Annotated in this window: 54 protein-coding genes and 3 pseudogenes (2 of these 57 only partly in view); 22 read left to right on the top strand and 35 right to left on the bottom strand. The window is 72.4% G+C overall.

Features of this window, described 5'->3' with window-relative positions; genetic code table 11:
* Positions 1-521: the 5' end (the start) of an alpha/beta-hydrolase family protein gene (locus JF597_RS25975; RefSeq protein ID WP_293999565.1), read on the bottom strand. It extends 1072 nt beyond the left edge of the window; only the first 521 of its 1593 coding nucleotides appear in the window; it begins with the start codon at positions 519-521; its stop codon lies off the left edge, out of view.
* A 469-nt stretch (positions 522-990) separates the two neighbouring features.
* Here JF597_RS25975 and JF597_RS25970 point away from each other — a divergent pair, with 469 nt between their 5' ends.
* Positions 991-1695: a CPBP family intramembrane glutamic endopeptidase gene (locus JF597_RS25970; RefSeq protein ID WP_293999363.1), complete on the top strand. Its 705-nt coding sequence runs from the start codon at positions 991-993 to the stop codon at positions 1693-1695.
* A 192-nt stretch (positions 1696-1887) separates the two neighbouring features.
* Positions 1888-2622 (top strand): maleylpyruvate isomerase family mycothiol-dependent enzyme, encoded by a 735-nt coding sequence (locus JF597_RS25965; RefSeq protein WP_293999360.1) that lies wholly within the window; start codon positions 1888-1890, stop codon positions 2620-2622.
* 52 nt (positions 2623-2674) lie between these two features.
* Here JF597_RS25965 and JF597_RS25960 read toward each other — a convergent pair whose 3' ends face one another.
* A complete protein-coding gene (locus JF597_RS25960) occupies positions 2675-3076 on the bottom strand; it encodes a MarR family transcriptional regulator (protein WP_293999358.1) in 402 nt (133 codons plus the stop codon).
* A gap of 86 nt (positions 3077-3162) precedes the next feature.
* On the opposite strand from JF597_RS25960, the gene JF597_RS25955 reads away from it, so the two are divergent.
* The gene (locus JF597_RS25955) at positions 3163-4638 is read left to right on the top strand and encodes an MFS transporter (RefSeq protein WP_293999355.1); all 1476 of its coding nucleotides are present in this window, start codon (positions 3163-3165) and stop codon (positions 4636-4638) included.
* Between the two features lie 104 nt (positions 4639-4742).
* On the opposite strand, the gene JF597_RS25950 is transcribed toward JF597_RS25955, so the two are convergent.
* From JF597_RS25950 to JF597_RS25930, 5 genes and pseudogenes are all read right to left on the bottom strand, one after another.
* On the bottom strand, positions 4743-5408 hold the full coding sequence (locus JF597_RS25950; RefSeq protein WP_293999353.1) for a response regulator transcription factor: 666 nt from the start codon (positions 5406-5408) through the stop codon (positions 4743-4745).
* On the bottom strand, positions 5405-6682 hold the full coding sequence (locus JF597_RS25945) for a sensor histidine kinase (RefSeq protein ID WP_293999350.1): 1278 nt from the start codon (positions 6680-6682) through the stop codon (positions 5405-5407). The genes JF597_RS25950 and JF597_RS25945 overlap by 4 nt, the downstream gene beginning before the upstream one ends.
* 115 nt (positions 6683-6797) lie before the next feature.
* Positions 6798-7039, bottom strand: a pseudogene (locus JF597_RS25940) (TetR-like C-terminal domain-containing protein); the annotation flags it as partial.
* A gap of 89 nt (positions 7040-7128) precedes the next feature.
* Positions 7129-8334, bottom strand: coding sequence for a GDSL-type esterase/lipase family protein (locus JF597_RS25935; RefSeq protein WP_293999347.1), 1206 nt, complete (start codon positions 8332-8334; stop codon positions 7129-7131).
* 56 nt (positions 8335-8390) lie between these two features.
* A complete protein-coding gene (locus JF597_RS25930; RefSeq protein WP_293999345.1) occupies positions 8391-8963 on the bottom strand; it encodes a TetR/AcrR family transcriptional regulator in 573 nt (190 codons plus the stop codon).
* Between the two features lie 79 nt (positions 8964-9042).
* On the opposite strand from JF597_RS25930, the gene JF597_RS25925 reads away from it, so the two are divergent.
* Positions 9043-9537 (top strand): FBP domain-containing protein, encoded by a 495-nt coding sequence (locus JF597_RS25925; protein WP_293999342.1) that lies wholly within the window; start codon positions 9043-9045, stop codon positions 9535-9537.
* A 10-nt stretch (positions 9538-9547) separates the two neighbouring features.
* Here JF597_RS25925 and JF597_RS25920 read toward each other — a convergent pair whose 3' ends face one another.
* Positions 9548-10246 (bottom strand): TetR/AcrR family transcriptional regulator, encoded by a 699-nt coding sequence (locus tag JF597_RS25920; protein ID WP_293999340.1) that lies wholly within the window; start codon positions 10244-10246, stop codon positions 9548-9550.
* A gap of 204 nt (positions 10247-10450) precedes the next feature.
* On the opposite strand from JF597_RS25920, the gene JF597_RS25915 reads away from it, so the two are divergent.
* Positions 10451-10924: a nitroreductase family deazaflavin-dependent oxidoreductase gene (locus tag JF597_RS25915; protein WP_293999338.1), complete on the top strand. Its 474-nt coding sequence runs from the start codon at positions 10451-10453 to the stop codon at positions 10922-10924.
* Here the strand turns inward: JF597_RS25915 and JF597_RS25910 are convergent.
* Positions 10914-12197, bottom strand: coding sequence for a geranylgeranyl reductase family protein (locus JF597_RS25910; protein WP_293999335.1), 1284 nt, complete (start codon positions 12195-12197; stop codon positions 10914-10916). The genes JF597_RS25915 and JF597_RS25910 overlap by 11 nt on opposite strands.
* Positions 12198-12389: 192 nt before the next feature.
* On the opposite strand from JF597_RS25910, the gene JF597_RS25905 reads away from it, so the two are divergent.
* Positions 12390-13745 (top strand): dipeptidase, encoded by a 1356-nt coding sequence (locus tag JF597_RS25905; protein WP_293999331.1) that lies wholly within the window; start codon positions 12390-12392, stop codon positions 13743-13745.
* A 73-nt stretch (positions 13746-13818) separates the two neighbouring features.
* Positions 13819-14874, top strand: coding sequence for a protein kinase family protein (locus tag JF597_RS25900; RefSeq protein ID WP_293999328.1), 1056 nt, complete (start codon positions 13819-13821; stop codon positions 14872-14874).
* On the opposite strand, the gene JF597_RS25895 is transcribed toward JF597_RS25900, so the two are convergent.
* From JF597_RS25895 to JF597_RS25860, 8 genes and pseudogenes are all read right to left on the bottom strand, one after another.
* The gene (locus JF597_RS25895; RefSeq protein ID WP_293999325.1) at positions 14847-15899 is read right to left on the bottom strand and encodes an oligopeptide/dipeptide ABC transporter ATP-binding protein; all 1053 of its coding nucleotides are present in this window, start codon (positions 15897-15899) and stop codon (positions 14847-14849) included. The genes JF597_RS25900 and JF597_RS25895 overlap by 28 nt on opposite strands.
* A 124-nt stretch (positions 15900-16023) precedes the next feature.
* Positions 16024-16851 (bottom strand): annotated as a pseudogene (locus tag JF597_RS25890) (ABC transporter ATP-binding protein); the annotation flags it as partial.
* A 164-nt stretch (positions 16852-17015) separates the two neighbouring features.
* Positions 17016-17939 carry an ABC transporter permease gene (locus JF597_RS25885; protein WP_293999322.1) on the bottom strand — a complete coding sequence of 308 codons (924 nt, stop codon included), beginning with the start codon at positions 17937-17939 and terminating at the stop codon, positions 17016-17018.
* Positions 17932-18918: an ABC transporter permease gene (locus tag JF597_RS25880; RefSeq protein WP_293999319.1), complete on the bottom strand. Its 987-nt coding sequence runs from the start codon at positions 18916-18918 to the stop codon at positions 17932-17934. The genes JF597_RS25885 and JF597_RS25880 overlap by 8 nt, the downstream gene beginning before the upstream one ends.
* 72 nt (positions 18919-18990) lie before the next feature.
* Positions 18991-20808, bottom strand: coding sequence for an ABC transporter family substrate-binding protein (locus JF597_RS25875; protein ID WP_293999316.1), 1818 nt, complete (start codon positions 20806-20808; stop codon positions 18991-18993).
* Between the two features lie 257 nt (positions 20809-21065).
* The gene (locus JF597_RS25870; protein WP_293999314.1) at positions 21066-22106 is read right to left on the bottom strand and encodes an NUDIX hydrolase; all 1041 of its coding nucleotides are present in this window, start codon (positions 22104-22106) and stop codon (positions 21066-21068) included.
* 144 nt (positions 22107-22250) lie between these two features.
* Positions 22251-22442: a hypothetical protein gene (locus JF597_RS25865; RefSeq protein WP_293999311.1), complete on the bottom strand. Its 192-nt coding sequence runs from the start codon at positions 22440-22442 to the stop codon at positions 22251-22253.
* A 206-nt stretch (positions 22443-22648) separates the two neighbouring features.
* On the bottom strand, positions 22649-23602 hold the full coding sequence (locus tag JF597_RS25860; protein WP_293999308.1) for an ROK family protein: 954 nt from the start codon (positions 23600-23602) through the stop codon (positions 22649-22651).
* Between the two features lie 214 nt (positions 23603-23816).
* Here JF597_RS25860 and JF597_RS25855 point away from each other — a divergent pair, with 214 nt between their 5' ends.
* Together JF597_RS25855 and JF597_RS25850 are read left to right on the top strand one after the other, a co-directional pair.
* Positions 23817-24902 carry a LacI family DNA-binding transcriptional regulator gene (locus tag JF597_RS25855; RefSeq protein WP_293999305.1) on the top strand — a complete coding sequence of 362 codons (1086 nt, stop codon included), beginning with the start codon at positions 23817-23819 and terminating at the stop codon, positions 24900-24902.
* A 191-nt stretch (positions 24903-25093) separates the two neighbouring features.
* On the top strand, positions 25094-25891 hold the full coding sequence (locus tag JF597_RS25850) for a hypothetical protein (RefSeq protein ID WP_293999302.1): 798 nt from the start codon (positions 25094-25096) through the stop codon (positions 25889-25891).
* Here the strand turns inward: JF597_RS25850 and JF597_RS25845 are convergent.
* Positions 25837-27738 (bottom strand): serine/threonine-protein kinase, encoded by a 1902-nt coding sequence (locus tag JF597_RS25845; protein ID WP_293999299.1) that lies wholly within the window; start codon positions 27736-27738, stop codon positions 25837-25839. The genes JF597_RS25850 and JF597_RS25845 overlap by 55 nt on opposite strands.
* 102 nt (positions 27739-27840) lie before the next feature.
* Positions 27841-29145: an aldolase/citrate lyase family protein gene (locus JF597_RS25840; RefSeq protein ID WP_293999296.1), complete on the bottom strand. Its 1305-nt coding sequence runs from the start codon at positions 29143-29145 to the stop codon at positions 27841-27843.
* A gap of 194 nt (positions 29146-29339) precedes the next feature.
* Here JF597_RS25840 and JF597_RS25835 point away from each other — a divergent pair, with 194 nt between their 5' ends.
* Positions 29340-30293, top strand: a complete 954-nt coding sequence (locus JF597_RS25835) for an endonuclease/exonuclease/phosphatase family protein (protein WP_293999293.1) — start codon at positions 29340-29342, stop codon at positions 30291-30293.
* A gap of 73 nt (positions 30294-30366) precedes the next feature.
* Here the strand turns inward: JF597_RS25835 and JF597_RS25830 are convergent, their stop codons facing one another.
* The 4 genes from JF597_RS25830 to JF597_RS25815 all read right to left on the bottom strand — a co-directional run bounded on the left by JF597_RS25830 (position 30367) and on the right by JF597_RS25815 (position 33543).
* A complete protein-coding gene (locus JF597_RS25830) occupies positions 30367-31329 on the bottom strand; it encodes an electron transfer flavoprotein subunit alpha/FixB family protein (RefSeq protein ID WP_293999290.1) in 963 nt (320 codons plus the stop codon).
* A 52-nt stretch (positions 31330-31381) separates the two neighbouring features.
* Positions 31382-32170 carry an electron transfer flavoprotein subunit beta/FixA family protein gene (locus JF597_RS25825; RefSeq protein WP_293999287.1) on the bottom strand — a complete coding sequence of 263 codons (789 nt, stop codon included), beginning with the start codon at positions 32168-32170 and terminating at the stop codon, positions 31382-31384.
* A 241-nt stretch (positions 32171-32411) separates the two neighbouring features.
* Positions 32412-32921, bottom strand: a complete 510-nt coding sequence (locus JF597_RS25820; RefSeq protein WP_293999284.1) for a flavin reductase family protein — start codon at positions 32919-32921, stop codon at positions 32412-32414.
* Between the two features lie 208 nt (positions 32922-33129).
* A complete protein-coding gene (locus JF597_RS25815) occupies positions 33130-33543 on the bottom strand; it encodes a thioredoxin family protein (RefSeq protein ID WP_293999562.1) in 414 nt (137 codons plus the stop codon).
* Positions 33544-33648: 105 nt separating this feature from the next.
* Between JF597_RS25815 and JF597_RS25810 the strand changes: the two genes are divergently transcribed.
* On the top strand, positions 33649-34065 hold the full coding sequence (locus JF597_RS25810) for a DUF4395 domain-containing protein (RefSeq protein WP_293999282.1): 417 nt from the start codon (positions 33649-33651) through the stop codon (positions 34063-34065).
* Positions 34066-34251: 186 nt separating this feature from the next.
* Positions 34252-34980: a lysophospholipid acyltransferase family protein gene (locus JF597_RS25805; protein WP_293999279.1), complete on the top strand. Its 729-nt coding sequence runs from the start codon at positions 34252-34254 to the stop codon at positions 34978-34980.
* Positions 34981-34983: 3 nt separating this feature from the next.
* Here the strand turns inward: JF597_RS25805 and JF597_RS25800 are convergent.
* From JF597_RS25800 to JF597_RS25780, 5 genes and pseudogenes are all read right to left on the bottom strand, one after another.
* Positions 34984-35591: pseudogene (locus JF597_RS25800) on the bottom strand (cytoplasmic protein).
* Positions 35592-35601: 10 nt separating this feature from the next.
* A complete protein-coding gene (locus JF597_RS25795) occupies positions 35602-36201 on the bottom strand; it encodes a transglutaminase family protein (protein ID WP_293999276.1) in 600 nt (199 codons plus the stop codon).
* Positions 36202-36279: 78 nt separating this feature from the next.
* The gene (locus JF597_RS25790; RefSeq protein WP_293999273.1) at positions 36280-37350 is read right to left on the bottom strand and encodes a low specificity L-threonine aldolase; all 1071 of its coding nucleotides are present in this window, start codon (positions 37348-37350) and stop codon (positions 36280-36282) included.
* Positions 37347-38096 carry an SDR family NAD(P)-dependent oxidoreductase gene (locus JF597_RS25785; protein WP_293999270.1) on the bottom strand — a complete coding sequence of 250 codons (750 nt, stop codon included), beginning with the start codon at positions 38094-38096 and terminating at the stop codon, positions 37347-37349. The genes JF597_RS25790 and JF597_RS25785 overlap by 4 nt, the downstream gene beginning before the upstream one ends.
* A 38-nt stretch (positions 38097-38134) precedes the next feature.
* A complete protein-coding gene (locus JF597_RS25780; protein ID WP_293999267.1) occupies positions 38135-39532 on the bottom strand; it encodes a DUF6421 family protein in 1398 nt (465 codons plus the stop codon).
* Between the two features lie 412 nt (positions 39533-39944).
* On the opposite strand from JF597_RS25780, the gene JF597_RS25775 reads away from it, so the two are divergent.
* Positions 39945-40628: a glycerophosphodiester phosphodiesterase family protein gene (locus tag JF597_RS25775; RefSeq protein ID WP_293999265.1), complete on the top strand. Its 684-nt coding sequence runs from the start codon at positions 39945-39947 to the stop codon at positions 40626-40628.
* Positions 40629-40643: 15 nt separating this feature from the next.
* On the opposite strand, the gene JF597_RS25770 is transcribed toward JF597_RS25775, so the two are convergent.
* The gene (locus JF597_RS25770; RefSeq protein ID WP_293999262.1) at positions 40644-41183 is read right to left on the bottom strand and encodes a GNAT family N-acetyltransferase; all 540 of its coding nucleotides are present in this window, start codon (positions 41181-41183) and stop codon (positions 40644-40646) included.
* A gap of 124 nt (positions 41184-41307) precedes the next feature.
* Between JF597_RS25770 and JF597_RS25765 the strand changes: the two genes are divergently transcribed.
* On the top strand, positions 41308-41700 hold the full coding sequence (locus tag JF597_RS25765) for a VOC family protein (RefSeq protein ID WP_293999261.1): 393 nt from the start codon (positions 41308-41310) through the stop codon (positions 41698-41700).
* A 122-nt stretch (positions 41701-41822) separates the two neighbouring features.
* Here the strand turns inward: JF597_RS25765 and JF597_RS25760 are convergent, their stop codons facing one another.
* Entirely contained in the window at positions 41823-42407 is a 585-nt protein-coding gene (locus JF597_RS25760) for a MarR family transcriptional regulator (protein ID WP_293999258.1), read from the bottom strand.
* Positions 42404-44059 carry an FUSC family protein gene (locus JF597_RS25755; RefSeq protein ID WP_293999256.1) on the bottom strand — a complete coding sequence of 552 codons (1656 nt, stop codon included), beginning with the start codon at positions 44057-44059 and terminating at the stop codon, positions 42404-42406. The genes JF597_RS25760 and JF597_RS25755 overlap by 4 nt, the downstream gene beginning before the upstream one ends.
* Before the next feature lie 164 nt (positions 44060-44223).
* Here JF597_RS25755 and JF597_RS25750 point away from each other — a divergent pair, with 164 nt between their 5' ends.
* The 7 genes from JF597_RS25750 to JF597_RS25720 all read left to right on the top strand — a co-directional run bounded on the left by JF597_RS25750 (position 44224) and on the right by JF597_RS25720 (position 51138).
* Positions 44224-44766, top strand: coding sequence for a DUF5134 domain-containing protein (locus tag JF597_RS25750; protein WP_293999253.1), 543 nt, complete (start codon positions 44224-44226; stop codon positions 44764-44766).
* 95 nt (positions 44767-44861) lie between these two features.
* Complete coding sequence (locus JF597_RS25745; RefSeq protein ID WP_293999251.1) at positions 44862-45797, top strand: M56 family metallopeptidase; 936 nt, start codon at positions 44862-44864, stop codon at positions 45795-45797.
* Between the two features lie 56 nt (positions 45798-45853).
* Positions 45854-46525 (top strand): phosphatase PAP2 family protein, encoded by a 672-nt coding sequence (locus tag JF597_RS25740; protein ID WP_293999248.1) that lies wholly within the window; start codon positions 45854-45856, stop codon positions 46523-46525.
* A 46-nt stretch (positions 46526-46571) separates the two neighbouring features.
* Entirely contained in the window at positions 46572-47294 is a 723-nt protein-coding gene (locus tag JF597_RS25735) for an HAD-IA family hydrolase (RefSeq protein ID WP_293999245.1), read from the top strand.
* Positions 47295-47429: 135 nt separating this feature from the next.
* Complete coding sequence (locus JF597_RS25730) at positions 47430-48110, top strand: TetR/AcrR family transcriptional regulator (protein ID WP_293999242.1); 681 nt, start codon at positions 47430-47432, stop codon at positions 48108-48110.
* Between the two features lie 205 nt (positions 48111-48315).
* Positions 48316-49659, top strand: coding sequence for an FAD-dependent oxidoreductase (locus tag JF597_RS25725; protein ID WP_293999240.1), 1344 nt, complete (start codon positions 48316-48318; stop codon positions 49657-49659).
* A 126-nt stretch (positions 49660-49785) separates the two neighbouring features.
* Entirely contained in the window at positions 49786-51138 is a 1353-nt protein-coding gene (locus JF597_RS25720) for a nucleobase:cation symporter-2 family protein (protein WP_293999237.1), read from the top strand.
* 68 nt (positions 51139-51206) lie between these two features.
* Here JF597_RS25720 and JF597_RS25715 read toward each other — a convergent pair whose 3' ends face one another.
* Positions 51207-52529, bottom strand: coding sequence for an SGNH/GDSL hydrolase family protein (locus JF597_RS25715; RefSeq protein ID WP_293999234.1), 1323 nt, complete (start codon positions 52527-52529; stop codon positions 51207-51209).
* Between the two features lie 314 nt (positions 52530-52843).
* Between JF597_RS25715 and JF597_RS25710 the strand changes: the two genes are divergently transcribed.
* Positions 52844-53638, top strand: a complete 795-nt coding sequence (locus JF597_RS25710) for a pectate lyase (RefSeq protein ID WP_293999232.1) — start codon at positions 52844-52846, stop codon at positions 53636-53638.
* 60 nt (positions 53639-53698) lie between these two features.
* On the opposite strand, the gene JF597_RS25705 is transcribed toward JF597_RS25710, so the two are convergent.
* The 3 genes from JF597_RS25705 to JF597_RS25695 form a co-directional block, all read right to left on the bottom strand.
* Positions 53699-54115: an ester cyclase gene (locus JF597_RS25705; RefSeq protein WP_293999229.1), complete on the bottom strand. Its 417-nt coding sequence runs from the start codon at positions 54113-54115 to the stop codon at positions 53699-53701.
* Between the two features lie 140 nt (positions 54116-54255).
* On the bottom strand, positions 54256-55152 hold the full coding sequence (locus JF597_RS25700; protein WP_293999226.1) for a dihydrodipicolinate synthase family protein: 897 nt from the start codon (positions 55150-55152) through the stop codon (positions 54256-54258).
* A gap of 108 nt (positions 55153-55260) precedes the next feature.
* Positions 55261-55771, bottom strand: the 3' portion of a protein-coding gene (locus tag JF597_RS25695; RefSeq protein WP_293999223.1) for a PaaX family transcriptional regulator C-terminal domain-containing protein. It continues 248 nt past the right edge of the window; only the last 511 of its 759 coding nucleotides appear in the window; the start codon falls outside the window, past its right edge; the stop codon is at positions 55261-55263.

The raw sequence follows: 55771 nt of genomic DNA, 5'->3' as shown, positions 1-55771 counted from the left end.
TCGATCGCGTCCAGTGCCGCGTTCAGCAGGAATCCCTGGACGACCCCGACGATCACGAAGGCGGCCAGGACGACCCCGGTGGCATAGGCGGCAGGGCGCGGGACGAGGGCGTCGAACGCGTGGGCGGCGAGGCGGGTGCCGAGCCGTACCGTCCGGGCGGCCAGGAGCAGCAGCGTCGCGACGAACGCGGCCACGAACGGGACCAGCGCCCACTGCCACCACACGATGTGCGGGGGCAGCGTCACCGCCCGGCGGACCTGGTCCTCCCAGCGGACGCTCCAGACGGTGACGGTGACCACCGCGGCGGCGCCGAGCCCGCCCAGGGCGGTCCACAGGGTACGGCGGACACGAGGGCGGATACGGACGCCGGCCCAGCGCAGCAGCAGCCGGGCGAGGGTCTCCAGCAGGGCCCCGACGCCGTAGCCGACGGCCGCCGAGACGCCGGCCGCGAGTCCCTGCAGCCACCAGGCCCGCGGGAGCAGGGACGGGGTGAGGGACAGGCAGTAGCACAGGACCGCCACCGCGATCCCGCCCCAGCACGGCCGCCGCCGGACCACCCGGCCGGGGCCCAGGTGCCCGCGCACCCGCTCAGCCGTCCGCCGGGTCCAGTCCTTCGTACGACTCACAGCACCGCCCGCACCACTCACTTCGCCACCTCGGGACCACGATCGGCCACCGCACCCGCCGCCGCATCCGGAAGATCCGGAGAGAATCCGGAGGATCCGGAGAAAAGGTGCGAAGCTGCATGAGGTGTCCCATCGTGGTGGGCATGGCCCAGGCCCGGACGACCGAGCACGCCACCCCGTTCACCGGCGTGGTCGCACCGGAGCCGGGCGTGGTCCCCGGCCGCGACCGCGCCGTCCAAGCCGGCACCCTGCCACGGAAGGCGGGTGCCGGGGTCGTCGACGCCGGGCCGTCGTCGTGGCGGCGGGCACCGCATGGCCTGCCCACCGCTGCGCCACCCGGCCGGGTTCTGACCTCCCGCCCGCCATGGCACTCCCCCGGCTCCCCACCCGTGTCGCCGTGGCGGCGGCGGTGGCGGTGCTGGTGCCGACGAACCTGCTGGACAATCGGTGGGCCGGGTCCTGGATCCTGCTCACCGCGGTCGTCGCCTCGGCCGTCCTGGTGGGGCTGCTCTTCTGGGCCGGGGGCAGTTGGCAGGAGCTCGGCCTGGGGCGTGACACCCTCGCGGACGGGGTGCGCTGGGGGGCGGCCCTGATCGGGATCGTCGCGGCGGTCTATCTGTGCGCCGCGCTGCCGCCGGTCACCCGCGGGCTCTTCGCGGACCAGCGGACGGACGTGCTGAGCGGTTCGGAGATCGCCTTCAAGGTGCTGGTCGCCGTGCCGGTGGGGACGGTGCTGCTGGAGGAGACCGCCTTCCGCGGGGTGCTGTTCGCGCTGCTGTGCCGTCTGCGCACCGCCACGACGGCCGCCGTCCTCTCCTCCGTGCTGTTCGGCCTCTGGCACATCCTGCCCTCACTGCACCTGAACCAGGAGAAGCCCACGCTGGGTTCGCTCTTCGGGCGCTCGGTCGCCGGAGCGGTCCTGGTCGACGTCGGCGCCGTGCTGTTCACGGCCGTGGCGGGCTGCCTGCTGTGCTGGCTGCGCGATCGCAGCGGCTCCCTGCTGGCGCCGATGGCCCTGCACTGGGCGGTGAACGCGCTGGGGTACGCGGTGGGGTTCCTGCTGCGCTGAGCGCACCGCCAAAAGCGCCGCGAACCGTCCTCCGCCGACCGCGGCGCCGTCGTGGCCGGTCGGCGCAGTTCCTCCCCCAGCCTTCGGCCGGGGGTACCCCCAGCGCGCCGCACGGGGCGCTGCCGAACCGCCGTGGACTTCGGCGGACCCCCTCAGCGGCAGGAACGGCCGCGTGTCCGGCAGACTCGCGGCATGGAGACTGCTGAGTTTCTCGAGATCCTCGACCGGGAGGGCCGGTTGCTGGCCGCGGCCGCCGCCGAGGCCGGGCTCGACGCCCCGGTGCCCGCCTGCCCGGAGTGGCAGGTACGCGACCTGCTGCGGCACACCGGCACCATCCACCGGTGGGCGGCCGGTGTCGTCGGCGACGCCGGGACCTCGCCCCGCCCCGTCCCGGAGCCCCCGGACATCGACGGCACGGAACTGACGGACTGGTACCGCGACGGCCACCGCCGGCTCGTCGGCACGCTGCGCGACGCACCGCAGGACGTGTCGTGCTGGACCTTCCACCCCGCCCCCGTCGCCTCACCGCTGGCCTTCTGGCTCCGCCGGCAGGCCCATGAGACGACCGTGCACCGGTACGACGCCGAGGCCGCGCGGGGCGGCCCGGCGACGCCGGTCGGCACCGGCTTCGCGGTGGACGGCATCGACGAACTGCTGCGCGGCTTCCACGCTCGCTCGCGCAGCCGGGTCCGCAGCGAGCACCCGCGGGTGCTGGGGGTGCGCACGATGGACACGGACGCGGCCTGGACCGTACGGCTGTCGGAGGGACCGCCGGTCACGGAACCCGGCGCGCCCCGCGATGCGATGGCCGAACTCGCCGGTCCCGCAGACCAGTTGTACCTGGCCCTGTGGAACCGGGTGCCGGTGCCGAAGGTGATCGGCGACCCGGCACTGGTGAACCTGTGGCTGACGAACTCCGGGATCTGACCGGCCGGCGACGACGAACGGCCTGACCGGCCCGCGGCCGGACCCGCCGGACTCAGCCCGCCTCGGCGGCCAGCATCCGGGTGAGCACCGCGCGCTGCACCGGCAGCACCTCGCCGTGCAGCGCGCGCCCCTTGCCGGTGAGCGCCACCCGCACCCCCCGCCGGTCCTCCGGGCACATGGCCCGCTCGACCAGGCCGTCCTTCTCCAGGCGGGCGATCAGCCGGGACAGCGCGCTCTGGCTGAGGTGCACCCGCTCGGCGATCTCCTGCACCCGGAAGCTGCAGACGCCGTCCGCCGCCCGGCCGTCGGAGAGCAGGTCGAGGACCTCGAAGTCACTGCCGCACAGGCCGTGTCCGTGCAGGGCACGGTCCAGCTCGCACTGGGTGCGGGCGTGCAGGGACAGGATGTCGCGCCATTGCTCCACGAGCGCCTGTTCGGGCTTCTTCGCCGCCATCCGGGCACCGTAGCAGAGAACCGGGATTATTGCATCGTAATTAAATGCGTTTGCATCCGATGCATGTGCATGTAGTGTCTGGGTCCATGACCTCTCCGCTCACCGTCCCCGCTTCCGAGGGACGCTGGACCCCCCGGCTCTGGGGCACGCTGCTGGTGCTCTGCGCCGCCATGTTCCTGGACGCCCTGGACGTGTCGATGGTCGGCGTCGCCCTGCCGTCGATCGGCTCCGACCTGCACCTGTCCACCTCGACGCTGCAATGGATCGTCAGCGGCTACATCCTGGGGTACGGCGGCCTGCTCCTGCTCGGCGGCCGCACCGCGGACCTGCTCGGCCGCCGCCAGGTGTTCCTCGTGGCCCTCGGCGTCTTCGCGCTCGCCTCGCTCCTCGGCGGCCTCGTCGACTCGGGCCCGCTGCTGATCGCCAGCCGCTTCGTCAAGGGCCTGAGCGCGGCCTTCACCGCGCCGGCCGGCCTCTCGATCATCACGACCACGTTCCCGGAGGGCCCGCTGCGCAACCGGGCCCTCTCCATCTACACCACCTGCGCGGCCACCGGCTTCTCCATGGGCCTGGTGCTGTCCGGCCTGCTCACCGAGGCCAGCTGGCGCTTCACCATGCTGCTGCCCGCCCCCATCGCCCTGATCGCGCTCCTGGCCGGCCTCAGGCTGCTGCCGCGCAGCTCCCGCGAACGCGACCACAACGGCTACGACATCCCCGGCGCGATCCTCGGCACCGCCTCCATGCTGCTCCTGGTCTTCACCGTCGTGGAGGCGCCGCAGGTGGGCTGGGTGTCGGCCCGCACCCTGCTCTCCTTCCTCGCGGTCGCCGTCCTGCTGACCGTCTTCGTCCAGGTCGAACGCCGCTCCCCCGGACCGCTCATCCGGCTCGGCGTGCTGCGCTCGGGCAACCAGGTCCGTGCCCAGCTCGGCGCGATCGCCTTCTTCGGCTCGTACGTCGGCTTCCAGTTCCTGACCACCCTCTACATGCAGTCCCTGCTCGGCTGGTCCGCCCTGCACACCGCGCTGGCCTTCCTCCCCGCGGGCGCGCTCGTGGCCGTGTCCTCGACCAAGGTCGGCGCGATCGTGGACCGCTTCGGCACCCCGCGGCTCATCGCGGCGGGCTTCGCGTTCATGGTCGTCGGATACGCCCTGTTCCTCCGCGTCGACCTGAGCCCGGCCTACGCGGCGGCGATCCTGCCGTCCATGCTGCTGATCGGCGCGGCCTGCGCGCTGGTCTTCCCCTCCCTCAACATCCAGGCCACCAACGGCGTCGACGACCACGAGCAGGGCATGGTCTCCGGTCTCCTGAACACCTCGGTACAGGTGGGCGGGGCGATCTTCCTGGCGATCGTCACGGCCGCGGTCACCGCGGGCGCGCCCGCCCACGCGACCCCGCAGGCGGTGCTCGACAGCTACCGTCCCGGGTTCGTCGTGGTGGCGTTCGTGGCCCTCGCCGGGCTGCTGATCACACTCACGGGCCTGCGCACCCGGCGCCCGCAGCAGACCGTCGTGATCGCCAGGTCCACCTCCCTGGAGGCGGAACGCGTGTCCGCAGGCGACTGAACAGGGACGCCTGCGAACCTGTGCCCGGCGAGGCCTGTTGCCCCGCCGGGCACACGGCTGTGAGACTGCCGGGATGACGGCCCACGGGGGACGGCGGGCTCCGCTCAGCCCAGCCAGCCCGGTCTTACCAGCCCCGACTCATAGGCGAGGACGACCAGTTGGGCGCGGTCGCGGGCGCCCAGTTTGACCATCGTGCGGCTCACGTGGGTCTTGGCGGTGAGGGGGCTGACGACCAGGCGGCGGGCGATCTCCTCGTTGGACAGGCCGAGGCCGACCAGGGCCATCACCTCCCGCTCCCGCTCGGTGAGCCGGGCGAGGACGTCGGCGCCTGCCGGTTCCCTCGAACGGGCCGCGAACTCCGCGATCAGCCGGCGCGTCACCCCGGGCGACAGCAGCGCGTCCCCGGCCACCACCGCCCTGACCGCGCGCACCAGTTCGTCCGGCTCGGTGTCCTTGACCAGGAAGCCGGAGGCGCCGGAACGGATCGCCTCGAAGACGTACTCGTCGAGCTCGAACGTCGTCAGCATGACCACCTTGACGTCCGCCAGCTCCGGCTCGCCGGTGACCCGCCGGGTCGCGGCCAGCCCGTCCAGACGCGGCATGCGGATGTCCATCAGAACGACGTCGGGGCGCAGTTCGCGCACCTTGTGCAGCGCCTCCTCGCCGTCCGCCGCCTCACCGGTCACCTCGATGTCCGGCTGCGCGTCGAGCAGCGCCCGGAAACCGGCGCGCACCAGCGACTGGTCGTCGGCGAGCAGCACCCGGATCATCGGCCCTCCTGGTCGTCCCGGTCTTCCAACGGCAGTACGGCGCACACCCGGAAGCCCCCGTCGGCGCGCGGCCCCGCCTCGATCGTGCCCCCCAGAGCGGAGGCCCGCTCCCGCATCCCGGCCAGCCCGTTCCCGCTGCCGCCCGCGTCGGCCCCGGTCGCGGGACCGTCGTCGTCGATCCGCAACCGCAGTTCCCCTCCCCCGTGTTCGAGCCGCACGCGCGCGTGCCGCGAACCCGAGTGCCGTACGACATTGGTGAGGGCCTCCTGCACGATGCGGAAGGCGGCCAGGTCCGCGCCGGGCGCCAGGCGCGGCGGCTCCCCCGTCACGTCCACGACGAGGCCGGCGCCCGCCGCCTGTTCCACCAGTTCCGGCAGCCGCCCGAGACCGGGCGCCGGCGCCCGCGGCACGTCTCCCGGGGAGCGCAGGGTGTCGAGCACCTGGCGCACCTCGCCGAGCGCCTCCTTGCTGGCCGCCTTGATGGTGGTGAGCGCCGACCTGGCCTGCTCCGGGTCGGAGTCGAGGAGCGCGAGGCCCATGCCGGCCTGGACGTTGATGACGGAGATGCTGTGCGCCAGGACGTCGTGCAGCTCCTGGGCGATCCGCAGCCGTTCCTCGTCCGCGCGCCGCCGGGCCGCCTGGGCGCGGTCGGCACGTTCCCGGGCCCACTGCTCGCGCCGCAGCCGGACCAGCTCGGCCACCGAGACGATGATCAGCACCCAGGTGGCGGTGATCGCCTCCTGGCCGAGGCCGGCACCCCTGTCGCCCGGCGGCGGCAGCCACCGGTACAGCCAGAGCGAGATCAGCAGATGCCCGGCCCACAGCATTCCGAGTGCCGCCCAGGCTGCGCTGCGGTGCCCGGCGACGACGGCACTGAAGCAGGCCACCGCGACCGCCGCGAAGAGCGGCCCGTACGGGTAGCCGGCACCGAGGTACACCAGGGCGAGCGCGGCCGTGCCGAACGCCACGCTCACCGGATGCCGGTGCCGCCACAGCAGCAGGGCACAGGTGGCGAGGAGCAGCAGGCGGGCGTATGCGTCGAGGTGCTCACGGTGGGGCTGGGTGTGGGCGGCGAAGTTCGAGCCCACCACCACGAGGACGGTGAGCGCCAGGGTGGAGCGCCAGGGCAGGCGGGGGCTGCGGAGCCCGGGGCCAGGGCCGGGTCCAGGGCCGGGGCCGTTGCCTGGGCCGGTGACTGCCGGGTGGTTCGGCCACGGGGGGCCGTGGTGCCACCACCGGGCGGGGCCGCGCTCCCGTACCCGCTGCTCGTCCATGCCCGCCACGCTAGACGCCGTCGCCCCGCGCGGGCGTCAGCCCGGCGACGTGATCACGCGTACTCCCCGGGGAGTAGGCGGCAGCGGGCGACCGGAACCGGTCAGCGGCCGGCTGTCAGCCGGCCGACGCCAGCTCCGCCACCTCGGCGTCGAACAGCCGGTCCGGGTCGAAGCCCATGCGCTGTGAAGTGGCCGGCGTAGTTCGAGGGAGAGCACCCCGTGCATCCGGGTCCAGAAGGCCGGCGCCCGGCGCAGTACTCCGGGCGGAGCGGGGTGGCCGCCGGCCCAGTCGCGGTGCTGGGAGAGGTGGGCGGTAAATCCGGCGGAGGCCGGCGGAGGCGCCTCGGGCTCGGCCGCCGGCTGGTCCCGGACGACGACGCGGCGTCGACCGACTCGACACGATGAGGACCGCCCGCCCGACGACCGCGGGCCCAGCAGCCCCCCGCTCAGCGGCCGTCGTCCCAGCGGTCGCCACCGCTCCCGGCGAACGCGCCGTCGTCCGCGAAGACCAGCCCGGCGAAGCGCTCGCCGATACGGCGGTGGGCGGCCGCGTCCGGGTGGAGCCCGTCGGGCAGCGGGAGCTCGGCGGCGTCCGCCTCGCCGTAGAGGGCACGGCCGTCGAGGTAGTGGAGGTGCGGGTCCTCGGCCGAGCGCTGGGCGACGATCCGGGAGAGTTCGTCCCGGATGACGTTCAGGGTGAGCTTGCCGCTCGCGCGCTCGGCCGGGTCGCCCACGGCCGTGAAGGTGATCCGGCCGGCACCGAAGTCGCTCAGGTCCATGGCGGTGGGGCCCGGTGTGTCCTCGTGCATGGGGCACAGGATCGGCGACACGACCAGCAGCGGGGTGGTGGGGTGGCCCTCGCGGACGGTGTCGAGGAATCCGTGCACGGCGGGGCCGAAGGCGCGCAGCCGCATCAGGTCGGTGTTGACGACGTTGATGCCGAGCTTGAGGCTGATCAGGTCGGCGGGGGCGTCCCGTACGGCGCGGGCGGTGAACGGGTCGAGCAGGGCGCTGCCGCCCAGCCCCAGGTTGACCAGTTCGACGCCGCCGAGCGCCGCCGCGAGTGCGGGCCAGATGGCGGTGGGGCTCGCCGCGTCGGAGCCGTGGCTGATCGAACTGCCGTGGTGCAGCCAGACCCTGCGGCCGTGGTCGGGTACGGCGGCGAGCGGGGCGTCGGTGCGCAGCGCGACCAGTTCGGTGGTCTCGTTGTGCGGCAACCAGATCTCGACGGTCTTCTCGTGCCCGGGCAGGCCGGTGAAGCGGAGGGTGCCGACCGGTCCGGGGCGCAGCTCCGTGGTCCCGGCGCCCATGTCGACGACCTGGACCGTGCCGCCGGACACGCTGCCCTGGCCGGCCAGGGTGCCGTCGACGAGCAGGTCGTAGACGCCGTCCGGGCGGACCGGCGCACCGACGTAGAGCCGCTTGGTGGGGAGGGTGTCCAGCTCGACGGCGGTGGCCCGGGTGCGGAAGACCAGTCGTACGCCGGAGGGCTGGGACTCGACCATGGCGAGCTGCGGGTCGGCGCACTGGGCGCGGGCCCGGGCCGGGAGCCGGTGCGGCAGGACGCCGTGGTCCGTGTGCTCCAGGTCGAGGGCGCCGCGCAGGAGGGCGGCGGTGATCGGAGTGGTGATCCAGCGGGGGTCGGTGTTCATCGCCTCTGCGTTCTGTCTCTGTTCCGGCTGTGTTCCGTCTGTCGCGTACGAGGGGATCAGGTCGGTGCGGGCCAGTTGCGCAGCAGCGCGTCGAGGGCGTCGAGGACGCGGATCCACGACTGCTGGCTGTCGGGCGCGCTGTGGCTGAAGCCGCCGCTCAGTTCCAGGTCGACATAGCCGTGGAAGACGCTGCCGAGCATCCGGACGGCATGGGTCTGGTCCGGTTCGGTCAGGTCGTAGCCGCGCAGGATCGCCCGGGTCATCTGGGCGTGCCGGACGCCGGCGCCGGCCGCCGCCGTCTCCGGGTCGAGGCGCAGCCGGGCCGCCGTGTAGCGGCCGGGGTGGGCGCGGGCGTAGTCGCGGTAGACGTCGGCGTACGCCACGAGGGCGTCCTTGCCGGCCCGTCCGGCCAGCGCGTCGGCGGCCCGGTCGGCGAGTTCCTCCAGCGCCAGCAGCGCGATCCTCGTCCGCAGGTCCTGGGAGCTCTTGACGTGGGAGTACAGGCTGGCGACCTGCACGCCGAACCGTCTGGCCAGCGCCGAGACGGTCACCTGGTCGAAGCCGACCTCGTCGGCCAGCTCCGCTCCGGCCCGGACCAGCCGTTCCGTACTCAGTCCCGCTCGCGCCACACCCGCTCCTCGTCGTCACCTCTCGCCTGAAGCTATTATGCGTTTGCCTAAAACCTTTAGGCAAACTAGCGTGCGCAGCATGAGACAGCTGACCGAGCAAGAGATCCGCGCCTCGTTCGTGAACTGCACCAAGGGCGCGGCGAAGCGCCTGAACATCCCGCAAGACCTGGACGAAAGGCCGTGGGCCGACCTGGACTACTTCGGCTGGCGCGACCCCCAGGCGCCCGACCGCGCCTATCTGGTGACCGAACTGGACGACGGTGACGTGCGGGCGGTGGCGCTGCGCTGCCCGAGCCCCGGCTCCTGGCAGACCCGGCGCAGCATGTGCTCGATCTGCCTGACCACGCACACCGGTGGCGTCTCGCTGATGGTCGCCGTCAAGGCGGGGAAGGCCGGGCAGCAGGGCAACTCCGTGGGCGCCTACCTCTGCAGCGACCTCGCCTGTTCGCTGTACGTGCGGGGAAAGCGGGACGCGGGTGTGGGCGGCCGGATGCCGGAGTCGCTCACACTGGAGGAGAAGATCCGCCGGACGGTCGGGAACCTCGCCGCGTTCCTGGGGAAGGTGACCGGGTGACCGGGCGCCGTCAGGGGAAGACCAGCCCGACGCCGTGCGCGAGCTGTGCGGCCGCATGCCGGAAGAACCGCTCCCGTTCGGCTTCCTCCACGACTCCCTTGAACTGACCGAACAGTTCGAACCCCACCAGGCCGAACAGCTGGGCCCACGCCGCGGCCATGGCCACCGCCACCTCCGGCGGCAGGCCGGGCACCAGTTCGTCGGCCATCCGGCGGGCCTCGGGGGCGAGTTCGGCGGGTACGGGGGTGCGGGCCAGGCCGCGCCCCTCGAACGCCTCGCGCAGGATCCCGATGAGGACGAGGGCGACCCGGGCGGCCGGCGGAATCGTCGTCTCCGGCGCCGAGTAGCCGGGCACCGGAGAGCCGTAGATCAGCGCGTACTCGTGCGGATGGGTCAGCGCCCAGCCGCGCACCGCCTCGCACACGGTGACCCAGCGGTGCGCAGGGGCCGCGTCGGCGGCAGCGGCGTGGGCGGTCTCGGCGGCCTCGCCGAGGGAGTCGTAGGCATCGATGATCAGCGCGGTGAGCAGGTCGTCGCGGCTGGGGAAGTAGCGGTAGAGCGCCGAGGAGACCATGCCGAGCTCGCGCGCCACGGCCCGCAGTGACAGCTTTGCCGCACCCTCGGCCGCGAGCTGTCTGCGGGCCTCGTCCTTGATGGCCGCGGTGACTTCCATCCTGGCTCGCGCGCGGGCGCCCTGCGGGGTGGTCATGGGGAGCAGTTTGCCATGACCGCAGAGCGGTGCACACGGTTTGGAGCACTGCACTTGTTCTGGATCGGCGATCACGGATCGGAGCAGCGCCCACATACCAGTGCACCGCTCAAAAAAGAGAGCACTGCTCTTGCAATGGATCACCGATCTCCGCACACTGTTCCTCAAGAGAGAGCACTGCTCTCGCCGAGCGTGGGGGTCACCATGTCGTCGTCCGAACCGCAGCCGTCGTCCCAGCCGTACTACGCGAAGATCAACCCGGTGGCTGTCCGCATGAACAGCCTCGTCGGCTGGCTCGCCCGGCGCGGGATCAGTCTGGCGGGCAGTGCGGAGCTGTCCGTGCGCGGCCGCAAGAGCGGCCGGATGCAGCGCGTCCCGGTCAACCCGCACACGTACGACGGCGCCCAGTACCTGGTCTCGGCGCGCGGCAACTCCCAGTGGGTGCGGAACATGCGTGCGGCAGGCGGCGGGGAGCTGCGGGTGGGACGGAAGGTGCGGGAGTTCACCGTGGTGGAGCTTCCCGATGCCGAGAAGCTCCCGGTGCTCCGGGCCTATCTGGAGAGGTGGGGCTGGGAGGTCAAGCAGTACTTCCCTGGGGTGACGGCCGGCTCCTCCGACGACGAACTCGTCGCGGCCGGCGCCGACCACCCCGTCTTCCGGGTCGTCGTCACGAAGTGACGGCTTCCTCGTCGGCCGGGTCCGCCGCCGGTGCGCTCTCCTTCGCCGCCGGCTCCGGGCCGAAGGCGGTGAGGGCGCGCTGGGCGAGCGGGTGGGATCGGACGAGTTCGCCGAGGGAGGTGCGGCCCTGGGTGATCTCCTTGAAGGCCCGCCAGGCGGGACGGAACCCGGTCAGCGCCGCGTGGAAGAGCCCGGGGCGGCGCTCGAACACCGCGAGCATCCGCTTGCCGACGCTCATCTCGACGCCGAGGCCCGCCTTGACGGCGAAGGCGTAGTTCAGCGCCTGGCGGCGGGTGTCGACGGCGTCGTGGGCCTCGGCGATCCGCACCGCCCACTCCCCCGCGAGCCGCCCCGAGCGCAGCGCGAAGGAGATGCCCTCGCGGGTCCACGGTTCGAGCAGGCCCGCCGCGTCGCCGCAGACCAGCACCCGGCCCCGGGACAGCGGGGAGTCGTCGGCGCGGCAGCGGGTCAGGTGGCCGGAGGAGATGCTCGGCTCGAAGCCGGCGAGGCCGAGCCGGGCGATGAAGTCATCCAGGTAGCGCTTGGTGGCGGCACCTTCACCGCGGGCCGAGATCACGCCGACGGTCAGGGTGTCGCCCTTGGGGAAGACCCAGCCGTAACTGCCGGGCATCGGGCCCCAGTCGATGAGGACCCGGCCCTTCCAGTCCTCGGCGACCGTCTCCGGCACCGGGATCTCCGCCTCCAGGCCGAGGTCGACCTGGTCGACCTTCACCCCGACGTGGGCGCCTATGCGGCTGGCGCTGCCGTCGGCGCCGACCACCGCACGGGCCAGCAGTGTCTCGCCGCCCTGGAGCACGACCGCGACCGTCCGCCGGTCCGGGACCGCCGAGCCGTGCTGCTCGACGCGCTGCACGGCGGCGCCGGTGCGCAGCTCGGCGCCCGCCTTCTGGGCGTGCTCGACCAGCTGCTGGTCGAACTCGGGCCGGTTGATCAGCCCGAACATCATCTGCTTGGAGCGGCGGGTGCGGGTGAACCGTCCGTTGTTGGAGAAGGTGACCGCGTGCACCCGGTCCTTGAGGGGCAGCTCGAAGCCGGGCGGCAGCGCGTCGCGGGAGGGGCCGATGATGCCGCCGCCGCAGGTCTTGTACCGGGGCAGCTCGGCCTTCTCCAGCAAGAGCACGCGCCGTCCGGCGACCGCCGCCGCATAGGCGGCCGAGGCCCCCGCGGGTCCCGCGCCCACCACGACGACGTCCCACACCCGCTGCGCGTCGTCCGCCCGCACGTCGTCCGCCGAAGAATTCTCGCCGCTCACGATGGTCCGCTGCTCCGATCAAGCCGTAGAAGCCGTATCACGCCGTATCAAGCCGTGGGTCAGGCGCTGTCCGTCCGTGGGCCGGCACCTGCCGCCTGTCCCCCCGCATCCTACGGCGGAGATCGCCGCAGGCCACTGTGGGAGGATCGGTCCACTCACCAGTTCAACGTCGCACCCACGAGGAGCGTGCCCATGTCGTCCAATCCGGTCGCCGAGACCGTCGCCGCCCTGCTGCCCAGGGCCAAGGCGGAGCTCGCCGAGCTGGTGGCCTTCAAGTCGGTGGCGGACTTCGCCCAGTTCCCGAAGAGCGAGAGCGAGGGCGCCGCGAACTGGGTGGCCGACGCACTGCGCGCCGAGGACTTCACGGACGTCGCCGTACTGGACACCCCGGACGGCACGCAGTCGGTGTACGGCTACCTGCCGGGCCCGGAGGGCGCCAGGACGGTCCTGCTGTACGCGCACTACGACGTGCAGCCGCCGCTGGACGAGGCCGCCTGGACCACCCCGCCGTTCGAGCTGACCGAGCGGGACGGCCGCTGGTACGGGCGCGGTGCCGCCGACTGCAAGGGCGGCGTGATCATGCACCTGCTGGCGCTGCGCGCGCTCAAGGCGAACGGTGGTGTCCCGGTCAACGTCAAGGTGATCGCCGAGGGCTCGGAGGAGATGGGCACCGGCGGCCTGGAGCGGTACGCCGAGGAGCACCCCGAGCTGCTGACGGCGGACGCGATCGTCATCGGCGACGCGGGCAACTTCCGGGTCGGGCTGCCGACGGTGACCACGACGCTGCGGGGCATGACCATGGTCCGCGTCCAGATCGACACGCTGCGGGGCAATCTGCACTCGGGCCAGTTCGGCGGTGCCGCCCCCGACGCCCTGGCCGCGCTGATCCGTGTCCTCGACTCGTTGCGCGCCAAGGACGGTTCCACGACGGTCGACGGGCTCGCACCCCAGACGCGGTGGGAGGGTCTGGAGTACGACGAGGAGCAGTTCCGCAAGGACGCGAAGGTGCTGGACGGTGTCGGGCTGATCGGTGACGGTCCGGTCGCGGACCGCATCTGGGCCCGTCCGGCGGTCACGGTGCTCGGCATCGACTGCCCGCCGGTGGTCGGCGCCACCCCGTCGGTGCAGGCCGGCGCCCGCGCCCTGGTCAGCCTCCGGGTGCCGCCGGGTGTCGACGCGGCCGAGGCCACCAAGCTCCTCCAGGCCCATCTGGAGGCGCACACGCCGTGGGGTGCCCGGGTGCGGACCGAGGCGGTCGGGCAGGGCCAGCCGTTCCGCGCGGACACCACCAGCCCGGCGTACCGGGCGATGGCCGACGCGATGGCGGTCGCCTACCCGGACGAGACGATGCAGTACGCCGGTCAGGGCGGCTCCATCCCGCTGTGCAACACCCTCGCCGGCCTCTACCCGCAGGCCGAGATCCTGCTGATCGGCCTGAGCGAGCCGGAGGCGCAGATCCACGCCGTCAACGAGAGCGTGTCCCCCGAGGAGCTGGAGCGGCTGTCGGTGGCGGAGGCGCTGTTCCTGCGGAACTACGCGGCGGGCTGACCCACCGCCGGTGCGGCACAGGCGTTGCGGGAATCCGCGGACGGCTGTGCGGCGCCGCGGTGACCATGGGGGGATGACCGACACCGCGCGCCGCGTCGCCGCCCATGCCGACACCGCGACCTCCCTGGCCCTGCTGGGCGACGCCGAGCTGGCCGAGCTGGTCGCGGCCGGCGAGCCGCTCGGCACCGGGATCGGCGGCAGAGCGGTACGGGTCACGGTGGAGGGCAGGCCGGTGTTCGTGAAGCGGGTCCCGGTGACCGACCGGGAACGGGACCCGCGGCACGCCCGTTCCACCGAGAACCTCTTCGCCCTGCCGGCGTACTGCCATTACGGCATCGGCGCGGTCGGCAGCCCGGGGTACGGTGCCTGGCGGGAGCTGGCGGCGCACCAGGTGACCACCGGCTGGGTGCTGTCGGGCCGGTTCGCCGGTTTCCCGCTCCTGCACCACTGGCGGGTCCTGCCCGACGCCCCCGCCCCGCTGCCGGAGGAACTCGCGGACGTCGACAGGGCGGTGGCCTACTGGGGCGGCTCCACGGGAGTGCGGGAGCGCATCGAGGCCCTTCGGGAGGCCTCCGCGACCCTCACCCTGTTCCTGGAGCGCTTCCCCGGCACCCTGCACGACTGGCTGGACGCCGAACTGCGCACGGACCGGGCGGACGCGGCCTGCGTCTTCACCGCCCACGGCCTGGAGGAACTCACCGCCTTCCTCGCTCGGAGCCGTCTCCTGCACCTGGACGCCCATTTCGGCAACATCCTCACCGACGGCCGGCGGCTGTACCTCACCGACTTCGGGCTCTCCCTCAGCTCCCGCTTCCGGCTGGCCTCCGACGAGCGGGACTTCTTCGCCCGGCACCGGCACTACGACCGCGTGTACACCGTCTACTACCTGGTGATCTGGCTGGTCACCGCCCTGTACGGGTACCGGGGCGAGGAGCGCGCGGAGTTCGTGCGGGCCTGCGCCGGCGGGGCGAGGCCCGAGGGCATCCCGCGGGCCGCCGCCGACCTGCTGGTCCGGCACGCCCCGCTCGCCGCCGGCATGGAGGTCTTCTGCCGGCGGCTGGAGCGGGAGAGCCGGCTGACGCCGTTCCCGTATCCGGACGGTCACAGCAGCTGCACGCTCTCCGCGTAGTGGCAGGCGACCGGGTTGCCGCCGCCCCGGTCGACCAGGTCCGGTACCTGCTCGACGCAGGCGGTGCGCTCGCTGTCGGTGAGCTGGCCCGCGAACTTGGGGCAGCGGGTGCGGAAGCGGCAGCCGCTGGGCGGGCGGACCGGGCTCGGGACGTCGCCCTGGACGGTGATCCGTTTCCGGGCGCGTTCCTTGCGCGGGTCGGGCAGCGGGATGGCCGAGACCAGGGCCTGGGTGTAGGGGTGGGCGGGACGGGCGAAGAGCTGCCGGGCGGGGGCGATCTCCACCAGGCGGCCCAGGTACATCACCGCGACCCGGCCGGCGACATGCCGCATCACGGAGAGGTCGTGCGCCACGAACAGGAAGGACAGGCCCAGTTCGCTCTGGAGGTCCATCAGCAGGTTCAGGACGCCCGCCTGGATCGACACGTCCAGCGCGGAGACCGGCTCGTCCAGCACGATCACCTTGGGGCGCAGCGCCAGCGCCCGCGCGATGCCGATGCGCTGGCGCTGGCCGCCGGAGAACTCGTGCGCGAAACGGTTGCCGTGCTCGGGGTTGAGGCCGACCAGGCGCAGCAGTTCGCGTATCTCGTCGGCGGCGCCGGGGCCGTAGCGGCCGTGGATGCGCAGGGGTTCGGCGACGATCTCGTGGACGGAGATCCTGGGGTCCAGGGAGGCGTACGGGTCCTGGAAGACGATCTGCAGTTCCCGGCGCAGCGGCCGCATCTGACGTCTGCTCAGGTCGGTCAGGAGCCGGCCCCGGTAGTGGACGGAGCCCGAGGTGGCCGTCTCCAGGTTGAGCAGGGTCCGGGAGACCGTCGTCTTGCCGGAGCCGGACTCGCCGACCAGGCCGAGCGTCTCGTTCTCGTGCAGGTCGAAGGAGACCCCGCAGACGGCGTGCACGTCGCCGACCCGGCGGCGGACCACGCCCTTCGACATCACCGGGAAGTGTTTGACCAGGTCGCGGACCTGGAGGACGGGGGCGCCGGTGCCGCCGTGACCGGGCAGCGGGGGCAGCGGATCGGTCATCGGGCATCGTCCTCCAGGTCCGCGAACCGGGCCAGGGCCTCGCCGCGTCCACGAGTTCGTCGGCGAAGTGGCAGGCGCTGCGGTGGGCGTCGGATCCGGCCGGGCGCAGCGGGGGTTCGGTACGGTCGCAGGGCTCCCGGCGCATCGGGCAGCGGGGCGCGAAGGGGCAGCCGGGGGGCAGGTTGAGCAGCGAGGGCGGGGAGCCGGTGATGGGGGTCAGCCGGTCCTCCTCGCGGTCCAGGCGGGGCAGGGAGCCGAGCAGGCCCAGGGTGTAGGGCATGCGCGGGGTGTAGAAGATGTCCTCGACGGAGCCGGTCTCCACGATCCGCCCGGCGTACATGACGGCGACGCGGTCGGTGTGGCCGGCGACCACGCCCAGGTCGTGGGTGATCAGGACGAGGGCGGCGCCGGTCTCGGCACGGGCGGCCTCCAGTGCCTCCAGGATCTGCGCCTGGACGGTGACGTCGAGGGCGGTGGTGGGCTCGTCGGCGATGATCACGTCCGGGTCGTTGGCGATCGCGATGGCGATGACGACCCGCTGGCGCATGCCGCCGGAGAGTTCGTGCGGGTAGCTGTCGACGCGCCGTTCGGGGCTCGGGATGCCGACCGTGCCGAGGAGTTCCACGGCGCGTGCGCGGGCCGGGCGTTTACCGAGCCTCGGGTTGTGCCGGAGCACGGTTTCGGCGATCTGGTAGCCGACGGTGTAGACGGGGTTGAGGGAGGTCATCGGGTCCTGGAAGACCATGGCGATGCCGCTGCCCCGTACGTCCGAGAGGCGGGTGTCGGACATGCCGAGGAGCTCCGTGCCCTCGAACCGGACCGAGCCGCGCACCCGGGCCGTGGCGGGCAGCAGCCCCATCACGGCCAGTGCGGTGACGGACTTGCCGGAGCCGGACTCGCCGACGATGCCCAGTGCCTCGCCCCGCTCCAGCCGGTAGCCGACGCCGCGCACCGCCCGTACGGTCCCGTCCTCGGTGGGGAACTCCACGCTCAGGTCCTCGACTTCGAGAACGGCGCCGGACTCCTCGCCCTTCCCCACGACCCTGTCGATGCCCTTGCCCTTGCCCTTGCCCTTGCCCTTGCCGTTGCCGGTGTCGGTGTCGGTGTCGGTGTCGGTCACTGTCGCACCCTTTGCTGCCGGGGGTCGAAGGCGTCGCGCAGTCCGTCGCCGATGAAGTTGATGGTGAGGGCGATGGCGATGATGAAGGCGCCGGGGATGTAGAAGAGCCAGGGCCGGGTGTCGACCGCGGTCTGGGCCTGGGCGACCAGCAACCCGAGGGAGGTGTCGGGCGGTTGGACGCCGAAGCCGAGGAAGGACAGGGCGGTCTCGGTGAGGATGCCGGTGGCGACCAGGATGGTGGCGTTCACGATGATCGGGCCGAGCGCGTTGGGCAGCAGGTGCCGGAAGATGATCCGGGTGTCGGAGGCGCCGAGCGCCCGGGCGGCCTCCACGAACTCCTTCTCGCGCAGGGACAGTACGGACGAGCGCACCACCCGGGACACGTAGGCCCAGGTGAGTCCGGCGATCACCACGGCGATCCAGTACCAGGAACCGCCGCTGCGCGAGGAGATGACCAGCGCGATCGCGAACAGCGGGAGGGTCAGCACGAGATCGGCGACGCGCATCATCAGCGCGTCGACGAACCCCCGGTAGAAGCCGGCTACCGCCCCCCACACGGCGCCGACCAGGGTCGAGCCGAGCGCGATCAGGATGGCGATCTTCAGGGAGGTCTGGGTGCCGCGCATCACCTGGGCGTAGGCGTCGTACCCGGAGGAGTCGGTGCCGAACGGGTGCTTCCAGGAGGGCGGCTGGGAGTTGTCGGGCGTGTACTTGGCGTACGAGTAGTGCCAGAAGTGCGGGCCGGCGAAGGCCCACAGCACGATCAGCACGAAGACGACCAGGCTGATCATCGCGGCCCGGTGGCGCAGGAAGCGGCGCAGCACGAGTCGGGTCTGGCTGCGCTGCACGACGGTGAACTCGTGGTCGTCGTCGCTCGGCGTCCGGGTGCCGGCCGGCCCGACTGCCCCGATGTCAGTCATAGCGGATCCTCGGGTCGAGTACGGCGTAGAGGAGGTCGGCGAAGAGGTTGAAGACGATGACGACGACGGCGGACAGCAGCAGCCAGGCCATGGTCCGGTAGACGTCGAGTGTGGTGGCGGCCTGGACGAGCATCTCGCCCATGCCGTGCCACTGGAAGATCGTCTCGGTGATGACGGCGCCGCCGAGGATGATCGCGATGTCGAGGGCGGTGACGGTGGCGAGCGGGATCAGCGCGGTGCGCAGGGCATGCCGGGTGAGCACCCGGCCGCGGCGCAGTCCCTTGGCGCGGGCGAGCCGCACGTAGTCGCTGTCCAGGACTTCGAGCATGGCGGCGCGGGTGTAGCGGGTCCAGGAGGCGAAGGAGACCAGGGCCAGCGTGATGGTGGGCAGGACGAGGTGGCCGATGCGGTCGGTGAACTCGTTCCAGGTGGTGTCGACTTCGAGGTACGGGGACTTCTCGCCGATGGTGCCGAGGAACTGGCTGCCGGTCTCCTGGTTGAACCAGATCCCGGCCTGCTTGAGCAGCACCGCGAACCAGAACACGGGCATGGCGAGGAACAGGAAGCCGAGGAAGGTGATGGTGTAGTCGGCGACGCTGTACTGGCGGATCGCGCTGAACACGCCGAAGACGATCGCCATCACGAGGGCGAGCAGCATGGCGGCGGCGACCAGGGTGACGGTGACCCGGAAGCGGGTGAACAGGTCGTGCCCGATGTCCAGGTTGGACTGGACGGACGGGCCCCAGTCGCCGTGCAGGACGCCGGTGATCCAGTTCCAGTAGCGTTCCACGACCGGTTGGTCGGCGTGGATGTGGCGGGCGAAGGCGGTCACGGCGGCCTTGCTGGGCGGCGGTTGCCGGGAGGTGGCGAAGTTGGCCACCGGGTCGCCGGAGTTGACGACGACCAGGAAGACGATGAACGTCGAGACGATCAGGACGGGTATGGAGACGAGGATGCGGCGCACGGTGTAGGCGAGCATGCGGTCTTCTCTCGCGGGAGGCCCGGCCCCGGGGTCTCCGGGGCCGGGAATCGGTCCGGCCGGTCGCCGGGGCTACTTCTTGAGGCCCCACTCGCCGACGTTGTACGGCGGTCCGACGTTGGTGGAGTTGTTGCGCATGTTGACGAACCGGGTCTGCACCGCGAGGAAGGTGGGCTTCTGGTAGAGCGGCAGCACGTAGGCGTCGTTCACCATGATCTGGTCGGCCTGGTTGAGCAGGGCGGCGGCCTTGGTCTGGTCCGTCTCGCCGATGGCCGTGCTGATCAGGGAGTCGACCTGCTTGTTGCTGTAGCCGCCGTAGTTGCCGCCGGCCCCGGTCGTCCACAGCTGCTGGGCGCCGCTGATCGCGAACGGTGAGGCGACCCAGGCGAAGACGATGATGTCGTACTGGTGGCCGGCCAGGACGGTGCCGAGGTCGGCGGCGCCGATCGGCTTGATCGTGACCTTGATCCCGAGGTTGGCGAGGTCGCTCTGGAGGATCTGGCACTCGCTCTGCCGGATCTGGTTGCCGGTGGTGTAGCGGCAGTTGAAGGGCCCGACGGCTTTGCCGTCCGGGGTCTTCAGGGCGGTGCCCACTCCGGTGAACTTGGCGTCGGTGAGGTACTTCCTGGCCTTGGTGAGGTCACCCGATCCCTGGCCGCTGGCGCTGACCACGTCCTTGTAACCGGCGGTCCCCGGGACGAAGTTGTGGTTGTAGAGCTGCTTCACGCCGGGATCGAACTGGGCGACCGTCTTGGCCATGATGTCCTTGACGCTGATGGCCGTGAACATCGCCTGCCTGAGGGCCAGGTACTTGCCGATCACCGGGTTGTGCAGGTTGAGGTCGAAGTGCTCCCAGGTCAGCCCGCTGCCGATGGTGTAGGTGACGTTGGGGATCGCCTTGACCTGGTTGACGAGGTCGACCTCGGGCTGCGGGTAGATGCCCTGGACCTCGTTGTTGCGCAGCGCGATCGGCTCCTGGGTGGCGTCCGAGATGACCTTGAAGATCAGCCGTTGCAGGGTGGCCTTCTTGCCGGACCACTTCGGGTCGGGCTCATAGGTGGCGTGGTCGTTGTCGACCCACTCGGTCATCTTGTAGGGGCCCGCGGTGGCGTACTTGGTGGGCGGGTTCTTCTGGAAGTACTGCCAGCCCTGGGTCATCTGGGCGGCCGTCATGTGCGCCGCGTCGCCCGCCTTGGCACCGGAGACCTTCTCGGCGACGTGCGCCGGGTAGAACGGGTAGCCCGCGCCGAACAGGGACTTCCAGTCGGCGTAGGGCTTGGCCATCACGACGGTGACGGTCCTGCCGTTGTCGGAGCCGGTGACCGACTTGATGCGGTCGTAGCCGGCGGTGCTCTCCGGCAGGCAGCCCTTGGTCTGGGTGGAGTCGCTGGCGGGCGGCGGCGGGCAGTCCTTGCCGTCGTTGGTGCGCCAGTAGTAGACGAAGTCGTCGGCGGTGATCGGCGTGCCGTCGTTCCAGGACGCCTTGGGGTTGATCTTGTAGACGAGGGTCTGCGGGCCGGCGCTCGTCTGGGTCGCCGAGGTCACCAGGGCGGTGTTGAGCTTGACGCTGAAGTCAGGCTGCGGCACGAAGACCTGGGGCAGCACGGGGCTCAGCGCCTCGGCGTTCTCGAAGGTGTTGCCGTTGGTGTCCTGCACGTTCCACTGCTGGATGTTCTTCTCGATGACGTAGGTGAACGTGCCGCCGGCCTTGGTGGTGCCGGAGTTACAGGTGTCCGCCTTGCCCTGGGTGGCGCAGGACGTGAGGCCGGCCGAGGTGCCCTTGCCGCCGCTGCCCCCGCCGCCTCCCCCGCTGCTGCAGGCGGCGAGCGCCAGGACGAGCCCGGCGGTCAGTGCGAGTCCCCTTGTGAGGGTCGAAGAATACGCGCGCATGTCCCTCCTTCAGCCGGCTGTCGTCCGGCCTGTGCACGGCGGCCAGCGGCCGCGAGGAAGTTGAGCTGCGCACCGACGGTAGAACGCCTGTGTACCTTCTTCACGTTCTTGTTCATACCGGCACGGCGACAATTCACCCTCGTTTTCCCCTTGGAACCTTCCACCCCGCGCAAAGTCCCCTACACACCACCCGGAAATGCCAAAGTCCCCGTCAACACCATGGCGCTCACGAGGACTTGACGAAACGTCAGAGGCTGTCAACCGACCGGGACGCCGGCCTCCAGGTAGAGCGCGGCACCGCGCTCGCGGGCGCGCAGCGCCCAGCGGAGCCGTTCGTAGCGCACCGGCGGCAGCAGGTCGGCGGCCTCCTGCTCGGTGACGAACCGCCAGTCCCGCAGCTCCGGCCCCGGCAGCACCAGCCGTCCGGCCTCGGCGGAGTCCAGCCGGCCGCCGTCGAAGAGCAGGCGCAGGCCGCCGTAGCGGGGTGGCGCGGGCTGCTCCCAGTCGACGACGAGCAGCCCCGGCAGCTCCTCCAGCCGTATCCCGGTCTCCTCCTCGACCTCCCGCACCCCCGCCCGGGCGGGGGCCTCGCCGGGCTCGACGACACCGCCGGGGAACTCCCAGCCGGCCTTGTAGGTGGGGTCCACGAGGAGGAAGCGGTTCTGTTCGTCGAAGAGGAGGACGCCTGCGGCGACGGTCTCGGCGGTGGGTTCGGGGGTTTGTACTATGTCGCATACCGCGACTTCGCCACTGCCCACCGCCTCCGCGATCCGCACCGCCGTCTCGTACGGACTGAGCGCGCTGGTGTCGACGAGGTGGGCGTCGGCGCTGATCCAGGAAGCCAGGGCGGTGCGGTAGGGCTCGATCTGGTCGTAGGACCACTGCCGGATCCGAATCTCCCCGTCGGGCAGGTCGGACGGGATCTCCCGGCTGGCTATCCGCTCGCGCAGGATCGTTTCCGCCGGGGTGAGGCACAGGTGCCGGACGGCGATCCGGCGGGCGGCGAGGCCGCCGAAGATCTCGTCGCGGTACTCCTGGCGCAGCAGCGTCATCGGAACCACCAGGGTTCCGCCCAGCTCCGCGAGCATCGCGGCGGCCGTGTCGATCACCAGCCGGCGCCAGATCGGTAGATCCTGGAAGTCGCCGACCTCCGCGAGGTGCTTGGCCGGCAGCAGGTGTGTCAGTGCCCCGCCGATGAGCTCGGGGTCGAAGAGCGTGCTGTTCGGGATCAGTTCGATCAGTTCACGTGCGGTGGTGGTCTTACCCGCACCGAACGCGCCGTTGACCCAGACGATCACGGACTCCCCCTCTTCTGTTGGCCCCCTGTGGCTTGCCCGCTCCACACTGCCACGGAAACCAGTTCCCGTTGAGGGCGCGCAAACGGAGTGCCGGTGTCCCCTGCCCGGAACACCGGCACCGTCGTCCGCTCGGGCTGCGCCGGGCTACTCCTGCCCCAGGAAGTCCGGGTCGGTCTGGAAGCTGTCCTCGCCGACGACGTGGCCGACGTGCTCCAGGGCGTCCGAGACGTGCAGGTCGTCGAGCGGGCCTTCGTCGGCGGCATGGGACGGGGTGATGGCGGCCACGACGAATCCGGTGGCCAGGCTGGCGATGGCGAGCATGCTGCGCTTCTTCATGCCCGTTTCAACTGCGCCGGCGGCCGGGGGTCACGGGCGTACCCGCGAGGGGAGCAACGCGGCCCGCCGGAGCGGCACCCGGGCGGCCGGCGATCCGGACGGCCGGCGACGGCACGTCCGCCCGCAGTCCGGTCGGCCGGTCTTGAACCCCGGCCGACCGGGCCTGAACGTTCCTGCGCGGCCCGACGACCGCCGCCGGACCGGCGTCAGACCCCCGCAGCCGCTGCGTCCGGCCTGGCCGCCAGTGCGGCCGCGGCGGCGCCGACCAGACCCGCGTCCGTGCCCATCTGGGCCGGTACGACCGTCAGGCGCTGGACGAAGGAGAGGGTCGCGTAGTCGGTGAGGGCCTTGCGCAGGGGTGTGAAGAGGATGTCCCCCGCCTTGCCGACGCCCCCGCCGATCACCGCGATGTCGATCTCGACCAGGGTCGCGGTGGCCGCGATCCCGGCCGCGAGCGCCTGGGCGGCCCGCTCGAAGGAGGCGACGGCGACCGGGTCGCCGGCCCGGGCCGCGGCCGCCACCGCAGCGGCCGAGGTGTCGCCGTCGCAACCCGGCTGCCAGCCGCCCTCCAGCGCCCGCCGGGCGATGTTGGGGCCGCTCGCGATGCGCTCGACACAGCCGCGCGATCCGCAGGGGCAGGGGTCCCCGTCGAGGTCCACGCTGATGTGGCCGATGTGCCCGGCGTTGCCGGTCGGGCCGGGGTGCAGCTTGCCGCCCAGCACCAGGCCGCCGCCGACGCCCGTCGAGACCACCATGCACAGCGCGTTGTCGTGGCCGCGGGCCGCGCCCTGCCAGTGTTCGGCGGCCGTGATGGCGACGCCGTCGCCGATCAGCTCGACCGGCAGCCCGCCGGCGGCCGCCCGCACCCGCTCGACGAGCGGATAGTCCCGCCAGCCGGGCACGTTGACCGGGCTCACGGTTCCGGCGGAGGCGTCCACCGGGCCCGCGCTGCCGATCCCGAGCGAGCCGGCCCGCCCCCACAGAGGTGAAGCGGCTAGTTCGCCGACCACCTCCTCGACGGCCCCCATGACCGTCTCGCCGTCCTGCTGGGCGGGTGTCGCGCGCTGGGCGCGCGCCTGGATCCGTCCGTGACCGTCCACCAGCGCGCCGGCGATCTTGGTGCCGCCGATGTCGAGGGCCGCCACGAGGTCGGTGTGCATCAGAGTCAGTTCTCCCCGTCAACCATGAGTAGCCGAGTGACACAACAGGCCGGTCAAGCGGTGGGGGCGCAGGCCGGAGATTGCGGTGGACAGTCTCCCTTGCATCTGACAACGTTGTCCAGGCTCTATGCTCGACGCCACATCCTCATACAAACCCACGAGCCTGTGTATCCCTGATACAAACCCATGAGCCCAGAGACAAATTCGTGAGCCCATGCATCCCGTGGACGACAGGACAGGACGCCGCATCGTGCCCGACACCTCCCGCCGCGCAGACCGTCTCCCCGGCTCCCGTTACGGGACCCGGCCGACGATGAAGGACGTGGCGGCGCGGGCCGGTGTGGGCCTCAAGACGGTCTCCCGGGTGGTCAACGGCGAGCCCGGGGTGACCCCGGACACCGAGCGCCGGGTCCAGGAGGCGATCGACGCGCTGGGCTTCCGCCGCAACGACAGCGCGCGGGTGCTGCGCAAGGGCCGAACGGCGAGTATCGGCCTGGTCCTCGAGGACCTCGCCGACCCGTTCTACGGCCCGCTCAGCCGCGCGGTGGAGGAAGTGGCCCGCGCGCACGGGGCGTTGCTCATCAACGGCTCCAGCGCCGAGGACCCGGAGCGGGAGCAGGAGCTGGCGCTCGCGCTGTGCGCGCGGCGGGTGGACGGCCTGGTGGTGATCCCGGCCGGGGACGACCACCGCTATCTGGAGCCGGAGATCAGGGCGGGCGTGGCGACGGTGTTCGTGGACCGCCCGGCCGGGAAGATCGACGCCGACGTCGTGCTGTCCGACAGCTACGGCGGCGCCCGGGACGGGGTCGCCCACCTGATCGCGCACGGCCACCGCCGGATCGGGTTCATCGGCGACATGCCGCACATCCACACCGCGGCCGAGCGGCTGCGCGGCTACCAGGCGGCGATGGAGGACGCCGGGATAGCCGTCGAGGAGGCGTGGACCTCCCTCGGTGTGACGGACCCGGAGCGGGTGCGCCGGGCCGCCGAGGAGATGCTGTCGGGTCCGGATCCGATCACCGCGATCTTCGCGGGCAACAACCGTGTCAGCGTCACCGTGATCCGTGTCCTCGCCGAACTGGCCCGGCCGGTCGCGCTCGTCGGCTTCGACGACATCGAACTCGCCGACCTGCTGCACCCCGGCCTCACGGTCGTCGCCCAGGACGCGGCCCTGCTCGGCCGCACGGCCGCCGAACGGCTCTTCCGCCAGCTGGACGGCACCCTCCTGGCACCGGAGCGCATCGAGCTGCCGACCAGACTGATCACCCGCGGCTCGGGCGAGCTGCCCCCGGCGGACTGAGCCGCGCATGAGGGACCGGACGCGCACGGGACCGGGCAGTGCGGCCACCGGCCGGACATCCGCCGGGGCGGGCCTGCGATGACCGGCCGTACGCGCGTGGCGCCGAGCCGCCGGGCGACCGGACGGACGTCCGCCGAACCGAGCCGGACGACGGACCGCGCCTGTCCCGCGCTCGCGGAACGGGGTCGCCGATGACCGGCCGTACGCTCACCGAGCTGGGCCTCGACGAGGCGCCGCGCGACCATCCGCTGGCCTACCCCGGTGCCTGGCCGCCCGACTCCGGGCTTCTCGACGGCGACCGACTGCTGCCGCTCGACCGTCTGGTGCACGACGGGGACCGGGTACCGGTGCTCGCGGTCGGCTCCAACGCCTCTCCCGCCCAACTCCAGCACAAGATGGCCGAGTCCGGCGTCAGCGGCGCCATCCCCATGGTGCGCACCCGGGTCAGCGGCCTCGACGTCGGTGTCTCCGCGCATGTCAGCCGCCTCGGCTATGTCTCGGCGTCCCCGGTCGCATCTCCTTCGGCGGTGCGGGAATTGTTCGTCCTGTGGCTGGACGGCCGGCAGCTGGAGGTGGTCGACGCGAGCGAGGGGGTACCGCTGCCGGACGGCAACTTCCAGCGGGCCTGGCTGCCCGCCCCGGCCGTCCGCGCCACTCTCGCGGACGGCACGACGCTCCCCGGCGTCCACGCGTACGTCAACCGGCACGGCGTGCTGCACGACGGCACCGGCGCACCCCGCCGCCACCCCGGCGAGCGCGCCCTGCTCACCGAACTCCTCGCGGAGTCGGGCGAGTTGCGAGAGCTGTTCGGCGGCACGCCCGAGCAGTTCTGCGCGCGGGCGCGGGCCGACTCGGCGCTGTGCCGGCGGGGCACCCGGCTGTTCGCGGAGCGGAAGTGGGCGGTCGCGTCGGGTCTGGAACGGTACGTCCGCGCTCAGCAGACGGGAAGTCCGGGGAGCGGCTCGTCGTTCTCGCCGCCCTTGAGGTAGACGTCGCTGACGTACACACCGGTGTTGCCCTTGTCGTCGTCGGTCTCGGCCCACCAGACGCTGGTCCGCTGCCCGCGGCTCTCCCGGCGGCCCAGGTCCACCTGGCAGTAGAACGAGTGGAGGCCCTGGCCGACCTTGCCGACCTTGACGCCGTCGGCGGTGTAGGACTTGGCGCCGCCGCTGCGCACCTGGCACGTGTACGTGCCGTCTCCTGCCGACTGACAGACCGGGACCGCGGTGGCGGTGGCCGTCGCGGTGGCGGGGGCGGTGGCACCGCCCCCGCCGGAACCGCCGGAGGGGCTGGGGCCGGAGGTCTGCGCCCCGGACGGTGTGGTGGAGGCGCGGTCCGCCGGGCTCGCCGGTTCGCCCCCGGGGGCGAACGTGGAGCCGGTGACGGGTACGGCAGCCGTCTCCTCGCCCTGCCCCACGGGGTCCGCCCCCGCCTGATGTCCGGCACCGGTGCCGCGGGCGCTCTCCGAAGCGCCGATCACGGCCGGGGCGGCCGGCCCCGCGTCCGTCTTCGCCGTCTGGCCTCTGTCGTTCCGCAGGGCGACGGTCAGTCCGGTCGCCGTGAGGACGACGGCGACGGCCACCACGACGAGCAGCCGGGCCCGGCGGCGATTGCGGTCGGGGCGGGCGGGGCTCATCGGGCCGTCCGGGGCACCGGGCCGGGGCACGGGGTCTAATCTTCGGGCGGGCACGAGGCTGCCGGGCCCCGGAGTTCCGGCTCGCTCGGCGAGTCCGGCGGCGGGCACCGGGGCGAGCTGTCCGACGGGGTCCGGCGCAGCCCCCTCGGCGGACTTCCCGGCCCGCCCGACGTCGGTCCCCTGACCCGCCTCCGGGTCCGACTGGTCGCCTGCCCTCTCGCCGGGCCCCTCCCCGGCTCCTGCGACAGGTTCGCCTCCCGGAGCCGGCACCGCCGCCCCGGACCCGTGCTCCTGCCGCGCGGGCTCCCGCTCCCCCAGCACCGTGGTCGGCGTGTCCGGGACCGGTTCCCGCGCCACCGCCCGCAGCAGCCCGCAGGCCTCCTCGGCGTCCGGACGGGCGTCGGGAAGCTTGTCCATCAGGCGCCGCAGGACCGGGGCGAGCGGGCCGGCCCTGCGGGGCTCCGGGAGGGGCTCCTCGACGATCGCGGTGAGCGTCGAGAAGGTGGACGTACGGAGGAAGGGCGAAGCGCCCTCCACGGCGGCGTACAGGGCCGCGCCGAGGGCCCAGATGTCGGAGGCCGGTCCGGGGGCCGCGCCCTTGGCCCGCTCGGGCGCCAGGTAGTCGAGGGAACCGACGAGTTCGCCGCTGCCGGTCAGGTTCGTGGCCGAGCCGTCGCCGGGATCCGCCATGGTGGCGATGCCGAAGTCGGTGAGGACGACCCGGCCCGAGCGGTCGAGGAGGATGTTGCCGGGCTTGACGTCGCGGTGCAGGACGCCGACCCGGTGGGCCGCGGCCAGGGCGTCCATGACCTCGGCGCCGACGCGGGCGGCCTCCTGCGCCCCGAGCGTGCCGCGCTCGCGCAGCAGGTCGTCCAGGGAGGGTCCGTCCACCAGTTCCATGACGATCAGCGGGCGGCCGTCGACCTCGGCGATGTCGTGCACGACGACCACGCCGCGGTGGCGCACCCGGGCGGCGGCCCGCGCCTCGCGCTGCATGCGCAGCCGTAGATCGGCCAGTTCGGGTCCGGCGCTGTCGGTGTAGGCACGCAGCTCCTTGACGGCGACCTCGCGGCCGAGGACCTCGTCGACGGCGCGCCACACCACGCCCATACCACCGCGCCCGAGCCGTGCCACGACCCGGTACCGCCCTGCCAGCAGGCGACCGGTCCCGTCAGCCTGTCCGTACGAACCCGACACCACAGCCCCGATCCTGAACACTTCCCCGAATGGCGCACCAGAGTACGGGGCAGTGACAGGGTCGGTTCAAGTCGGCGGCGAAAGCCGTGACTTGACCGGTACCCGCTACTTCCCGGAGGCGGTCAGGTCGCCGCGCCGGGGCATCGCGAAGCCCTCCAGATCGGCCCGGGTCAGACCGGTCAGCCGGGCCACCTCGCCGTTGTCGAGGGCGCCGCAGTCCAGGCCGCGCAGCAGGTAGCCGCTGAGGGCCTTGGCGGTGGCGGGTTCGTCCATGACGTCGCCGCCGGCGCGGTTGGCGTACCGGGCGAGCCGGGCGGCCGCCTGCTCCAGGCCCTCGCGGTAGAAGGCGAACACGGCCGCGTACCGGGTCGGGAGGTGGCCGGGGTGCATGTCCCAGCCCTGGTAGTAGGCGCGGGCCAGGGCGCGCCGGGTCAGACCGTAGTGCAGCCGCCAGGCGTCGTGCACCTTGGCCGTCGGGCCGACCGGCAGGACGTTGGTGGAGCCGTCCGAGACGCGTACGCCCGTACCGGCGGCGGCGACCTGCATGACCGCCTTGGCGTGGTCGGCGGCGGGGTGGTCGCTCGCCTGGTGGGCGGCGGAGACCCCGAGGCAGGCGCTGTAGTCGAAGGTGCCGTAGTGCAGTCCGGTGGCGCGGCCCTCGGCGGCCTGGATCATCCGGGCGACGGTGGCGGTGCCGTCGGTGGCGAGGATGGACTGGCTGGTCTCGATCTGGATCTCGAACCCGATCCGGCCGGGCTCCAGTCCGTGGGTCTTCTCGAAGGCGTCCAGGAGCCGGACCATCGCGGTGACCTGTTCGGGGTAGGTCACCTTGGGCAGGGTCAGCGCGAGCCCGCCGGGCAGTCCGCCGGCCGCGATCAGCCCGGTGAGGAAGATGTCGAGGGTGCGGATGCCCCGGTCGCGCACCGCGGCCTCCATGCACTTCATCCGGATGCCCATGTACGGCGCCGCGGTGCCCTCGGCGTACGCCTCGGCGATCAGCCGGGCGGCGCGGGCGGCCGCCTCGTCCTCCTCGGCGTCGGGGCGGGGGCCGTAGCCGTCCTCGAAGTCGACACGCAGGTCTTCCACCGGCTCGCGCTCCAGTTTGGCGCGGACCCGGGAGTGGACGGGCTCGGCGAGGTCGTCGGGCAGGCCGAGGACAGCGGCGAACGCGGCGGCGCCGGGGGCGTGTTCGTCGAGGGCGGCGAGGGCCCGGTCGCCCCAGGAGCGGATCGTGCCGGCCGTGAAGGCGTCGCCGGGGACGTACACGGTGTGGACGGGCTGACGGGTCCCCGGATCACCCGGATAGCGGCGCTCCAGTTCGGCGTCGACGGGTGCGAGGGAGGCGCTGATCTCCTCGCTGACGGCGCCCGCGAGGCTCGTCGCCACCTTCTCCTGCCGGCCCTGGCCCATCCCGCACCCTCCTGTTTTCCACTGTACGGAATCAACAATCCGTTGAATGAAGGTATCCGGGCGCCTTCGGGGCGGTCAACACCCCGTCCACGGGGCGACACGCCCCCATCTGGGCATGTTCACGCTCATCACACTCCTGGGTATCACACTGCTCAACGCCCGCCCGTCCGGCTTGTGCCCCTGAAGGAGCCGTCGTGCCGAACCAGCGCCGAGTCACCCGCCGGCTGGGCCTGCAGGCCCTGTTGGCCGCAGCGGTCACCGTGCCCCTCTCCAGTGCCGCGACCACCACCTCCTCCGCCTCCTCCGTCTCCGCCGCCGGATCGCGGGCCCGCCGGGTCGCGACCCTCGCGGCACCGGCGCGGCCGGCGCCCCGCCTCGACGTCATGACCTTCAACCTGCGGTACGCCGGCACCGCCGAGCCCAACAGCTGGGCCGACCGCCGCCCGGTGATGGCCGAACTGCTGCGCCGCGCGCAGCCCCAGGTCATGGGCACCCAGGAGGGTCTCTACCTGCAGCTGCGCGACATCGACAGCGACCTCGGACCGCACTACGACTGGGTCGGCACCGGCCGCGAGGGCGGCAGCCGGGACGAGTCGACCGCCATCTACTACGACATCCGGCGCCTGGTCCCGCTGGAGCACTACACCTTCTGGCTCTCCGACACCCCGGAGGTCATCCGCTCCAACACCTGGGGCGCCGCCTTCCCCCGCATCGTCACCTGGGTCCGCTTCCGCGATCTGGCCGACGACGGGCGGGAGTTCTACGTCGCTAACACCCACTTCGACCAGAAGAGCCAGTACGCCCGCGAGCGCAGCGCCACGCTCCTGGTGAAGCGGATCGCGGAGTTCGACCCGCGGCTGCCCGTCGTGGTGACCGGCGACTTCAACGCCTACGCCCACCGGAACCGGGCCTACGACACGCTGGTGGACTCGGGGCTCGTCGACACCTGGGACGCGGCGGAGCACCGCGGCCCCCAGTACGCGACCTTCCACGGCTACCACCGGCTCAAGCCCGACGGCGACCGTATCGACTGGATCCTGACCTCGCCGGGTGTGACCACGCACCGGGCGACCATGGACACCTTCTCGATGCACGGCCAGTTCCCGAGCGACCACCTGCCCGTGCAGGTCTCGCTGAGCCTGCGCTGAACGCCGTGCCCGCACGGCGAGGCCCCCGTGACCGGTACCGGTCACGGGGGCCTCGGACTGCCCGACGGCGGGATCAGCCCTTGCGGGCCTTGACCTCGTCGGTGAGCTGCGGGACGACGTCGAAGAGGTCGCCGACCACGCCGAAGTCGACCAGCTCGAAGATCGGGGCCTCGGCGTCCTTGTTGACGGCCACGATGGTCTTCGAGGTCTGCATACCGGCGCGGTGCTGGATGGCGCCGGAGATGCCGTTGGCGATGTACAGCTGCGGGGAGACGGACTTGCCGGTCTGGCCGACCTGGTTGGTGTGCGGGTACCAGCCGGCGTCGACGGCGGCACGCGAGGCACCGACGGCCGCGCCGAGGGAGTCGGCGAGGGCCTCGATGATCGCGAAGTTCTCGGCGCCGTTGACGCCACGGCCGCCGGAGACCACGATCGCGGCCTCGGTCAGCTCCGGACGCCCGGTCGACTCGCGCGGGGTACGGCCGGTCACCTTGGTGCCGGTCGCCTTGTCCGAGAAGGTCACCGCGAGGGCCTCGACCGCGCCGGCGGCCGGGGCGGCCTCCACGGCGGCGCTGTTGGGCTTGACCGTGATGACCGGGGTGCCCTTGGAGACGCGGGACTTGGTCGTGAAGGACGCGGCGAACACCGACTGGGTGGCCACCGGACCCTCGTCACCGGCCTCCAGGTCGACGGCGTCGGTGATGATGCCGGAGCCGATGCGCAGCGCGAGGCGGGCGGCGATCTCCTTGCCCTCCGCGGAGGACGGGACGAGCACGGCGGCCGGGGAGACGGCCTCGACGGCGGCCTGGAGCGCGTCCACCTTCGGGACGACCAGGTAGTCGGCGTACTCGGACGCGTCGTGGGTGAGGACCTTCACCGCGCCGTGCTCGGCCAGCGCGGCGGCGGTGTCGGCGGCGCCGTTGCCGAGCGCGACGGCGACGGGCTCGCCGATGCGGCGGGCCAGGGTCAGCAGCTCCAGGGTGGGCTTGCGGACGGCACCGTCCACGTGGTCGACGTAGACGAGGACTTCAGCCATGGGAATGCTCTCCTGCTTGGATCAGTTGAGGGGCGGTCAGCGAGTGCGGGGCTCAGATGAACTTCTGGCCCGCGAGGAACTCGGCGAGCTGCTTGCCGCCCTCGCCCTCGTCCTTGACGATCGTGCCCGCCGTACGGGCCGGACGCGCGGTGGCGTCCTGGACCGCGGTCCAGGCACCCTCCAGGCCGACCTCCTCCGCCTCGAGGTCGAGGTCGGACAGGTCCCAGGACTGAACCGGCTTCTTCTTGGCCGCCATGATGCCCTTGAAGGACGGGTAACGTGCCTCACCCGACTGGTCGGTGACGGACACGACCGCCGGCAGGGAGGCCTCCAGCTGCTCGCTGGCGGCGTCGCCGTCGCGGCGGCCCTTGACCGTGCCGTCCTCGACCGAGACCTCAGAGAGCAGGGTGACCTGCGGGACACCCAGACGCTCCGCCAGCAGGGCCGGGACCACACCGGCGGTGCCGTCGGTGGAGGCCATGCCGGAGACCACCAGGTCGAAGCCGGCCTTCTCGATCGCCTTCGCCAGCACCAGCGAGGTACCGATCGCGTCGGTGCCGTGCAGGTCGTCGTCCTCGACGTGGATCGCCTTGTCCGCGCCCATCGACAGCGCCTTGCGCAGCGCGTCCTTCGCGTCCTCGGGACCCACGGTCAGGACGGTCACCTCGACGTCGTCGTCCGAGTTCTCCGCGATCTGCAGCGCCTGCTCGACCGCGTACTCGTCCAGCTCGGAGAGGAGACCGTCCACGTCGTCACGGTCGACGGTCAGGTCATCGGCGAAGTGCCGGTCGCCAGTGGCGTCGGGCACGTACTTCACAGTGACAACGATCCTCAGGCTCACGCCGGCTCTCCTACTGCATCGTCTCTTCTGGGCTGCCTCTTGCAGGCAGCATAGGCGCCTCAAGCGGCTCATCCCGGTCGGGGCGGCCGCGCGCTCCGAACGAAATATTACTCACCAGTACACTCAGTTCATGCCCGCTAAGCAAGCGCTTTGAACTGTGACCTTCGCAACGCAGCGTAACCGGAACTGGACGCGTTCGCAGGACGAGGGGCCTGTGATGTGCGGAACCGAGGGCGTGTGATCAGTCCCGCAGGCCGTTGAAGCCTCCCTGGTGGTAGAGGAGCGGGCGGCCGGCGCGGGAGGGGTCGCCGACGAGCACCTCGGCCAGCACGATCCGGTGGTCACCGGCCGGCACGCGCGCCACGACCCGGCACACCAGCCACACCAGTACGTCGTCGAGGACCGGGACACCCGCATGGCCGTCGCGCCAGCCGGTGGGCGCCCCGAACCGGTCGGCGCCGCTGCGCGCGAAGGTGGCCGCGAGCTCCGCCTGGTGCTCGCCGAGGATGTGGACGCCGATGTGCTCGGCGGTGGATATCGCGGGCCAGCTGGAGGCGCCCGTACCGACGCCGAAGGAGAGCATCGGGGGCTCGGCGGAGACGGAGGTGAGGGAGGTGGCGGTGAAGCCGACCGGGCCGTCGGCGCCGCGCGCGGTGATCACCGCCACACCGGCCGCGTGCCGCCGGAAGGCGGAACGGAGCAGGTCGGGAGAGGCGAGCTGAGGGGTGCCGAGGTCGGGCGTGGCCGTCATGGAGTTGTCCTTCTGCGAGGGGCGGTGTTCGGGGCCGTGGCTGCTCAACAGCCCGGACAGCGCGCGCTCGCGGTGCGGGCCAGGTCCACGTGGGCCCGCCCGAAGAGAAGGAGTTCCTGAGGCATACGGTCAGGCTGACGATAGGTGGTGCGCCCAGTCAAGTACGTTCCGGGATATGGGAGGTGCCTCACCGTCATCGGCACGGCCGTCAGACCGCCTCGCCCAGCGCCGCGATGACGTCCGCCTTGCGGGGCTGTCCGGTGGCCCGGCGCACCACCCGGCCGTCCGCGTCGAGCACCAGCACGGTGGGGGTCTTGAGGATCTCCAGTTCGCGTACGAGGTCCAGGCGGGCCTCGGCGTCGATCTCGACGTGGGTGACGCCGGGGACCATCCCGGCGACCTCGCCCAGCACCCGCCGGGTGGCCCGGCAGGGGGCGCAGAAGGCGCTGGAGAACTGCACCAGTGTGGCCCGTTCACCCAGTTCGCCGCCGAGTTCGGCCGCCCCGAGCCGCTTGCCGTCGTCCCGCCCGCGCACCCGTACCCTCCCGCTCCGCCGCCTGTGCAGCACTCCGTAGACGCTCGCCGTCGCGAGCACCGCCACGCACACCATGAGTCCGGTCATCACCGGACAAGGATCCACGAGACCGCTCACCACCGGGAAAAGCGTTCACAAGACTGCAAAGATTCCCGACTCCCCTGTCGGCCCGCGGGGCGGAATCCTTGCTTCATGGACATCGACGCACGTGGGCCGCGGTTCGCGGCGACCGTGACGACGGTCGTACTGGCCGCCGCCCTCATCACCCGAAGCCCCTGGATCCTCGCCTGGCAGACGCTGGCGTTCGCGCTCGGCGCGGCCGGCGGCGTGACCCGCTCGCCGTACGGCCGGCTTTTCCGGACCGCAGTACGACCGCGCCTCGCTCCCCCGACGGAGTTCGAGCCGCCGGAGCCCCCGCGGTTCGCACAGGCGGTCGGGCTGGTCTTCGCGGGGCTCGGTCTGGTCGGATTCGCGCTGGGCCCCGCGTGGTTGGGACTCGCGGCGACCGGGCTCGCGCTCGCCGCGGCCTTCCTCAATGCGGCGTTCGGGTACTGCCTGGGCTGCGAGATGTTCCTGCTCGTGCGGCGGTTGGCGGCCCGCCCGGAGTAAAGGCGCGTTAAAAGCGCGAGGTGGATCAAGGGACCCAACGTGACGAGGATCTCGCCGCGCCGGGGCACCAGGGCTGGCTCCCCGTCCGTTCTTCGGGCACCATCTGCGAGACGCCGTAAACCTACGGCTCCGTAACTTCCCGCCGGGAGCCCCTTCCAGGCAGAGCAGAAAGGGTCCGCCCCGCCCATGGCAGAGCTGGTCTACCGTCCCGTCATCGGTTTCGCCAAGACGCTGTTCAAGGTCTGGGACCTCAAGATCGACTGCCAGGGTTCGGAGAACATCCCGCGCTCGGGCGGGGCCGTGCTGGTGAGCAATCACATCAGCTACCTGGACTTCGTCTTCGACGGCCTGGCGGCGCTTCCGCAGAAGCGCCTGGTGCGTTTCATGGCGAAGGAGTCGGTGTTCCGGCACCGGATCTCCGGCCCGCTGATGCGCGGGATGAAGCACATCCCGGTGGACCGCAAGCAGGGCGAGGCCGCCTACCAGCACGCCCTGGACTCGCTGAAGTCCGGTGAGATCGTGGGCGTCTTCCCGGAGGCCACCATCTCCCAGTCCTTCACGCTGAAGAGCTTCAAGTCGGGCGCGGCACGCCTGGCCCAGGAGGCCGGCGTCCCGCTCGTGCCGATGGCCCTGTGGGGCACCCAGCGCATCTGGACCAAGGGCCAGCCGCGCAACTTCAAGCGGAACCACCTGCCCATCACCATCCGGGTCGGCGAGCCGGTCGACGCCCCCCGGGACCAGTACGCGGGCGCCATCACCCGCCGGCTGCGCGAGCGCGTCCAGGAGCTGCTGGACGCGGCCCAGCGTGCCTACCCCGCCCGCCCGAAGGACGCGGCCGACACCTGGTGGCTCCCCGCCCACCTGGGCGGCACGGCCCCGACGCTGGACCAGCTGAAGGCCGCCGAGGCGATCTGAGCCTCAGCCCGCCGGCTCCGGCGCACGCATGTCGATGCGCGCGCCCGGGCTGAACTTCTCCAGCAGCTCCGCGAGTTCGGCACCCGCCGAGACCACCTCCGGCACCGGCATCGGGGCGAGGCTCTCCAGCAGGAACACGGCCGAGGCCGTCCGCTCCGTGAGGCGGGTGCGGGGGCCCTGGCGCCAGTTCCAGCGGCGGCAGGTGACTCCGGCGTCGTCGCACCACACGACCTCGCCGGCGTCGGGATGCTCCACGGTCTCCTCACCCCCGGCCACACGCTGACGGCGTTGTAGAGGTCCACGAGCAGGTTGACACGGGGCAGGCCGCCGTCCGCGAGGGCCCGTCTGGCCAGCGCCTCGGCCGAGTTGCGGGTGCGGGAGGGCTTGCAGCCGAAGGCCGTGTAGGCCGCCCGCCAGGCCGCCATGTGCGGGTCCTCGTGCGGGGCGCGCCCGTCGAGGCGTACGGCCAGACGGCGGCCCGCGTCATCGAGGAGCGCCGAACTCGCCTCCGTACTGGGCCCGTTGACCAGGCCGTGGGCCTCGATGACGAGGTGCCTGAAGCCGGGCGCGAGGGCGCGTACCTCGTCGGACACGGTGAGCGTGAGAGTCATTGGCCTTGCCTCAGAGTGCGGTGGGGAGCGTCTTCCAGAGGTACGGACGGTCGGGCGCCGTCTTGAGGGCGTTGAGCACGACCGGATGAGGTTCAGCGTACAGGACTGGATAGTCCATCTCATTGGACCGAGGGTCGGGGACCCAGGCCAGCCGTTCGCCGTCGAGGGAGAACCGGGCGTCGACTCCCGGCTTGTTGCCGCGCGGGTCCTGCCGGTGCCAGGCACCGTTGAAGCGGACGGCGACCAGGCCGTGCACGACGTGACCGCCACCGGCGGCGCCGTCGTGCGTCAGGCGCTGGTAGCACAGGGCCGCGGGGATGTCCTCGGCGCGCAGCAGGGCGGCCAGGGCGTGGGCCTTGGCGTGACAGATGCCGGTGCGCCGCTCCAGTACGTCCGAGGCCCGCCAGGTCACCCGCAGGTCGCCGGAGTCCTGGGAGTGCGGGATGGCGTCCCGCACGAATGCGTACGCGGCGCGCGCATAGCCATACGAGTCGTCGACCCCCGCGGCCAGCCGGGCGGCCCGCTCCCGGACCCGGGGGTGATGGTGGTCGATGACCTCGTCAGCGGCCAGGTACGCGGAGAGGTCGGCGGTGTTCTGGATCAGCTCCATGTCCGCAGAGCATAGAAATGCGATCACCCGAGCGTCAATGACTTTTCAGGTAACCGCATATCTATGCAACGAGCGGGGCTAGCGCGCCATCTCCTCCTTGAGCGCCGCCACGAACGCGTCCACGTCCTCCTCGGTCGTGTCGAAGGCGCACATCCAGCGCACGTCCCCGGCCGCCTCGTCCCAGAAGTAGAACCGGAAGCGCTTCTGGAGGCGGAGGCTCACGTCGTGCGGGAGCCGCGCGAAGACGCCGTTGGCCTGCACCGGGTGGAGGATCTCCACGCCGTGCACGGCCCGGACGCCCTCGGCGAGCCGCTGGGCCATCTCGTTGGCGTGCCGGGCGTTGCGCAGCCACAGGTCCCTGGCGAGCAGGGCCTCCAGCTGGACCGACACGAAGCGCATCTTGGAGGCGAGCTGCATGGACAGCTTGCGCAGGTGCTTCATGTGGCTGACGGCGTCCTGGTTGATCACGACCACCGCCTCGCCGAACACCGCGCCGTTCTTGGTGCCGCCCAGGGAGAGGATGTCGACACCCACGGCGTTGGTGAACGTGCGCATCGGGACGTCCAGGGAGGCCGCCGCGTTGGCTATCCGGGAGCCGTCCAGGTGCACCTTCATGCCGTGCGCGTGGGCGTGCTCGCAGATCGCCCGGATCTCGTCCGGCGTGTAGAGGGTGCCCAGCTCGGTGCTCTGGGTGATCGAGACCACCTGCGGCATCGCGCGGTGCTCGTCCTCCCAGCCGTACGCCTGCCGGTCGATGAGCTCAGGGGTGAGCTTGCCGTCGGGGGTGGGCACGGTGAGCAGCTTGAGGCCGCCCATGCGCTCGGGGGCGCCGCCCTCGTCGACGTTGATGTGCGCGCTCTCGGCGCAGATCACCGCGCCCCAGCGGTCGGTGACCGCCTGGAGCGCGACGACGTTGGCGCCGGTGCCGTTGAACACCGGGAAGGCCTCGGCGGTGGCCCCGAAGTGACTGCGGACGATCCGCTGGAGGTTCTCGGTGTACTCGTCCTCGCCGTACGCCACCTGGTGACCGCCGTTGGCGAGGGCCAGGGCGGCCAGCACCTCGGGGTGGGCCCCCGCGTAGTTGTCACTGGCGAAACCGCGGACCTGCGGGTCGTGGTGGCGACGCGCGTCGGTCTTCGGAGGGTTCACGGCTTCTCGGTCAGCCACAGACGGTTTCCGTTCACTTCGGCGGCGGGCTTGCTCCAGACGCCCTCGATGGCCTCGGCCAGGTCCTTGACGTCCGTGAAGCCCGCGAACTTCGCGTTGGGCCGCTCGGCGCGCATCGCGTCGTGCACCAACGCCTTCACCACCAGGATGGCAGCGGCGGAGGTCGGGCCCCCGGCACCCCCGGCCTTGCGGAAGTAGTCGGCCAGGGCGAGCGTCCACGCCTCGGCTGCGGCCTTGCCGGCGGCGTACGCGGCGTTGCCCGCGGTGGGCCTGCTCGCGGCGGCGGCGCTGATCAGGACGTACCGGCCGCGCTCGCTGCGCTGCAGCGCCTCGTGGAAGGCCAGGGAGGTGTGCTGCACGGTCTTGACGAGCAGCAGCTCCAGGAAGTCCCAGTCGTCGAGGCTGGTCTTGGTGAAGGTCTCGCTGCCGCGCCAGCCGCCGACCAGGTGCACCAGGCCGTCGACGCGGCCGAAGTCCTTCTCGACGTGGGTGGCCCAGTCCCGGGTGGACCGCAGATCGAGCAGATCCACCGTGTCGCCCGTGACGCTCGCGCCGCCGGACGCGTAGCGAGCCGCGTCCACGGCCTCCGAAAGGCGCTGCGGATCGTTGTCCGCCCCTACGACGGTCGCGCCCGCCTCCGCCAGGCGCACCAGCGTCGCGCGGCCCGCCGGTCCGCCGGCTCCGGCCACCGCGATCACCGCACCACTGAGAGAACCGTTGCCCGCCATGTGCTTCCCCTCTTGAGCCGTGTTCCGCCGCCGGTCGCTCACGCGGCGACCGGCTCGGCGCTGTCCGCCGTGATGCCCTTGGTCTCGGCGATCACGTTCTTCAGTTTCTTGGACAGGGCCTCGTAGAACATGCTCAGCGGAAACTCGTCCGGGAGCACGTCGTCCACGAGCTTGCGCGGCGGCAGGGTCAGGTCCAGGGCGTCCGGGCCCTTGGCCCACTTCGAGCCGGGGTGCGGGGCGAGGTAGGTGGAGACCAGCTCGTACCCGGCGAACCAGTGGACGAGCTTCGGGCGGTCGATGCCGTCCTTGTACAGCTTCTCGATCTCGGCACACAGCTGGTTGGTGACCTGCGGGGCACGCTCCCAGTCGATGGCGAGCTTGTTGTCGGTCCAGCGGACCACGTCGTGCTTGTGCAGGTAGGCGAAGAGCAGCTGGCCGCCGAGCCCGTCGTAGTTGCGGACGCGGTCGCCGGTGACCGGGAAGCGGAACATGCGGTCGAAGAGCACCGCGTACTGCACGTCACGGGCCTGCGGGACGCCGTCGGCCGCCAGCTTCACGGCCTCCTTGAAGGCGGTGAGGTCGCAGCGCAGCTCCTCCAGGCCGTACATCCAGAACGGCTGGCGCTGCTTGATCATGAACGGGTCGAACGGCAGGTCGCCGTGGCTGTGGGTGCGGTCGTGGACCATGTCCCACAGGACGAAGGCCTCCTCGCAGCGCTTCTGGTCGTGGACCATCGCGGCGATGTCCTCGGGAAGTTCGAGGCCCAGGATGCCGACGGCCGCGTCGGTCACCCGGCGGAAGCGGGCGGCCTCGCGGTCGCAGAAGATGCCACCCCAGGAGAATCGTTCCGGCGCTTCGCGTACGGCGATGGTCTCGGGGAAGAGGACGGCGGAGTTGGTGTCGTAGCCGGCCGTGAAGTCCTCGAAGGTGATGCCGCAGAACAGCGGGTTGTCGTAGCGGGTGCGCTCCAGCTCGGCCAGCCAGTCCGGCCAGACCATGCGCAGCACGACCGCCTCCAGGTTGCGGTCCGGGTTGCCGTTCTGCGTGTACATCGGGAAGACGACCAGGTGCTGGAGGCCGTCCGCGCGGTCCGCGGCGGGCTGGAAGGCGAGCAGCGAGTCGAGGAAGTCGGGCACCTGGAAGCCGCCGATGGCCCACCGCCGCAGGTCCGTCACCAGCGCGTGGTGGTAGTCGGCGTCGTGCGGAAGCAGCGGGGACAGCTCCTCGACGGCCTCGACGACACGCCGTACGGCCGCCTCGGCGTCAGCCCGTGCGGGCGCGCCCTCGGCCGCGAAGTCGATGGAGCCGTCCTTCGACTGCCATGGCCGGATCCGCTCCACGGCATCCTTGAGCACGGGCCACGCCGGGTGCTCGACCACCCTGGTCAGGGGAGGAACCTGCTCCTCCGAGCCCACCTGCACAAGAATTTCCGTCATGACCCATCCTCCACGGGAGAAGCTTCCGTTGGGACACCGTATGCATACGAGGTTTCTCCCAGCAAGGGGGCCCTCAGGAAATTATCCTGCGGCATCCCGTCTTCACCGCGCTTTTTCCTGTGCGAAACCGTGAAGGCGCTCACATCCACGACGACCTGTGACGAGGCGACAGCTCCGGCGGACCGCACGGATCCGGCCGGTCAATGCGCGGGGGACGCGCCCACCCCCGGGTGACCGCCGACCGGGGCACGGGCCAGGCCTCGCACACCCGGCGCACCAATCCCCCCGTGTACGTACGGGTTCATCGCGACGGGCGGCCATTAGGCTGCGCCCAGCCGCGTGGACAGCGACGTCCGTCGTACGGTTCGCGCGCCTGCACCCACCGCCGCCGTCGACGGAAGCGAGTTGAATCTTGAACTTCCTTACCATCGGTCACCGCGGAGTCATGGGCGTCGAGCCCGAGAACACCCTCCGTTCCTTCGTCGCCGCCCAGCAGGCCGGCCTCGACCTGATCGAACTCGATCTCCACCTGAGCAAGGACGGCGCCCTGGTCGTCATGCACGACGCGGAGGTGGACCGCACGACCGACGGCACCGGCCCGATCGCCGAGAAGACCCTGGAGGAGCTGCGCGGACTGGACGCGGGCAGGGGCGAGCGGGTGCCGGTGTTCGAGGAGGTCCTGGACGCGGTACGGACGCCGTTGCAGGCCGAGATCAAGGACGTGGCCGCGGCCCGGGCGCTGGCCGAGGTCATGCAGCGGCGGGACCTGGTGTCCCGGGTGGAGGTGTCGTCGTTCCACGACGAGGCCGTCGCCGAGATCGGCCGGCTGGTGCCGGGGGTGCGCACCGCGCTGATCGCCAGCCGCTACGGCCCCGACGTGGTGGAGCGGGCCCAGGAGGCGGGTGCGGCGACCCTCTGCCTGAACATCCGGCGGCTGACCCTGGAGGTCGTGGAACACGCCCGCAAGGCGGACCTGCGGGTGATCGGCTGGGTCGTGAACACGCAGGACCACCTGCGGCTGGTGCGCGCACTGCAGCTGGACGGCGCGACGACCGACTACCCGGAGATCAAGCGCACCGCCCGCTTCACGGCCTGACCGCCGGCCCGCACCTCACACCAACGGCTTCACCAGGAGCTCGAACCGCAGGTCGTCGCGGAGCGGAATGCCGAAGCGCTCGTCGCCGTACGGGAACGGGGTCGTCTTTCCCGTACGGCGGTAGCCGCGCCGCTCGTACCAGGCGATGAGGTCCTCGCGCACCGAGATCACCGTCATGTGCATCTCCGTCACACCCCAGGCCTCGCGCGCCTGGCGCTCCGCCTCGGCGATGACGACCTTGCCGAGGCCGGCGCCCTGGAGGGCGGGGCTCACCGCGAACATGCCGAAGTAGGCGTGGTCGCCGCGGTGTTCGAGCTGGCAGCAGGCGACGACCCGGCCGTCCCGCTCGACGACGAGCAGCTTGCCGTCCGGCGCCTTGATCACGTCGAGGACGCCCTCGGGGTCGGTGCGCTGCCCCGCCAGGATGTCCGCCTCGGTGGTCCAGCCGACCCGGCTGTCGTCGCCCCGGTAGGCCGACTCGATCAACGCGACCAGGACGTCCACGTCGGCGTCGGTGGCGTCGCGGAAGGCCGGTCCGGCGACGGCGTTCTCCATGGGCGGGTTCTCCGATCTCGAGCGCTGCTGAGCCGGTACCGAGCCTATCCCCGCTCCCCCGCTCCCCCTCCCGGCCCCCGCGCCCCCCGGATCCCGCCGCGGCCGGCCACTACGCTCCGGTCGCATGGTGCATGTACTGAGCAGCCGCACGCTGATCCACCCCACCGACCCCGAGCGGTCCCGCGCCTTCTACGGTGAGCAGCTCGGACTCGCCGTCTACCGCGAGTTCGGGCAGGGCCCGGAACGCGGCACGGTCTACTTCCTCGGCGGCGGGTTCCTGGAGGTCTCCGGGCGGTCGGACCGCCCGGCGCCGCCGGCCGTGCAGCTGTGGCTGCAGGTCGCGGACGTCACGGCCGCGCACGAGGAGCTGGCGGCTGAGGGGGTCGACATCGTGCGCCCGCCCGTGAAGGAGCCGTGGGGCCTGGTCGAGATGTGGATCGCCGATCCGGACGGGATCAGGATCGTGCTGGTGGAGGTACCGGCCGACCACCCGCTGCGCTACCGGCCGGGGATCTGATCGATCCGCCGGAACCGCCGCGACACGCATTCGGCCGGAGGTACCCCCGGCGCCCCCTCGGGGCGCTGCCGAACCGCACCGGCCGTCGGATGCCAGGCGGGCGACGGGCGCGCAGGCGCCGGTCAGGCCCGCAGCGCGCCCATCCGGCCCTCCAGACGGCCCAGCAAATCGGCCAGGAGTCCCGCCAGTTCGCCCTGGCCCTCGGGGGCCAGGACGGACAGCACGGCCGTCTCGTAGGCGAGTTGCTCGGGCAGGATGCCGTCGACGAGGTCGCGGCCCGCTTCGGTCAGGCGCAGGTGGGCGACCCTGCGGTCACGTGCGTCGCCGCGCCGCTCGACGAGGCCGCGTTCGGTGAGCTGCTTGAGGCGTTTGGTGACGGCGGCGCCGGAGGAGAAGGTCTCCTTGGCGAGCTCGCTCGGGGTCAGCTCGTGGCCGGTGCGGCGGAGCGCGCCGAGCAGGTCGAACTCGGGGCGGCTGAGGCCGGCCCGGCGCAGCGGGGCGTCCTCGGACTGCTGGAGGAGGGCGGCGCAGCGGTTGATCCGGCCGATGACCTCCATGGGACCCGTGTCCAGCCCGGGGTGGACGCTCCGCCACTGCCGGACGACGGCCGCGACCGTGTCGTCCCTGCCGGCGCCGCTGCCCGCCCCCGCTGCCGGGGCTGTGCCCGCGTCGCCTTCGGCCGCCGGTCGTCCGCTGGTCGCCGTCATGGCCGTACGTCCTCCGTTGTCCTCGCGCCGTCCCGGGAGTGCGCTCCCTGGCGTCGTACCGTCGCGGCGAGCGTACGGTGTCCGGACTGTTCTGCGAGCACGACCCGCTCCTGGGGCAGCGCGCGCTGCCACCACTCGCCGGACGCCGCATCGGCCGTGGCGCGCAGGTCGGCCAGGGCCGCGGACAGGGTGCGCCGGGCGGCCTCCAGGGCGCGCGGGGCCGGCTGCGGCCCGGCGAGCAGGCGGGCGGCCTGTTCGCGGGCCCGTTCGACACGGGTCAGGGCGTGTTCGATGCGGTCGCCGGCCCGGCGGTTGGTGACGACGACGGCGGTGGCGAAGCCGACGAGCGCGCCGACCAGGGTGTCCACGACCCGCTCGGTGATCAGCTGCCCCGCGTCCTGGGTCCGGGCGAACTCGGTGACGAGCAGGGCCATCGGGGTGACGCAGACGCTGCCGAGCCAGTAGTTGCGGCCGATCAGCGCCTCCGCGCCGAAGTTGAAGGCGAGGCAGCACAGCACCAGGGCGGCCGGGTGGAGGTGGGCGAGCGGCACGACGGCGGCGAAGACGAGGACGCCGAGGAGGTTGCCGACGACGCGCTGGACGCCCCGGCTCCAGGTGAGGGTGACGTTGGCCTGGTAGAGGGAGGCGGCGGTGACCAGCGCCCAGTAGGGGCGGCCGACGCCGAGGGCGAGGGAGGCGTAGCCGGCCAGGGCGCAGCCGAGCGCGGTGCGGACGGCGAAGGGGGCGAGCGGGCCGAGCCGGCGCCACAACGGAGGCTGCGGTACGGCGCGTTCGGCGTCGACGCCGAGGAGATCGTCGTCGGCACCGGCGACGCGCGGGACGCGTCCGGTGCCGCGCAGGAGGCGGGCCCAGCCGCGCAGCAGCGCCGGGTCGGCGTCGGCCGGGGCGGCGAGGGCGACCTCGGCGCGGACGACGAGGTGCTCGAGGGCGCGCCGGGTGCGGTCGGTGCGGGCGCCGGTGGCGAGCAGGGACTGCCAGGCGGCCTGGACGGCGCCGGCCGCGGCGGCGCGGGCCCGGTCATGGCCGGTGGCGGTGGAGCGGGCGTCGGCGTAGGCGGCGGTGGCGGTCAGGGCGTGGGCGGTGGCCCGGCGTTCGGGGCCGTGCGGGCGCAGCAGCCCCGGGGCCATGCCGACCAGCCAGGCCCAGGCGCCCGCCGCGAGGGCGAGGCCGACGTGGCCTGGGACCTGGCCGAGGGTCTGCGGGGCGAACAGGGACGCGGAGCTGATGAAGGTGAGGACCACGTTCCCGGGCGGCCCGACGCGGGTGGCGTCGCAGAGGACCTTCTGCACCGCGGCCATGAGCGCGCCGACGGTGACCAGGACGACGGCGTTCGCGGTGAGCGAGGCGGCGGTCAGCGCGACGGCGAGGCCGCCGACCATGCCGAGGATCACCCGGGCCAGGGTGCGGGCGCGGGCGGGGTAGGGGCGGTTGTGGCCGTAGAGGGCGCACAGCGATCCGGCCATCGTGTACATCGCCAGGTCGAGGCGGCCGAGGGACAGCAGGGCCAGGTTGGGCGGGGCGACCGCGGCGACCACGCTGAAGGCGGGCTTGAACCAGATGTCGGAGGGCCGGCCGAGGCGCAGCACTCCGGCGAGGGGCAGGCGGCGGGTGGGAGGGGTCGCGGTGCTCATATCCATAAACTTAGCATGTATTTTACTCGTAAAGCATCCTGAACGACCCTGCTCACAGGCTGTGCTCCGGCGAATGCTCCCCGTGTACACCCTTGCGCTTGCGTGCGCGCCGTCCGGCCGGGGCATCGCATCCATCGACGCGACGTCGAGCGGGGAGGTGCGCCGTGCACGGACCGGCTTCGCCCGGCTGGCTGCTGGTCGCGCTGTGCGCGGCGACCGGGGCCTACTGCCTGCTGCGGATGCGCAGCAGCGTCCGGGAACAGCGGCGCGCCGCGGGCGGCGAGGCGCTGATGGGGTTCGGCATGGCCGTCATGGCCGTGCCCGCGACGGTGTTCACGCCGCCGGGGTGGGCGTGGCCGCTGTACGCGGCGGTGTTCGGCGCGGCCGCGCTGCGCGCCCTGTGGAGCGCCCGCAGCAGTCCTCACCATCTGCACCATCTGGTCGGGACGGCGGCGATGGTCTACATGGCGGTGGCGATGGCGGCCGCCCCCGGCGCCCACCATCACGGCGGCGCCGGAGTCCCGCTGGTGACCGGGCTGCTGCTGCTCTACTTCACCGGTTATGTACTGCTGTCCGGCGCACGGCTCGTCCCGGTCGCGGTCACCGCCGGTACGGGAGCCCTGCGGTGGGGCGACCGGCCGGAGCTGGCGCGGGCGTGCCGGCTGTCGATGGGGATCGGCATGGTCGCGATGCTGCTGGCGCTGTGAGGAGGTGACAGCACGCGCGGCGCAGACGTTGCTTGCGTCACTTTGGCGTAATGGGCTGTACCCGTGAACGGTCCCCCGCTCATAGGGTGCTGGCCATGATGGTCCCCGTGGCACTGCTGCTGCTCGGCGTCCTGACCGCCGTGGTCGGCCCCCGGCTGCTCGCCCGGGCCGACTGGACGGACCGGGAGCCGGTGGTCGCGCTGTGGGTGTGGCAGTGCGTGGTGGCGGCCGTTCTGCTGTGCTGTGCGCTGTCGATGACGCTGAGCGCGGCGGCGGCCTGGCTGGCGGTGCGCGGGCACGTGTTCGCGACGGCCCCGAGCGGAGTGGTGGACGCCTACGCGCTCGGCACGACCGGCCCGTGGGCGGCGGTGACCGCGGCGGCCCTCGCCTGTGCCGGGCTGTGGAGCGGGGCGATGCTGGTACGGGAGGTCGCGCGGGCCAGGGCCAGGCGCAACCGGCAGCAGGCCGAACTGCTGCGCCGGTCCCCGCTGTTGCCCGGCGAGGAACCGGCCGACGGCCGGCTCGTCGTCCTCGAGGGCGACCGCCCGGACGCCTGGTGGCTACCGGGAGCGGCGCCCCAACTCATCGTCACCACAGCGGCGTTGCGGCGCCTGAAGGGACGTCAGCTGGACGCGGTCCTCGCCCATGAGCAGGGCCACGCACAGGCCCGGCACGACTGGCTGCTGCACTGCTCAGCCGCACTGGCGGGCGGGTTCCCGCAGATCCCGGTGTTCGCCGCGTTCCGCGACGAGATGCACCGGCTGGTCGAACTGGCCGCCGACGACGTGGCCTCCCGGCGCCACGGCCGCCTCACCACCGCGCTGGCCCTGGTCGAACTCAACGAGGACCGAGGGGTGTTCGACCCCGGGCCGACCCCGCAGGCCCATGTCCCGCAACGGGTCGACCGGTTGCTCACCGCCCCGGACCGGCTCCCGGCCCGGCACCGGCTGCGGCTGACCGCGACGGCCGCCCTGGTCCCGGTGGTCCCGGTACTGGTGGCGCTCGTACCGAGCCTGCGCGCCCTCGCGTAGAGCCCTACCTGGCAGGGGAATTGCCCTGCGGGCAATAATTCGGCAAAGATCGCGCCATGTGCCCCCCACCCGGCGACCGCCCTGCTCCGCTTCTCACGACCGCCGTTCTCGCCCTGTCCTCGGCGTTGTTGCTGGCCCTCGTCGCCGGCGAATGGCCGCCCCTGGTCGCGGTGGACGAGGGCATCGCCGGCGCCGCCCACCGCTGGGCCGTGGCGGACCACGGCACCACGCAGGTGCTGCGCGTCCTGACGGACTGGGTCTGGGACCCGCTGACCATGCGCCTGCTGTGCGCCGCGGTCGCGGTGTGGCTGGTGTGGCGGCACTCGGCGTGGCGGACCGCTCTGTGGCTGACCTCGACCTGCGTGCTCGGGACGGTCGCCCAGCAGTCCCTCAAGGCCGCCGTCGGCCGCCCCCGCCCGGCGTGGCCGGACCCGGTCGACTCCGCCCACTACGCCGCCTTCCCCTCCGGGCACGCCATGACCGCGACGGTGGTCTGCGGCCTGCTGCTGTGGCTGCTGCGCCGCTGCGGCGCCGGTCGCGCGATATGGTGCACGGCCCTCGCCGCGGCCGGGTTCTCGGTCGTGGGCGTCGGCCTGACGCGGGTGTGGCTCGGCGTCCACTGGCCCTCCGACGTGCTCGGCGGCTGGCTGCTCGGGGCCCTCGTGGTGGCACTGGCGGTGCTGGCGTACGAGTGGGCGCGCGACGGCCGGGGGCACCCTCGCCGGTAACCCGTCCGTGGTCCGCGGCACGCCGGCCGTCGGTAGAGTCCGGCACATGACTGCCGTGCTCTTCGACTTCTCCGGGACCCTCTTCCGCATCGAGTCCACCGAATCCTGGCTGCGGGCGGTGCTCGCCGAGGCCGGAGTACCGCTCTCCGAGGCCGGGTTGGCGCAGGCGGCGCGGGCGCTGGAGGCGGCGGGGGCACAGCCCGGCGGGGCCTTCCCGGCCACGCTGCCCGCGGAACTGTCCGACGTGTGGGCCGTGCGGGACGAGAGCGCGGAGTTGCACCGGGCCGCGTACACCGGCCTCTCCCGTCGGGTGACGCTGCCGGACCCTGCCCTGCACGACGCGCTGTACGAGCGGCACATGGACCCGCGGGCCTGGTCGCCGTACCCGGACGCCGCCCGGGTCCTGCGCACGCTGCACGAGCACGGCATCGGGGTCGGCGTGGTCAGCAATATCGGCTGGGACCTGCGCCCGGTCTTCCGTGAGCACGGGCTCGACGCCTACGTGGACACGTACGTCCTGTCGTACGAACACGGCGTGCAGAAGCCGGATCCGCGGCTCTTCACGACCGCGCTGGAGGCTCTCGGTGCCGAGCCGGCCCAGACGCTGATGGTCGGGGACAGCAGGTCCGCCGACGGCGGCGCGGCGGCGGTCGGCTGCCGGGTGCACTTCGTGGACCACCTGCCGGTGGCCGAACGGCCGGACGCGCTGCTGCCGGTCCTGGACCTGGTGGGCGCGGCCCGCCGACCGGCCGCGCCCACCCAGGCCTGACTGTCGTGCCGTCCGTCCGAGACGCTCCCCCGTGTCGCCCCGGACGGACGGCAGCCCTGAACAGGCCCCGCGCAGGGCGGTGCCCACTGCGTCGATTATAGTTGGCTGGCAGCCAGTCAACGCAGGAGTTCCAGGATGTCCCCCCGCAGCCCCTCGGTCAATGAAGAACTGCGCAGGCGTTCGCGCGAGCGGCTGCTCCAGGCCGCGGTGGAGCTGGTCGACGAGCACGGTTTCGAAGCGACCACGCTGGGCGCCATCGCGGACCGGGCGGGGTCGGCGCGCGGACTGGTGTCGTACTACTTCCCCGGCAAGCGCCAGCTGGTCCAGTCCGCCGTGCACCGGCTGATGCACCGCACGCTGGAGGAGGCGCTGGAGCACGAGCCGCACACCGAGGACGGGCGGGAGCGGCTGGCCCGGGCCATCGACTCGATCCTCGGCCTCGCGCAGGACCGGCCGGTGCTGATGCGCCAGCACATGGCGGGCCTGCTCCAGGGCGAGGGCTTCGTGCAGTGCCCCGAGCAGCGGCGGCTGGCGGAGCTGCTGGGCGACACCGTCACCCGGTACGGCTCGCACCACGTCGACGTCGACTACCCCATGCTGCGCGCCATGCTGATGGGCGCGGTGTACGCGGCGCTGGTACCGGGCGTGCCGATGCCGATCGCGGCGCTGCGGGCGGAGCTGTTCGAGCGCTACGGGCTCGACCGGGGGCTGGGTCTGCCCCGGGAGTCAGGGGCCACCACCGAACGACAGGACCTGTCCCGGTTCTTCGCCACCGAGGACCGGGCCGGACCGGAATCCGGGTCCGAACCCGGTTAGCCGGCGGCCGGGCCTCTCTGGGGACGGCGCGAACCACGCCGCTCCCCCCACCTGCGCAGCACAGACGCCGCACATACGCCGCGCAATCACATGATCACATTGTCGACACCCTGACACGCATCCGCGTCACCCCAGCGGCCCCTGCCCAGGCGGCCGGGCCGGTGGGATGCTGGAACCACCAGCCCCTCGGGCAAGGGAGTCCCCCGTGTTGCGTGTCGCCGTCGTCGGCTCCGGGCCGAGCGGGTGCTACACCGCCCAGAACCTCGTCCAGCTCGACCCCACGGTGCGCGTGGACGTCCTGGACCGGCTGCCGTGCCCGTACGGACTGGTGCGGTACGGCGTCGCCCCGGACCACGAGAAGATCAAGTCACTCCAGGGGAATCTGCGCACCGTGCTGGAGCACGAACGGGTGCGCTTCCTCGGCGGGGTCCGGGTCGGGGGCATGGGCGGGTTGCCGGTGGAGCGGCTGCGGGAGCTGTACCACGCGGTGGTGTACTGCGTGGGCGCCGCGACCGACCGGCGGCTCGGGATCCCCGGCGAGGAGCTGCCGGGCAGCTGGTCGGCGACCGAGTTCGTGTCCTGGTACAGCGCGCATCCGGACGCGATCGACGCCGGGTTCGTGCGGGACGCCCGGTCGGCGGTGGTCATCGGCGTCGGCAACGTCGCGGTGGACGTGGCGCGGATGCTGGTCCGGGGCGTGGCGGAGCTGAGCCCCACCGACATGCCGCAGGCGGCCCTGACGGAGCTGGCGGCGAGCCGGATAAGAGAGGTCCACGTGGTCGGCCGGCGGGGCCCCTCGCAGGCCCGGTTCACCACGAAGGAGCTGCGCGAGCTGGCGGGGCTGCCGGGGACCGGGGTCCGGGTGGCAGCGGACGAGCTGGCGCTCGACCCGGCCTGCGCCGACCCGTCGGCGCTGCCCGCCACCCAGCGTCGCAACGTGGAGGTGCTGCGCGGCTGGGCCGGGTCCGGCGGACGGGGCGCGGACCGCAGCATCCGGCTGCGGTTCTTCCTGCGTCCGGTCGAACTGCTCGACGACGGCGGCCGGGTGGGTGCGGTGCTCTTCGAACGCACCGAGCCGGACGGCCGGGGCGGAGTGCGCGGCACCGGGCGCCACGAGACGGTCGAGGCGCAGTTGGTACTGCGGTCGGTCGGCTATCGCGGAGTGCCGCTGGACGGGCTCCCGTTCGACGAGGAGAGCGGCACCGTGCCCCACGAGGCGGGCCGGGTCCTGGACAGCTGCTTCGGCGTGCCCGGCGACTACGTGGCCGGCTGGATCAAGCGCGGCCCGACCGGCGTCATCGGCACCAACCGGCCCGACGCCAAGGAGACGGTGACCTCCCTCCTGGAGGACGCGCCCGCGCTGCTGCGCAGGCAGGTGCCGGAGGATCCGGTCGGCGCGCTGCGCTCGGCCGGCATCGAGCCGGTCCCGTGGACGGGGTGGCAGGCGATCGAGCGGGCCGAGGCGGTGCTCGGCGCCCGGCTCGGCCGGAGCGTGGTCAAGCTGGCCGACTGGAACTCGCTGCTGACGGCGGCGAGGGCCGGGACGTAGCGGAGCCGGGTCCGTCCGAGTCCAGGTGGGCATGACACGTATCGGCAACAGACCGGAAATCAACAAACTGTTCAAACCTCTTACGGTCTCGTGCTGTCCGGATGTCGTCCCCGCTCTGGAGTCCCCATGGCCACCACCAGCGCCTCCGTCCATCCCGTCGACGAGGTCCCACCCGTACGGCAGTTGACCGCGTTCGGCCTCCAGCACGTGCTCGCGATGTACGCGGGCGCGGTCGCCGTCCCGCTGATCGTGGGCGGCGCGATGAAGCTGTCGCCCGCCGATCTGGCGTATCTGATCACCGCCGACCTGCTGGTGTGCGGCGTCGCCACGCTCATCCAGTGCGTCGGCTTCTGGCGCTTCGGCGTCCGGCTGCCGATCATGCAGGGCTGCACGTTCGCGGCGGTCTCGCCGATGGTGCTCATCGGTACGACGGGCGGCGGACTCCCCGCGATCTACGGTTCGGTGATCACCGCAGGTCTGGCGATCATGCTGCTGGCGCCCGTCTTCGGCCGGCTGCTGCGCTTCTTCCCGCCCCTGGTCACCGGCACGGTGATCCTGATCATCGGCGTCTCGCTGCTGCCGGTCGCCGGCAACTGGGCGGCGGGCGGCGCCGGTGCGAAGGACTTCGGGGAGCCGAAGAACCTGGCGCTGGCCGCCTTCGTGCTGGCGGTGGTGCTCGGCGTGCAGCGGTTCGCGCCCCCCTACCTCGCCCGGATCGCGGTCCTGATCGGCATCGCGGTGGGCCTCGCGGTGGCGGTGCCCTTCGGGTTCACGGACTTCAGCGGGGTCGGGGACGCCGACTGGCTCGGCATCAGCACGCCGTTCCACTTCGGTGCGCCGACGTTCAAGGCCTCGGCGATCGTCTCCATGCTGGTGGTGGCCCTGGTCACGATGACCGAGACCACCGGTGACCTGCTCGCGGTCGGCGAGCTCACCGGACGCCGCGTCGAAGCTCGCTCCCTCGCCGACGGCCTGCGCGCCGACGGCCTCTCGACCGTCCTCGGCGGTGTCTTCAACACCTTCCCGTACACGGCGTTCGCGCAGAACGTGGGCCTGGTCGGCATGACCCGGGTGCGCAGCCGCTGGGTGGTCGCGGCGGCCGGCGGCATCCTGGTGCTGCTCGGCCTGCTGCCCAAGCTGGGCGCGGTGGTCGCGGCGATTCCGGCTCCGGTGCTGGGCGGCGCGGGCCTGGTGATGTTCGGCACGGTCGCGGCGAGCGGCCTGCGCACCCTCGCGGCGGTCGACTTCCACGGCAACAACAACCTGACGGTGGTGGCCGTCTCGGTGGCGGTCGGCGTGCTGCCGGTGGGCGTCCCGACGGTCTACGCGAAGTTCCCGGACTGGTTCCAGACGGTGATGAACAGCGGCATCAGCGCGGGCTGCCTGACGGCGATCGTCCTGAACCTGCTCTTCAACCACCTGCCGTCGAGGGCGGATTCGGCCCTGGGGACGGTCCCCGGCGAAGCCGAGTCCGCCTGAGCGCTCCACGGGAAGTGCCGAGCGGTGCCGGCGGGCGGCCGCGGCGCCGTCGTGGCCCCGCCCGGCGCTCACCGCCCGCCGAACAGCCCCGCGGGCACCGCGGCGGCCAGCGCCCCGTACCCCGCCGGGTTGAGGTGCAGCCAGTCCCCCACCTGGAGGTCGGCCCGCAGGCGGCTGGGGTCGGCCGGGTCCCGTACCGCCCGGTCGAAGTCGATCAGCGCGTCGAAGTGCCCGGGCCCCCGGATCCACGCGTTGACGCGCCGGCGGGCCGCCTCGCGCACGCCCGCACCGTCGTCGTAGGCGTTGCCGCCGAAGGGCAGCAGGGTGGCGCCGTAGACCCGGATGCCCTGGGCGTGGGCGCGGACGACGATCTGCCGGTAGGCGGCGACGAGATCGTCGGCGACGGCCTGCTGCGCCTGGGGGGTGGCGGCGGCGGTGCCGATGTCGTTGACGCCCTCGAAGACGATCAGCCAGGAGACCCCGCTCCGGGAGAGGACGTCCCGGTCGAGGCGGGCCAGGGCATTGGGGCCGAGGCCGTCCTCGAGAACCCGGTTGCCGCCGGCCGCCTGGTTGAGCACGGCGATGTCCGAGGTACCGGCCCGGTTCTGCAGCCGGTCGAAGAACTGGTCGGGCCAGCGGTCGTTGCCGTTGGTCGTCGACCCCCGGCCGTCGGTGAGGGAGTCGCCGAGGACGGCCACGGCCCGGGTCGCGGCGGGCACGAGGACCTCGACGTCGCTCAGCAGGTACCAGTGGTCGACCGCGGTCGCGCCCGTCAGGTCCGGGTCCCGCGTGTGGTCGCCGCCGAGGAGGTACGACGTGGTGCGCGAGCCCGGATGCGAGGTGAGCGCCAGATCGGGCTGGCCCTGCGCGGTGTACGCCGTGACCGTGAGATCGGACCCCGGAGCCAGCCGGAAGTCCACGGGATCGGAGACGACCTGGGCCCCGACCGGTACGACGGTCGCCGGGCGCCCGGAGAACGTCACCCGGTGCAGGCTCCCGGGAACGATCGCGCTGACACCGGCCCGTCCGCCCGCCGGCAGCGCCACGGTCACCGCGGTGAGCGGGAGCGCGGTGTCGCCGTAGGCGTTGGAGAAGCGCAGCCGGAGCCGGTGGGCGCCGACGGTCACGCGCACGGTCTGGCGCAGGGTGGTGTCGGCCAGGACCGACTTCTCGCCCGTGAAGGGCGCGGGCGGCAGATTGCCGGGTTCGGTGAGCTGGGGCATCCCGGTCCAGGTGTTCACCCAGTGACTGCCGCCGCCGGTGGCCGACGTGAGCTGGCGGGGACTGCGGACCAGCGCGGTGACGGCCGCGGCGGTCACCACCAGGGCGAGCGCGAGGACACAGGTGCTGAGGAGCGTGGCGAGCGGCGTTCTGCCGGGCTGCGGCTGCACGGAGGGCCTTCCTGTCGCGGGCGAACGAAGGCAGGGGAACTTCCCGCATAGTGACATGGACACGTCCATCCATGGAAGCGCTCCCACAGCACTTTGCCCGGCACCGCGACGACCGGAACGGATGCCGCGCGAAGCGTTGACTAGAAAGCGCTTGCATCCTACCTTCCATTCAGGAACCTGATCGACGGGCCACGGCGGGCGAGCATCTGCCCAGTTGCCCGCATCGAGCGTTCCAGAACATGAACAGCCATCTGCTGGTTGAACAACCCGGGAGAACGCGAATAGCCCCCCACTCGAGAGAAGGCATACGGGACATGACTTCACGAGCACGGAGCAGTGCGCGTGCACTGACGGGCGGCCTGGCCGCCCTGGGACTCTCATTTGGCATGGTCATGATGATCAATGCCCCGGCGGGCGCCGCCACCTGGCCGACCGCGAGCGGCAGCCAGGCCGTCACCGCGACGATCAAGCTGTCGGGCACGAAGGACTACGGGATGCTGCGCCTGTACGGCAGTGGCGACCTGGGCACCGGCGGGCAGAACGAGGACCAGGACCCGATCCTCGATCTGGCGGCCGGCACCGTCCTGAAGAACGTCATCATCGGCGCGCCCGCCGCGGACGGCATCCACTGCGAGGGCAGCTGCACGCTGCAGAACGTGTGGTGGGAGGACGTCGGCGAGGACGCGGCGACCTTCCGCGGCTCCTCGTCGTCCAACGTGTACACCGTCTCCGGCGGCGGTGCGAAGGAAGCCAGCGACAAGGTGTTCCAGTTCAACGGCGCCGGGACGCTGAACGTGTCCGGCTTCGCGGTGCAGAACTTCGGCAAGCTGGTCCGCTCGTGCGGCAACTGCTCCACGCAGTACAAGCGCACGATCAACCTCAACACCATCGAGGCGACCTACAAGGGCAGTGCGCTGGTCGGGATCAACACCAACTACGGGGACAGCGCGACGCTGAAGAACATCACGATCGTCGGGGACAGCAGCAGGAAGATCGTGCCCTGCCAGAAGTACATCGGCAACAACACGGGCGCCGAACCGCCGACGAACGGGAGCGGGCCGGACGGGACGTACTGCAAGTACGCGAGCTCGGACATCACTTACAAGTGAGCCGGGGATGCGGGGCCGCCGCCCGCTGCCGGGCGGCGGCCCCACCGGCACACGCCCGTCTCACACCTCCACGAGGCCGAGCTGACGCAGCATGCCGAGTTCGTCGCTGCTGCCCCAGCGCTCGACGAGTTTGCCGTCGCCGTCGAAGCGGCTGATCTGCATGCCCCGGTAGCTCACCTTCCGGCCGGTCGCCGGCCGCCCCATCAGCGGTCCCAGGTGCGTGCCGGAGATGACATAGGCGAAGGCCAACTCGTCGTCGGTGGCGATCAAATGCTCCACCTGGAGGTGCAGGTCGGGGAAGGCCCTTCGCAGTTCGCCGAACATGGCCTTGTACCCGCCGGGCCCCGGCGTCTGTCCCGGCGCGGGATCATGGTCGGTCGAGCCGGCCGCCACGATCGCGTCGAGGGCGTCGAGGTCGCCGGTGACGACGGCCTCTCCGAAAGCGGTCTGCGCGGCGATGTTCGTCTGCTGAGCCATGGGAACTCCCGGAGCATCAGGGCCACTGGCCTGTCTGTCGGCTGCGAACCGCATGCACACGGTATGTCGACCGTACACCGGTCCCCCAGGCCCGGCATGTCTGCGCGACCCGCCTCCAGGCAACCGCTCCGCGCCGGGTCTCACGCGTCGAGCCGGAGCCGCCGCAGCACCTCGGCGACCTGCTCGTGGTCCTCGCCCGACAGGCCGCGCAGCGGGAGGGGAAGGCTGTGGTGCGGCGTGAGGCCCAGCTCGGCGGCGGCTGCCGCGATGACCCGCAGCGATCCGTGCCGGTCGAAGAGGTCCCAGAGCGGCCGGAGCCGCTCCGACTCCTCGCGGGCCCGGTCCGCCTGCCCCGCCCGGGCCGCCCGGGTGATGGCGAGGATCGGTCGCGGGAGGGTGCCGGCAGTCACCGAGAACCAGGCCTCGCACCCGGCGTTCAGCCCGGCCGCCCCCAGCGCGTCCCCGCTCACGCCCACGGTCACGTGCGGCGGCAGGATCTCCCGCAGCCGCTCCACCCGGGCCCGGGCCGCGGCCGGGTCGGCGGGGACCCCGGGAATCTTGACCGACGCCACGCGGGGGAGCCGGGCCACCCGCGTGTACAGCTCGTCGGTGAAGGTGAACCGGGTGGTGCGCGGGTTGTCGTAGACCACCAGCGGAACGGAGAGCTCCGTGGTGACGTCCTCGTACAGCCCGAACACGTCCTCGTCGGTCAGCGGCTGGTACGACACCGGTGCCAGCAGCACGCCCGCGGCCCCGGCGTGCTGCGCGTCCTCGGCCGCCGCCAGGACGTCCCGGGTGCGCAGCGCCCCGATGCCCACGAGGACCGGGACGCCGTCGGCGTGCTCGACCGCGACACGGGCGGCACGGGCCCGCTCCTGGAGCGAGAGGTAGGCGTACGAGCCCGTGGAGCCCAGCGCCCCGATCGAGTCGACGCCGGCTGCGGCGAGGCGGCGGACGAGCTGGGCGAAGGCTTCCTCGTCGATGTCCCCGTCGGCGGCGATCGGGGTGAGCGGAAAAGCGCTCAGACCGGTGAACATGGGTGGCTCCAATGGTGGTTCGTCCTGTCGGGGGGCGGCGCGCAGCCGGTCCAGCACCTGGCCGGCGTGCTGAGGGTAAGGTCAAGCCGCCACGGAACGACGGAGCGGTCAGCCGGCCGAGCGCGCCGTCGGCCCGCCCACTTCCGCGCGGTAGTCCGCGTACGCGGCGCGCAGTTCGTCGCCCGGCCAGTCGGCGGGCAGGAGCTCCGGGGGCAGGACGGGGTCGGTCAGCAGGTGGCGTACCGCTGCCGCGAAGACCGTGAAACGGTCGGCCGGAAGACGGGCCTCGGCGGCTCGGGCCAGAAGGGCGCGGGCGGTGCCGGACCAGGTGGTCAACGGCCAGAGCTCGGCCGCCAGTTCGAGTGCGGGCCGGTCGGGCCGGGCCGTGTAGGACTGGGCGGTGTCCGCGAGGCCGGCGGGCAGGGCCCTCGTCAGGTTCGCCGGGCGGAGCCAGACACCCTCGCGGAGTTCGGCCAGGCGGAGGGCGGTCAGGCGGGTGCGCAGATCGGCGCGTTCGGCCGGGCCGCGGCCCGTCGCCGTGATGACCAGCATCTCCCAGTCGCCGTGCCACGCGCGCGTGCGCGGTCGTACCGCCAAGTCCTGGCGGCTCTGGCGGGCC

It is taken from the genome of Streptomyces sp., assembly GCF_019510245.1.
GTDB lineage: Bacteria > Actinomycetota > Actinomycetes > Streptomycetales > Streptomycetaceae > Streptomyces.
Note: the sequence above shows the minus strand (reverse complement) of the source record. Positions and strands in the feature narration are given on the sequence as shown.

Bases quoted from the DNA above. Each gene is read 5' to 3' on its own strand.
- JF597_RS25970 (WP_293999363.1), top strand. From the start codon at position 991: ATGGCACTCCCCCGGCTCCCCACCCGTGTCGCCGTGGCGGCGGCGGTG.
- JF597_RS25965 (WP_293999360.1), top strand. From the start codon at position 1,888: ATGGAGACTGCTGAGTTTCTCGAGATCCTCGACCGGGAGGGCCGGTTG.
- JF597_RS25960 (WP_293999358.1), bottom strand. From the start codon at position 3,076: ATGGCGGCGAAGAAGCCCGAACAGGCGCTCGTGGAGCAATGGCGCGAC.
- JF597_RS25955 (WP_293999355.1), top strand. From the start codon at position 3,163: ATGACCTCTCCGCTCACCGTCCCCGCTTCCGAGGGACGCTGGACCCCC.
- JF597_RS25950 (WP_293999353.1), bottom strand. From the start codon at position 5,408: ATGATCCGGGTGCTGCTCGCCGACGACCAGTCGCTGGTGCGCGCCGGT.
- JF597_RS25945 (WP_293999350.1), bottom strand. From the start codon at position 6,682: ATGGACGAGCAGCGGGTACGGGAGCGCGGCCCCGCCCGGTGGTGGCAC.
- JF597_RS25935 (WP_293999347.1), bottom strand. From the start codon at position 8,334: ATGAACACCGACCCCCGCTGGATCACCACTCCGATCACCGCCGCCCTC.
- JF597_RS25925 (WP_293999342.1), top strand. From the start codon at position 9,043: ATGAGACAGCTGACCGAGCAAGAGATCCGCGCCTCGTTCGTGAACTGC.
- JF597_RS25920 (WP_293999340.1), bottom strand. From the start codon at position 10,246: ATGACCACCCCGCAGGGCGCCCGCGCGCGAGCCAGGATGGAAGTCACC.
- JF597_RS25915 (WP_293999338.1), top strand. From the start codon at position 10,451: ATGTCGTCGTCCGAACCGCAGCCGTCGTCCCAGCCGTACTACGCGAAG.
- JF597_RS25905 (WP_293999331.1), top strand. From the start codon at position 12,390: ATGTCGTCCAATCCGGTCGCCGAGACCGTCGCCGCCCTGCTGCCCAGG.
- JF597_RS25900 (WP_293999328.1), top strand. From the start codon at position 13,819: ATGACCGACACCGCGCGCCGCGTCGCCGCCCATGCCGACACCGCGACC.
- JF597_RS25895 (WP_293999325.1), bottom strand. From the start codon at position 15,899: ATGACCGATCCGCTGCCCCCGCTGCCCGGTCACGGCGGCACCGGCGCC.
- JF597_RS25885 (WP_293999322.1), bottom strand. From the start codon at position 17,939: ATGACTGACATCGGGGCAGTCGGGCCGGCCGGCACCCGGACGCCGAGC.
- JF597_RS25880 (WP_293999319.1), bottom strand. From the start codon at position 18,918: ATGCTCGCCTACACCGTGCGCCGCATCCTCGTCTCCATACCCGTCCTG.
- JF597_RS25875 (WP_293999316.1), bottom strand. From the start codon at position 20,808: ATGCGCGCGTATTCTTCGACCCTCACAAGGGGACTCGCACTGACCGCC.
- JF597_RS25865 (WP_293999311.1), bottom strand. From the start codon at position 22,442: ATGAAGAAGCGCAGCATGCTCGCCATCGCCAGCCTGGCCACCGGATTC.
- JF597_RS25860 (WP_293999308.1), bottom strand. From the start codon at position 23,602: ATGCACACCGACCTCGTGGCGGCCCTCGACATCGGCGGCACCAAGATC.
- JF597_RS25855 (WP_293999305.1), top strand. From the start codon at position 23,817: ATGCATCCCGTGGACGACAGGACAGGACGCCGCATCGTGCCCGACACC.
- JF597_RS25850 (WP_293999302.1), top strand. From the start codon at position 25,094: ATGACCGGCCGTACGCTCACCGAGCTGGGCCTCGACGAGGCGCCGCGC.
- JF597_RS25840 (WP_293999296.1), bottom strand. From the start codon at position 29,145: ATGGGCCAGGGCCGGCAGGAGAAGGTGGCGACGAGCCTCGCGGGCGCC.
- JF597_RS25830 (WP_293999290.1), bottom strand. From the start codon at position 31,329: ATGGCTGAAGTCCTCGTCTACGTCGACCACGTGGACGGTGCCGTCCGC.
- JF597_RS25820 (WP_293999284.1), bottom strand. From the start codon at position 32,921: ATGACGGCCACGCCCGACCTCGGCACCCCTCAGCTCGCCTCTCCCGAC.
- JF597_RS25815 (WP_293999562.1), bottom strand. From the start codon at position 33,543: ATGACCGGACTCATGGTGTGCGTGGCGGTGCTCGCGACGGCGAGCGTC.
- JF597_RS25810 (WP_293999282.1), top strand. From the start codon at position 33,649: ATGGACATCGACGCACGTGGGCCGCGGTTCGCGGCGACCGTGACGACG.
- JF597_RS25805 (WP_293999279.1), top strand. From the start codon at position 34,252: ATGGCAGAGCTGGTCTACCGTCCCGTCATCGGTTTCGCCAAGACGCTG.
- JF597_RS25795 (WP_293999276.1), bottom strand. From the start codon at position 36,201: ATGGAGCTGATCCAGAACACCGCCGACCTCTCCGCGTACCTGGCCGCT.
- JF597_RS25785 (WP_293999270.1), bottom strand. From the start codon at position 38,096: ATGGCGGGCAACGGTTCTCTCAGTGGTGCGGTGATCGCGGTGGCCGGA.
- JF597_RS25780 (WP_293999267.1), bottom strand. From the start codon at position 39,532: ATGACGGAAATTCTTGTGCAGGTGGGCTCGGAGGAGCAGGTTCCTCCC.
- JF597_RS25770 (WP_293999262.1), bottom strand. From the start codon at position 41,183: ATGGAGAACGCCGTCGCCGGACCGGCCTTCCGCGACGCCACCGACGCC.
- JF597_RS25765 (WP_293999261.1), top strand. From the start codon at position 41,308: ATGGTGCATGTACTGAGCAGCCGCACGCTGATCCACCCCACCGACCCC.
- JF597_RS25760 (WP_293999258.1), bottom strand. From the start codon at position 42,407: ATGACGGCGACCAGCGGACGACCGGCGGCCGAAGGCGACGCGGGCACA.
- JF597_RS25755 (WP_293999256.1), bottom strand. From the start codon at position 44,059: ATGAGCACCGCGACCCCTCCCACCCGCCGCCTGCCCCTCGCCGGAGTG.
- JF597_RS25745 (WP_293999251.1), top strand. From the start codon at position 44,862: ATGATGGTCCCCGTGGCACTGCTGCTGCTCGGCGTCCTGACCGCCGTG.
- JF597_RS25740 (WP_293999248.1), top strand. From the start codon at position 45,854: ATGTGCCCCCCACCCGGCGACCGCCCTGCTCCGCTTCTCACGACCGCC.
- JF597_RS25735 (WP_293999245.1), top strand. From the start codon at position 46,572: ATGACTGCCGTGCTCTTCGACTTCTCCGGGACCCTCTTCCGCATCGAG.
- JF597_RS25730 (WP_293999242.1), top strand. From the start codon at position 47,430: ATGTCCCCCCGCAGCCCCTCGGTCAATGAAGAACTGCGCAGGCGTTCG.
- JF597_RS25720 (WP_293999237.1), top strand. From the start codon at position 49,786: ATGGCCACCACCAGCGCCTCCGTCCATCCCGTCGACGAGGTCCCACCC.
- JF597_RS25710 (WP_293999232.1), top strand. From the start codon at position 52,844: ATGACTTCACGAGCACGGAGCAGTGCGCGTGCACTGACGGGCGGCCTG.
- JF597_RS25705 (WP_293999229.1), bottom strand. From the start codon at position 54,115: ATGGCTCAGCAGACGAACATCGCCGCGCAGACCGCTTTCGGAGAGGCC.
- JF597_RS25700 (WP_293999226.1), bottom strand. From the start codon at position 55,152: ATGTTCACCGGTCTGAGCGCTTTTCCGCTCACCCCGATCGCCGCCGAC.